Genomic DNA, 55,692 nt, shown 5'->3' with positions numbered 1-55,692 from the left:
TCTGCACCGAGGGGCCCGAACGGATCCGCGAGCTCATCGCCTTCGGTGTGGCGTTCGACCGCGACGGCGACGGCTTCGCGAAGGGCCTCGAAGCGGCCCACTCCTACCCCCGGGTGCTGCACGCCGGCGGTGACGCGACCGGCGCGGCGATCGAGACGGCGCTCGTCGAGACGCTTGCGGCCCGGCGGGTCACCGTGCTGGAGCACACCGTCCTCGTCGACCTGGTGGTCACCGCCGGGACGGTCACCGGTGCACACCTCCGGTCCTCCGAGCGCGGTGCGTTCACCGTCGAGGCCGACCAGGTGATCCTCGCCACCGGCGGTGTCGGACAGCTCTACCCGTTCACGACCAACCCGGCGGTGGCGACGGGCGACGGCGCCGCTGCAGCACTCCGTGCTGGAGCGGTGCTGGCCGACGTGGAGTTCGTCCAGTTCCACCCGACCGCGCTCGCGGCACCCGGAAGCTTCCTCGTCTCCGAGGCCGTCCGCGGCGAGGGGGCCGTCCTCCGGGACGTCAACGGTGAACGCTTCATGCGGGAGCTCCACCCCGACGCCGAGCTGGCACCACGCGATGTCGTCGCCCGAGGGATCGCCCGGGCCATGGCAGCGCAGGGCGGTGCCCCGGTGACGCTCGACGCGACCGCGCTCGGTGCGGACCGCCTCGCCGCGCGGTTCCCGGGGATCGACGAGCACCTCCGAGCCTCCGGCGTCGACTGGTCGCGCACACCGGTCGCCGTCGCCCCGGCCGCACACTATTGGATGGGCGGTGTCGCCACGGACCTCGACGGCCGGACCACCCTGCCCGGGCTCCTCGCCGTGGGCGAAGTCGCTCGCACGGGCGTCCACGGGGCCAACCGCCTCGCCTCCAACTCGCTCCTCGAGGGTGCCGTCTTCGCGGCCCGCGCCGTCGCGGCGATCGATGCGGCACCGGGTCCGATCGCCGGTCGCCCGAGGCTCGGTGGTGAGCGGGCCGTCCTCGATCCCCTTGCGGCCGATGACGACCTCCGACTCCCAACGGACGCCGTCGAGCCCTTCAGCCGCGCGGCGCTCCACGCCGTGATGTGGCGGGATGCCGGGCTGGTCCGTGACGCGCGTGGTCTCGAGCTCGCGCGCCGGACCCTGGACCGTTGGTCGACCGAGCTCGACGACGTCGTCACCGCGCCACGGTCGGTCGCGGCTACCGAGGACCGCAACCTCCTGCTGCTCGCCCGGGCCGTTGTCGCCGCTGCCCTCGCGCGCACCGAGTCACGCGGTGCCCACGCCAGGGACGACCATCCCGGTGTCGATCCGGATCAGGCGTCGCTGATCGCGATCACCCTCGCGACCCCGGCTGACGCGCCCCAGCCCACCACCCACCCATCCGTGAACGGAACCGTGCTCGCACCATGCTGACCCCACATCTCATCGACACCACCGTCACCGCGGCTCTCGTCGAGGACGCCCCGTGGGGCGACCTGACGGCGGCGACCCTCATCCCGGAGGACGCCACGGCCTCGGCCTCCCTGGCCGCCCGCGAGGCGGGCGTCTTCAGCGGTTCGGCCGTGTTCGAGGCGGCGTTCCGACTGACCGACCCACGCATCACGGTCGCGTTCCTCGTCGCCGACGGCGAACGGTTCGCTGCGGGTGACACCATCGCCATGGTGTCGGGTCCGGCGCGTGCCGTCCTGACCGCTGAGCGCGTCGCCCTGAACTTCGTCCAGCGGATGAGCGGCATCGCGACCATCACCGCGGCGTACGTCGAAGCCGTGTCCGACACCCGCGCCCGCATCGTCGACACCCGGAAGACGACCCCGGGCCTGCGCGTCTTCGAGCGCCACGCGGTGCGATCGGGCGGCGGGCACAACCACCGCCATTCGCTCTCCGACGCCGTCATGGTCAAGGACAACCACCTGGCGGTCCTCCTCGAGCGCGGCCTGACGGTCACCGAGGCGTTGCTGCGGGCTCGCGAGGAGCTCCCGCACACGACGACGATCGAGGTCGAGGTCGACCGCCTGGACCAGATCGAGGCGGTGCTGGCGGCGGGCGTCGACACGATCATGCTCGACAACTTCACCGTCGACCAGCTCCGCGAGGGCGTCGCGCTGATCGCCGGCCGCGCCATCGTGGAGGCGAGCGGGAACGTGACGCTGACGACGGTGCGGGCCATCGCGGAGACCGGCGTCGATGTCATCTCCTCCGGTGCCCTCACCCACAGTGTCCGTTCCCTCGACCTCGGGCTCGACGTCTCGGTCGACTGAGATGCTCTACCTCGACAACGCCGCGACGACGCCGGTGCGCCCGGAGGTGCTCGAGGCGATGTGGCCGTACCTGACGAGCACCTTCGGCAACCCGTCGAGCCATCACACCGTCGGCGAGGCGGCGGCCGGGGCGTTGCGGGACGCCCGGCGACGCGTCGCGACCGCGCTGGGCGTCCGACCTGGGGACGTGGTGTTCACCTCGGGCGGCACCGAAGCGGACAACCTCGCGGTCAAGGGCATCACCCTGGCGGCCCTCGATCGTGGACGCCATGTCGTCACCTCGCCGATCGAGCACGAGGCGGTCGCGGAATCGGTCGCATACCTCACGCGGTTCCACGGGGTCGAGGCCACCGTCCTCCCGGTGGACGGGACCGGCCTGGTCGACCCGGCCGAGCTCGCCGCTGCACTCCGGCCGGACACGGTGCTCGTCTCGGTGATGGCGGCCAACAACGAGATCGGCACGGTCCAGGACCTGTCGGCGCTCGGAGCCGTCACCAGGGCCGCAGGCGTCCCGTTCCACACCGACGCCGTGCAGGCCGCGGGATGGCTGCCGCTCGGACTGGATCGCCTCGGTGTGGACGCGCTGAGCCTCGCCGGCCACAAGCTCGGTGCTCCGAAGGGCGTCGGACTGCTCGCCGTGCGCGGCTCCCTGCCGCTGGAACCGCTCCTCCACGGCGGCGGGCAGGAACGCGGTCGCCGGAGCGGGACCGAACAGGTGGCCGCCGCCGTCGGGCTCGCGACGGCGCTGGAGCTCGCCGAGCGTGATCGGGTGGAAGCGGTCGACCGCGTCAGCGGGCTGCGTGACGCGTTCATCGCGAGGGTCCTGACAGAGGTCCCGCGCGCTCGGTTGACGGGCCACCCCGAACGACGGCTGCCGGGCATCGCGTCGTTCGTGTTCCCCGGGACCTCCGGCGAGGCGGTCCTCCTCGAACTCGAACGGCGCGGCGTCATCTCCTCGAGCGGCTCCGCGTGCGCTGCCGGCAGCGACGAGTCGTCACCGGTCCTCCTCGCGATCGGCATCGCTCCAGAGGTCGCGCAGACCGCCGTGCGCTTCAGTTGGACCGCCGCCGTCACCGCGGCCGAGCTGGACCGGACGGCGAGCGCCGTCGTCGCCTCGGTGGGGGCCGTCGCGGGCCTCCGCTGAACCCCACGACGACCGACCGGACGGATCCGGCCGCGCGCTCGGTGCCGGGTGTCCGACGCCGGATGTCTGGCGGCGCCCATCGCCGGAGGCTGGGCTACGGTGGGATCCATGAGCACCGAGCAGGACGCGGCAGACCGCGCACGACGTCGACACGACAACGAGGACGCTGACGCCGTCACCCGGTTCCTCGCCGAGCGTGACCCGGAGTACGACCTCCACACGGAGCGTCTGGTCGACCCGGAAGAGGTCATCCTCAAGGACTGGCTGCCGCACGCGACCCCGACCGACGGTGGCGCCCCCGCCCCCTGAGCGACGGCGCCCTCTCGCGCCGGATCGTCTCATGATCTAGCCGTCCACGCCTCGGAACACAAGTGGTTGCCGCGCGGGCGCGGGCCCGCGAGGCTGGAACGGTGACCGAGAGTCGGGATCAGAGACGGAGCTGACATGGGATTCCTGGACAACGCCAAGGACGCTGCTGAGGCGACCGGCCGGAAGATCGGCGAGACCGTCGAAGACGCCAAGGACCGGATCGGCGACAAGGTCGACGAGGCCAAGGCCGACGCGAAGGTGAAGCAGGCGGAGGCCGACGTGAAGAAGGCCGAGGCCGAGCGCGACACCACCGAGGCGAAGAACGACTACAAGGAGCAGCTGCGCGACTGACGCGCCCTCTGAACGACGAGGACCCCGCCTGGCGAACGCCGCGGGGTCCTCGCTCATTGTCGGGGCGCGGGTCTCCCCCGGCGACAACCGGGGCCGGTGATGCCGATGTGATCGCCGAGACCCACCGGAAAAAGGTTCTGACAGCGCCGATCTCGAGTGCCATCATGATCGGTAGCCGCGGACGCCCGGCCCGCGGCCCGTTCCGACGAGGTGGCCGACATGTCGATCCTCCGCACCATCCCCGAAGCCGATGCCGATGCGACGACGGCCGCGATGTACGACGACGACATCGCCGACCAGGGTTTCGTCGCGGCGCACACGAAGGTGATGGCGTTGAACCCCGGGGCCTACGCCGCGTGGGAGGCGCTGATCGGTGAGATCGCCCGCCCGCTCGGCCTGCGCCGCTACGAGCTCGTGACGCTCGCCGCGGCGCGAGGGACGCGGTCACGGCATTGCCGTCTCGCTCACGGCCGGAGATCGCTTGCGCTGTTCGAGGAGGACCAACTCGTGCGCATCGCGGCGGACTATCGCGACGCCGGCCTGAGCCCGGCGGAGGTCGCGATGATGGCCTACGCGGAACGGGTGGGTCGCGACTCGGACCGGATGACCGACGCCGACAGCCTGATCCTGCGCCAGCACGGTTTCTCCGACCGGGAGATCCTCGACATCACGCTCGCCGCGGCCGCCCGCAACTACTACAGCCGCGCGATCCAGGCGCTCGCGGTCGACGTCGACGTTCCCGAGGACATCGGACCCGAACTCCGTGACGCGCTCCTCCGGGGCCTCTGAGCGGTACCGCCGCGGGCTAACGCTCCGTGACCTGGCCGGCCTCGACGACCCACCGCCGCTCGATCCGGACGGTGTCGAGCATGCGGCGGTCGTGGGTGACGAGGAGCAGTGTTCCGTCGTAGCTCTCGAGCGCCTCCTCGAGCTGTTCGATCGCAGCGAGGTCGAGGTGGTTCGTCGGCTCGTCCAGGACCAGCAGGTTGATCCCTGTCGCCTGGAGCACGGCGAGCCCGGCGCGGGTGCGCTCCCCCGGTGACAGCTCGTCGACGGGCCGGTTCACGTGGTCGGCCTTCAGCCCGAACTTCGCCAGCAGCGTCCTGACCTCTCCCGGACTGAGGTCGGGCACGATCGCCTCGAAGCGGTCGGCGAGCGGCTCCGTGCCGACGAGCATTGAGCGGGCCTGGTCGATCTCGCCGATCCGCACACTCGAGCCGAGGCTCGCGCTGCCCGCGTCGGGTTCGCGACGACCGAGCAGCGTCGCGAGCAGGGTGGACTTGCCGGCGCCGTTGGGCCCGGTGATGCCGATGCGATCGCCCACGTTCACCTGGAGCGACAGGGGGCCGAGCTGGAAGTCGCCCTGCCGGACGACGGCCTCGGACAGCGTCGCGACGACCGTGCTCGAACGCGGTGCGCTGCCGATCGTGAACTGCAGCTGCCACTCCTTGCGCGGTTCCTCGACCTCGTCCAGTCGGGCGATGCGGCTCTCCATCTGCCGGACCTTCTGGGCCTGCTTCTCCGAGGACTCCGCCGACGCCTTCCGCCGGATCTTGTCGTTGTCGGGCGCCTTCTTCATCGCGTTCCGCACACCCTGGCTGGACCACTCCCGCTGCACTCGGGCGCGACCGATGAGATCGGCCTTCTTGTCGGCGAACTCGTCGTAGGCGTCGCGGGCGTGCCGCCTGGCGACCTCGCGCTCCTCGAGGTAGGCCTCGTATCCGCCCCCGAAGACGCGGTTGCTCTGCTGCGCGAGGTCGAGTTCGAGGACGCGCGTGACGCAGCGGGCGAGGAACTCTCGGTCGTGGCTGACGAGCACCACACCCCCGCGCAATCCCTGCACGAAGCGTTCGAGCCGCTCCAAGCCGTCCAGGTCGAGATCGTTGGTCGGTTCGTCGAGGAGGACGATGTCGAATCGCGACAGCAGCAGCGCCGCCAGTCCGACGCGAGCGGCTTGCCCGCCCGAGAGTGACGTCATCATCGTGGTCGTCACATCCGCGTCGAGGTCCAGCCCGAGGTCGGCGAGGACCGCGGGGATCCGCTCCTCGAGGTCGGCCGCCCCGCTCGCCAACCAGCGGTCGAGGGCGGCGGAGTAGACGTCCGCGGGGTCCGTGCCTGCCTGCGGGGGCTCGGCGAGCGCCGCGGCGGCCGCGTCCATCGCCTCGGTCGCCGCAGCGCAGCCGGTCCGCCGGGCGATGTAGGCGGCGACGCTCTCACCGACGACACGCTCGTGTTCCTGCGGGAGCGCGCCCACGAAGGCGTCGGACGGCGACAGCGTGATGGTTCCGGCCTGCGGTTCGAGGGAGCCGCCGAGGAGCTGCAGCAGCGTCGACTTCCCCGCGCCGTTCATCCCGACGACGCCGATGACGTCGCCCGGCGCCACCGTCAGATCGAGGCCGTCGAACAGGGTGCGGTGGCCGTGTCCTCCGGCCAGGCCTTGGGCCACGAGCGTTGCAGTCATGTTGCAATCGTCTCATTCCGTCCGGGCCTCGGTGAACGTTCATTTCGCGCCACGAGTCGGCGGAGTAGCGTATCGCACCAAGATAACAATTGGCTACATCAGGAGCGCTAGCTGATCTAGCGACCCCCGAAGGTGGTACACAGGGAACAGTTGCGGTTGATGTCGCCATCCTCGTTGGCTTCGCGCCCCTCCCACACGGAAGGGGCCTTCATGCGCCTCGAACTCTCCCCACCTGACCACAGTGCCAGACCCGGTCGCACTCGCCCACGGCTCTTCGCCGCAGCGGCAGTCGTGACCGTCGGACTCCTGGCCATCGGTGCCGGACCGGCGAACGCCGCGACCTCGATCGACGGCCCGATCTTCCTCGGTACGGCAGCCGACTACGGCGTCCTCGCCGCATCGGCCGTCACCAACACCGGCGCGACCACGATCAACGGCGACCTCGGGCTGAGCCCGGAGAGCTCCGTGACCGGCTTCCCGCCGGGCCTCGTCAACGGCACCCAGAACGTGACGAACGAGCCCGCCGCCCTGGCCAAGAACGACCTCCTCAAGGCGATGGGCGTCGCCTCCAGCCTCACGCCGGCCCCGCAGCAGGTCGGTGAGCTCACCGACCTCAACCTCACTCCCGGCGTCTACGCCGGCGGAGAGATCTCCCTCACCGGAAACGTGACGCTCACCGGCACCGCGGAGTCGGTCTGGGTCTTCCAGGCGGCGAGCACGCTGAAGACCGGCATCGGTTCCTCGGTCACCCTCGTCGGCGGCGCGAGCGCCTGCAACGTGTTCTGGCGTGTCGGCAGCGACGCCACGCTCAACGGAGGCGCGCCCTTCGTCGGCACGATCCTCGCCGACACGTCCATCTCCACGGGAGCGGGCACGGTCGTCGAAGGACGTCTCCTCGCGTCCACCGGCGCCGTGACGCTCATCAACACCGTCATCAACCGGCCGACCGGCTGCGACGACGGCAGCGGCTCCGAGGTCACGACGAGCCCGGAGATCACCTCCGCTCCGCTCCCCGGCGGCACCGTCGGCACGACCTACGACAGTACGGTCACCTCGACCGGCAGCCCCGACGCGACGTACACGGTCACCTCGGGTGCCCTGCCCCCGGGACTCGTCCTCGACAGCGTGACCGGTGGCGTGACCGGTACGCCCACGACGCCCGGGACCTACACGGTCACCATCACCGCGAGTAACGGCAGCGCGCCCGACGACTCCATCGAATCGACGATCGTCATCGTCCCGCCGGGCACCCCGCAGGTCCCCGGTCAGCCGGCGGTTCCGGCCGGAGACATCACGAGGCTCCCCGACACCGGGTTCCAGGGATCCACGCTCGCGATCGTGGCCGGCTCCCTGCTCGGCCTCGGTCTGCTCGCGGGTATCGCCTCGGTGATCGTGCGACGTCGTCGACGCGACCAGCTGGGTGGCTGACGCGACACTGGTCGGCAGCCTGACGCCGTGACCGTAGGCTGAGGGCATGGATCACAAGCAGCTGCGCTCCTTCGTCGCCTCCGCGGAGACCCTCCACTTCGCGAAGGCGGCCAAGGCGCTCGGCGTGCCGCGGAGCACCGTCGTCGCCGACGTCCGGAAGCTCGAGGAGAGCGTCGGAGCGGAACTGTTCGCTCGCGACGTGGAATCCACGCAGCTGACGGACGCCGGCTACGCGTTCCTCATCGAGGCGCGTCGCCAACTCGACGCCTCAGCGGCAGCAGCAGCGAAGTCGGCTCCTGCGCCGGGCGGCAAAGCCAAGGCGAACAAGGGCAAGGGTCGCGCGCCGAAGGTCAAGGGCGAGCCGCTGCCGTACAAGAAGCGCCAGGGTCGCTGAGCCGTCCCCGCCGTCAGCGGTCCTGCGTCTCCGACGCGGACTCGACGACCCGCACCGATTCGCCTCGCCGCTCCGCGTCGGCTCGGGCCGTCCGTGCGATCGACACGAGGGTCTCGACGGGCGTCGGCGCGGCCGAATCCACCGCGACGCCGAGGTTCGCAGCACCGGCGAAACCGTCGAGCTGCTGCGTCACGGCCTCCCGGTAGCCGGCGGCGATCGGTGCCGCGAGGTCGTGGAGCCCCGAGAGGCCGGTCGGCCCTGGTTCGACCGACGTGGCCACGAGGATCGTCCCGCCCCACACTCGCGTACAGACGGACCCGGCCGGCAGCTCCCGGAAGACCGCGGCTGCGAGCAGTGCCTCCAGCTCCCCCGCCGTCGCCATCCCGTAGGCGCGGCGGAGGTCGCCGTAGCCGTCGATCGCCACGACGAGGATCGCGAGGCGACGATCGGGTTGCTGCCCCTCGCGGAGTCGGGTCGCCTCGGCGATGAACGCCCGGCGCCCCACCGCGCGGACGCCCACCCGCTCCGAGGAGAGGCGCTGCTTGCGCTCCCAGGAGCGCAGGAGGACGAGGCCGACGGCGATCGCGACGACGAACACGAGGTTCATGTAGGTCACGATGGGCGTGCTGAACAGCCGCTCGAAGATCTCCGAGTGGGGACCCGCCGCGAGGTAGACCGCGAGGCGCACGGCGGTGAACACCGCATGGAGGATCATGACGACGACGAGCACCAGTGACGCCGGCGCCGTTCGCATCCGCCCCCGTCGCGCCTCGTACGCGACCAGGAGCGACAGCATGATGAGCGAGATGAGCCGGGCGATGGTGCCGGCCCACTCCGGGTCGTCGGTGGGGTCGAGGACGGCGGAGATCGCCGTCCCCCCGACGAAGAGGGTGCCGAGCAGCACGAAGCTGCGCCGACCGTTGAACAGCCGGCACCCGACCCACAGGGCGGCGATCGAGGCGACCATGGCGGCGTTGGCGACGGCGACGATCCATACCGAGTCGCCGTTGAGCGTGGCGGCGAGGTAGCTGACCGCCGAGAGCAGAGTGGTGGCGAATCCGGACATCCAGGCTGCCAGGTGGCGTCCGGCGAGGGTTCGCGCGCTGTCGAGTCCGTAGAAGATCCCGCACGCGGCGCAGACGATCACCGCCACCACCAGCATGCTCGCCAGATCGATCGTCATCCGGTGCCTCCCGTGGCGCCCGTTCGGGTGGCGCCTCATCGAGCGTACCGCCGGAGCAGTACCCCGCTGGCGGCAGGGGCGTCGGAACCACCAGGGTGCTGAACCACGGAGACCCGATGTGCCAGCACCTGTGGCCGATCGCCGCGCCCCAGAGTGCGCGTCTTGCTCCGAAACCCGTACGCAGGCGACAGAACGCGCACTCTCGTCCTGGAAGCGTGACGCTATGCTCCGCGTTGCAGACGCCTGACCGCAAAACTCCGGACCTCCGGGAGAATCGAAGCATGGACATGCACTACGTCGACCACGAACCGGGAATGTGGTTCCTCGTCGAGCAGGAGGGTTCGCTCTACCTCGACGCGAGGTACAGCTACAGCGCCCTCATCGACGATTCCGCACTCATTCGACTGAACGACACCGAGGTCGCCGCCTACCTCGCGGGCGACCACGATGTCCTGTCAGACCTAGCGACGCGTGTCCACAACAGCGCGCCCTATCGAGCCGAGTCGCGGTTCTTCAGCAGGGATCTGTACCGCAGCGCAGACGGCCCGCAGTATCGCGAAGCCGTCTCAGCGGCGATCGCCGATCACACGTGGATCGCGGAACAGCGGCGGAAGCGGTAGCCGCCGCCGAGAGCGCTCATTCCGTCGACGTGCTGCAGCCGATCGACAGCGATGTACACGTCGCCGAGCCCGTTCTCAGCGATATCGCCATAGGTAACCCAACCGAGGCGGTGCAGCCGAGTCTGAGCCGTCTCGGCCGTGGCTTCGATCGTCTGGGGAAGATCCCCCTGCGACCAGCGCCGCAAGCAGTACCAAGTGGCGCGCTTACATCCAGCGGTCGGCACCGGACGTGTATTCGTCACACAAAGCAGCCCCTCCCGAGCCCACCCGAAGGTGAGCCCGAGAGGGGCCGCCCCGGCTGCTAGACCTTCGGGCTGTTGATCTGCGCTGTCGCGCACTGCGGTCCGGCGCACACCGTCACCTTGGCACTCGTGTAGTTGCCGCGAACACCAAAGTCGTACCAGTAGTCCGTCACGGTGCCGCCGTTCTTCAGCTGCGACAGGCACGACTTCGAGCGGTCGAAGGAACCGTTGAGACCGTACGTGAACGTACACGAGGTGTACCCAGCGTTGCCGCCGAAGTAGAGGCTCACGTGGTACTTGATGTTCGTACCGATGAAGTCCCCAGGATCATTGCACGCCTTCAGAGTGCCCTGGTACGTGTTCGTGCCGCACTGGTTGTACTGACTCGCCGATGCGGCTGGTGCGCCGGCGGCGCCGATGCCGCCGAGAAGCAGCACTGCTGCGGCAACAGAGAGCAGCTTGGTCTTGAGTTTCATGATTCCCCCATCTGATTCAGTGATGAAGCGCTCAGACCGGGATACCGGCGATGCGCACACCCTCAGGATGGCGTGTCCCTCCCAGCGGAATCTGTCCGCTCTTCGACCGATACCGATCGCTCCGCACCTCCGGTATCACGCGTCGCGCGAGTATCAATTCGGCGTGTTCCACCGCAAGAGCCGCCGACTCACCCGTGGCCGGCTCGAGTGTCGCCCCACCGAAACGAGGATCCTGAACCTGGCACGCCCACGCCCCCTCCGCTACGACGCCAACACGTAGCTGCGCAAGCGCAACGCCCCCATCAACCCGAAGCGCGACGGCCGCGACGGACCGCCGAACCGTACCAGAACGCGGTGGGGTACCGGTGGCGGGAGACGATCGCGCCTGCCGGGCACGCCGGGATCCGCCTGCACGATCTCCGGCGCTTCTACGCCTCAGGCCTCATCGCCGCCGGCCGCGACATCGTCACAGCACAGCGCACGCTCAGGCACTCCTCTGCGACGTCCAAACTGAACAGGTACTCGCCGCTCTGGCCGACAGCCCAGGACCGCACGAGACTGGCCGCGGCGAGCATCATGCGGCCGGCTGTCCTCCGTTTCGCGGACGCAGCTGCGGACCAAGAAGCCCTCTCCCCCGTCATCTGGCGGGAGAACGGGCCACATCAGACGTTGAAGCGGAACTCCACGACGTCGCCGTCCTGCATGACGTAGTCCTTGCCCTCCATGCGGGCCTTGCCCTTGGAGCGCGCCTCGGCGACGGAGCCGGTCTCGACGAGGTCGTCGAACGAGATGACCTCGGCCTTGATGAAGCCCTTCTCGAAGTCCGTGTGGATGACGCCGGCCGCCTGGGGCGCCTTGGCGCCCTGCGGGATCGTCCACGCACGCGACTCCTTCGGACCCGCCGTGAGGTAGGTCTGGAGACCGAGCGTCGCGAAGCCGATGCGTGCGAGCTGGTCGAGGCCGGACTCGGTCTGGCCGGTCGACTCGAGCATCTCGCGGGCGTCGTCCTCGTCGAGGTCGACCAGCTCCGACTCGAGCTTCGCGTCGAGGAAGACGGCCTTCGCCGGTGCCACGAGGGCGGCCAGCTCGTCGAGCTTCGCCTGGTCCTGGAGGACGTCCTCGTCGACGTTGAACACGTAGATGAACGGCTTGGCCGTGAGGAGACCGAGCTCCTTGATGGGCGCGAGGTCGATCTTCGTCGCCGAGAGCGGGGTGCCGGCGTTCAGCGCGTCCTGCGCCTCCTTCGCCGCCGTGAGGACGGAGGGGTCGAGCTTCTTGCCCTTGACCTCCTTCTCGAACCGGGTGACGGCTTTCTCGAGCGTCTCGAGGTCGGCGAGGATGAGCTCGGTGTTGATGGTCTCCATGTCGGACGCCGGGTTCACGTCGCCGTCGACGTGCACGACGTCGGGGTCGGCGAAGCCGCGGACGACCTGCGCGATGGCGTCGGCCTCACGGATGTTCGCGAGGAACTTGTTGCCGAGGCCCTCCCCCTCGCTCGCGCCCTTGACGATGCCGGCGATGTCGACGAAGGACACCGCGGCGGGCAGGATGCGCTCGCTGCCGAAGATCTCCGCGAGCTTGCCGAGCCGGGCGTCGGGCAGTTCGACCACGCCGACGTTCGGCTCGATCGTCGCGAACGGATAGTTCGCTGCGAGCACGTTGTTGCGCGTGAGCGCGTTGAACAGGGTGGACTTGCCGACGTTGGGCAGGCCGACGATGCCGAGAGTAAGAGCCACGAGGGTCTATCGTACTTGGCCGCGCGTCCCCGTGGGTCGCGCCTCCGCTCCGGGCACGGATCGGCACCGTCGATCGAGCGGGTTGCGGCGTGCCACCCGAGCGGTGTCGGACGCTGGTGCGAGGGTGAGGACGTGCCACTGGATTTCACCGCCATCGACTTCGAGACCGCGAACTCGTCATCCGCCTCCGCCTGCAGCGTGGGCCTCGTCCGGGTCCGCGACGGCATCGTCGTCGACCGCGCGGGCTGGCTCATCCAGCCCCCTGCCGGACACGACGCGTTCCTCGAGTGGAACACCCGCATCCACGGGATCGTCGCGACCGACGTCCTCGGAGCGCCGGGTTGGGCGGACCAGCTCGACACGCTGCTCGACTTCGCCCAGGGTGACGCCCTCGTCGCCCACAACGCCGGCTTCGACATGGGCGTCATCCGCGGTGGCTGCGCCGCAACCGGCCTCGACTGCCCCGACCTCAGCTACCTGTGCAGCCTCAACGTCGCCCGCAAGACGTACCAACTCGACTCCTACCGGCTCCCCGTGGCGGCTCTCGCCGCCGGATTCGACGACTTCCAGCACCACGACGCCACCGGCGACGCCGAGGCCTCCGCGCACATCATCATCCACGCCGCCGCCCGTCACGGCGCCTCCTCGATCGCCGAACTCGCGCAGCTCACGAGCGTCAAGATCGGCCGGATCGGGACGGCCGTCGCCGCCTGAGCCCGCGGTCGCCGCGCGGCCTCCGACCGATGTCGGCGGCCCGCGACACACTGAGGGCATGGACAGCGCACTCGCCCTCGGGATCGGCCTCCTCATCGGACTCGTCATCGGCGCAGCCGTGGCGGTCCTCCTGCTGCAGCGGCGCGCCGGCGCGGGGTCGGTCGACCCGGCGCTGCTCGAGGCCAGGCACACCGCCCAGCTCGCCGACCTCCGCGGCCAGCAGGCGCAACTCCTCGCCGATGCGTCCGCCCGGGAGGCGGAAATCCGGGCCGCGCTGCGCGCCGAACTCGCCGCACTCGACGCCACAGCCGACGGGCTCGGACGTGAGCTGAACGCCCAGCGCGAGCAGTACCGCGAGCTCGCCGAGCGCCACCGCGCCGACGCCGAACGACGATCGCGACAGGAACACGAGGAGAGCCAGGTCCTGCAGGCACTCGCGCCCGTCCAGCACAGCCTCGAGCACATGCAGGCGAAGGTCGCGGAACTCGAGCAGCAGCGCAGCCGACAGCACGGCGAGCTCGCCCAACAACTGAAGACGGCTTCGGAGTCCGAGGAACGCCTGCGGTCCACGACGGAGTCGCTCGCCTCGGCGCTCCGCAACAACGCCACGCGCGGCGTCTGGGGCGAGACCCAGCTCCGCAACGTCGTGGAGGCGGCCGGTCTCACGCAGCGCGTCGACTTCGACCTGCAGTCGAGCATCACGTCCGACAACGGCATCGGCCGACCCGACATGGTCGTGCGGCTCCCCGGCGGCAAGTCCCTCGCCGTCGACGCGAAGGTGCCGTTCGCGCAGTACCTCGAAGCCAGCACCATCCCCGTCACCGCGACGGGCGAGGAGGCCGCACGACGCACCGCCCTCCTCGCGCAGCACGTGAAGGCCGTGCGGTCGCACGTCGATGCCCTCGCCGCGAAGGGGTACTGGCGCGGCCTCGAGTCGAGCCCGGAGTTCGTGATCTGCTTCATCCCGAGCGAGTCGCTCCTCGCCGCAGCACTCGAGGCCGACGCGAGCCTGCTCGACTACGCCTTCGGCAAACGGGTCGCCCTCGCCTCCCCCGTGAACCTGTGGGCGGTCCTCAAGACGGTCGCGTTCACCTGGCAGCAGGACGTCCTCACCGAGGACGCGAAGCGACTCTTCGACCTCGGCAAGGAGCTCTACCAGCGGCTCTCGACGCTGTCGGACCACGCCGACCGCCTGCGCCGGTCCATCGAAAGCACGGTCACCAACTACAACCAGTTCGCCTCGTCGTTCGAGACCCGCGTGCTCGTCACGGCGCGCAAGCTCGACGCCCTCGACGAGGCGACGGTCATCGGTCAGGTGAGCCAGAGCGACGCCTCACCGAAGCGCCTCACCGCACCGGAGGCGCAGCCCTCGCCGGAGCCGTCCGATGGCGAGCCGAGCGAGCTCGAGGCGCGACTCGCACACCGGCTGCAGGACTGACCGGCACGAGCACCGCACGACGAAGCGCCCGGCACCACCGTGAGGTGGAACCGGGCGCTTCGCTCCGCTGGAGGAGCGGCTACAGCCACTTCGCAGCGAGGTGGTCCGCCTCGACGCGACGGATGGTGCCGGAACGCGACCGCAGCACGAGGCTCTCGGTGCGGATGATCGGCCCCTTGCGCTGCACACCGTCGACGAGTTCACCGTGGGTGACGCCCGTCGCGACGAAGTACGTGTTGTCGCCTCGGACGAGGTCGTTCGCGCCGAGGACGCGGTCGAGGTCGTGACCGGCCGCGAGCGCACGCTCACGCTCGGCGTCGTCCTTCGGCATGAGCTTGCCCTGGATGAGCCCGCCGAGCGCCTTCACCGCACACGCGGTGATGATGCCCTCAGGCGTGCCGCCGATGCCGACGCACATGTCGATCCGCGAGTCGTAGCGCGCGGCGTTGATGCCACCCGCGACGTCGCCGTCGAGCAGCAGACGCGTCCCGGCACCCGCCGCGCGGATCTCCTCGATGAGCTGCGCGTGGCGCGGTCGGTCGAGGACGGCGACGCGGATGTCTTCGGGCTGCTTGCCCTTGGCCTTCGCGAGCTCGCGGATGTTGTCGCCGATGGACTGGCTGATGTCGACGACACCGATGCCGTCGGCGCCGGTGACGATCTTGTCCATGTAGAACACCGCGGACGGGTCGAACATGCTGCCGCGGTCGGACACGGCGATGACGGAGAGCGCGTTCTGGCGGCCGGCGGCGGTGAGGCTCGTGCCGTCGATCGGGTCGACGGCGATGTCGCAGGACGGGCCGCGGCCGTTGCCGACATGCTCGCCGTTGAACAGCATGGGCGCTTCATCCTTCTCGCCCTCGCCGATGACGACCACGCCGTCGAAGTTGACGGTGCCGAGGAAGGCTCGCATCGCGTCGACCGCAGCGCCGTCGGCGGCGTTCTTGTCGCCTCGCCCGATGAACGGCGCCGCCCGGATCGCGGCGGCCTCCGTCGCTCTCACGAGCTCCATGGCGAGGTTGCGGTCGGGCTGCAGATAGTGGGAGCCGGTTTCAGGCTGGGTCACTGGATCCTCCATGGATCGCTCGCCTCGTGGGACACGACGCTTCGGTGGATGAGGGTTTCAGCCTATCGAACCGGGCTGGGAAGGCCGCTGGGTGCGTCTCGATCGAGGCGCTTCCGTGACCTCGTCAGCGGGCTCCCGGGACCGACGACGACGGACTCGACCATGACACCGCCGTCCGCTTCGACCCGGACCTCGGCGAGTTCGGCTCCGGCGGCGAGCGCGGTCGACGTGACGGCGCTGAGCAGCAGCCAGGCGTCATCGCGGCAGAGTTCGTCGAGCGGGACCTCGCGGTCGAGATCGGTCCCGGCCTCGACGAGACGCGCACGTTCCTCCGGCGACTGCGGCGCGAAGCGCGCCGTCATCCAGCCGCCGAGGGCCCGGACAGCGGCAGCCGTGAGGATGCCCTCGGGGGCTCCGCCCACGCCGAGGAGCAGATCGAGGTCGCCGTCGGCGGCCGCGGCCCGGAGGGACAGGGCGACGTCGCCGTCCATGAAGCTCACGAGCTCGGCACCGGCGGCGGTCACGGCCTGGGCGGTCGCCGCGTTCCGAGGACGGTCCTGGACCGCGACCCGCAGCTGCTCGACCGGCCGCCCCAGCCGGGCCGCGAGCCGGTCGAGGGTCACCGCGATCGGCTCGGCCAGCGACAACTCGCGTCCCCCGCCGGCGGCGACGAGCTTCTCGAGGTAGTACGCCGGCCCGATGTCGAACATGGCACCGCGCGGGGCGATGGCGATCACGGCGACGGAGTCCGGCTTCCCGGAGGCCGCGAGCTTCGTGCCGTCCACAGGGTCGACGGCGAGGTCGATCGCCGGCCCCGCTCCCGTGCCGAAACGTTCCCCGACGAAGAGCATGGGCGCCCGGTCCTTCTCGCCCTCCCCCACGACGACGCGCCCGTCGACCGGGAGCGATTCGAGCGCTCGGCGGAGCGCATCGACGGCGACCCCGTCGATGCGCATGCCGTCTCCACCTCCGATGAGACCCGCGACGGCGGCAGCCGCGGCCCTCGTGGCGTCGAGGAAGCCGTCGAGGAGGTCGGTGTCCGGAGTGCGCTCGATCATGTCCCCATCGTGCCGTATGCCTCGGAGCCCGAGTCACTAGACTTCAAGGCGAATCGTCCCCACGCAAGGAGAAGACATGCCCGTCGCCACCCCGGAACAGTACGCAGCGATGCTCGAGAAGGCGAAGTCGAACGGGTTCGCGTACCCGGCGTTCAACGTCTCGAGCAGCCAGACCATCAACTCCGTCCTCCAGGGCCTCACCGAGGCCGGTTCCGACGGCATCATCCAGGTCACCACGGGCGGCGCCGACTACTTCGCCGGCCACACCGTGAAGAACCGTGCCGCCGGCGCGATCGCCTTCGCGAAGTTCGCGACCGAGGTCGCCAAGAACTACCCCGTCACCGTCGCGCTCCACACCGACCACTGCCCGAAGGACGCGCTCGACGGCTTCGTCATGCCGCTCATCGCCGCCTCCGAAGAAGAGGTCAAGGCCGGTCGCAACCCGATCTTCCAGTCCCACATGTGGGACGGCTCGGCGGTCCCGCTCACGGAGAACCTCGAGATCGCGACCGAGATGCTCAAGCGCACCAAGGCCATCAACGCCATCCTCGAGGTCGAGATCGGCGTCGTCGGCGGCGAAGAGGACGGCGTCAGCCACGACATCAACGAGCACCTGTACACCACGCTCGACGACGCCATCGCGACCGTCGAGGCACTCGGCCTCGGCGAGCAGGGTCGATACATGGCCGCCCTCACCTTCGGCAACGTGCACGGGGTCTACAAGCCCGGCAACGTCAAGCTCCAGCCCGAGCTGCTGAAGACCATCCAGGACGGCCTCACCGCCAAGTACGGCCACGGCCCCAAGCCGCTCGACCTCGTCTTCCACGGCGGGTCGGGTTCCACCGACGCCGAGATCGCCGAGGCCGTCGCGAACGGTGTCGTCAAGATGAACATCGACACCGACACGCAGTACGCGTTCACGCGCTCGATCGCCGGCTACATGCTCTCGAACTACGAGGGTGTGCTGAAGCTCGACGGCGAGGTCGGCAACAAGAAGGTCTACGACCCCCGCGCCTGGGGCAAGGTCGCCGAGTCGGCGATGGCCGCTCGCGTCCTGGAGTCGACGAAGCAGCTCGGCTCGTACGGCACCAGCACCTCCTAGTCACCTGCACGAACAGAACGGGCCCGGCATCGCTGCCGGGCCCGTTCTTCGTGTTTGGACGACTACGGCTGCTGCGAGCGGACGTACTCCATGAACGCCGGGTCGGCACCCATGGCCACGGCGAGACAGATCACCACGACCAGGTTCGCCGCGACGCCGGCGACGAGCGGGATCCAGAAGGTCAGTCGACCCGCGCGGAGCGATCGGCTCGACAGGATGATGGCGCCCACCCACAGGGCGATTTGGAGACCGAGCGCCAGGATGCCCATGGCGCTCGCGAGACCGTCCGAGGAGTACCCCGAGACACCCATCTGCACGAGTGCGGGGCGGATCAGGCCGGGGAGGTCGAGCAGGCCCGGCATGGTCACGATCAGGCCGACGAGGCCGAGTCCGAGCAGGATCGACGTCGCGATCCGGTCTCCGGCGACGGGTCGTCTGGCGGCCACGGTCGGAGCACCCGGCTGCACCACCCCAGGCTCACGCGTCTGCTCCCGCGTCTGCTCGCGCAGGGTCGGCTCCTGCTGCTGCCGCGGTTGCCGTTCGACGGGGACGACCGGCGCGATGCCGAGCTCCTCCGCCCGCTGCTCGTCGATGGGCTCGGCGATCCGGGCACGCTGCTCCTCGGGGGACGCGTACTCACCGAACTGTGGACGGGGGCGGGATTCGCTCATGGTCGACGCCCTCCCAGGGCGCGCGGATCGGTCGTGCCGGCAAGGTCTTTGCGCAGCTCCTTCGGCAGGGAGAACATGAGGTCCTCCTCGGCCGTCTTGACTTCCTGCACCGCGCCGTAGCCGGCTCCGGAGAGTTCTTCCAGGACCTCGTCGACGAGGACCTCAGGCACGGAGGCGCCGCTGGTGACACCGACCGTGACGACGCCGTCGAGCCAGGCCTGCTGGATCTCGTGCGCGTAGTCGACGCGATAGGCGGCCTTCGCGCCGTACTCGAGGGCGACCTCCACGAGGCGCACCGAGTTCGAGGAGTTCGCCGACCCGACCACGATCACGAGGTCAGCGTCCTGGGCCACCTTCTTGATGGCGACCTGACGGTTCTGGGTCGCGTAGCAGATGTCGTCGCTCGGCGGATCCTGGAGCTTCGGGAACCGCTCGCGCAGGCGGCGGACCGTCTCCATGGTCTCGTCCACCGACAGCGTGGTCTGCGAGAGCCACACGACTTTGTCGGGGTCGGCGACGACGAGGTCGTCGACGGCTTCCGGGCTCGTCACGAGCGTGACGTGGTCGGGCGCTTCACCGGCCGTCCCCTCGACCTCCTCGTGCCCCTCGTGTCCGATGAGCAGGATCTCGTAGTCGTCGCGGGCGAAGCGCACGGCCTCGCGGTGCACCTTGGTGACGAGCGGGCAGGTGGCGTCGATCGCGAGCAGCCCACGGTCGGCGGCGGCATCGACCACGGCTGGCGAGACGCCATGCGCACTGAAGACGATGTGCGCGCCGGACGGCACCTCATCGACCTCCTCCACGAACACCGCGCCCTGGGCCTCGAGCTGATCGACGACGTGCACGTTGTGGACGATCTGCTTCCGGACGTACACCGGCGCGCCATAGTGCTCGAGCGCCTTCTCGACGGCGACGACCGCGCGGTCCACGCCGGCGCAGTAACCACGAGGGGCGGCGAGCAGGACGCGCTTCTCGCCGGCGACGGGGAGGTCTGCGAGGCGTCCGGCGATGCGTCGGAGCCTCGGCATGCCGAGGCCGATGGCTGGGGCGTCGCGGAGATCGGTCACGTGTGGATTCTACGCGGCAGCGCTCGGGAGTCGGCCGTGAACGGTCGGGTGGTCCGCGACCCCGCGCCGTCGGTGCTCGCGGCTAGGCTTGAGGGATGAGCGATGCACCGGCCACCATGGAAGCCCCCTGGCCGGTCGCGCTCCTCGGCACGAAGCTCCGCGACTACATCGACCGCCTCGGCACGGTCTGGGTCGAGGGCGAGATCACGCAGTGGGGCGCCTCGGGCGGCAACGTCTACGGCAAGCTCAAAGACCTCGAGATCGATGCGACGGTCGGGTTCACCATCTGGTCGTCCGTCCGGGCGAAGATCCCCGCCGACCTCAAGCAGGGCGACCACGTGATCGCGTTGGTCAAGCCGAACTACTGGCTCAAGGGCGGCACGCTCACCATGCAGGTCATGGCGATGAAGCACGTCGGCATCGGCGACCTCCTCGAGCGACTCGAACGACTCCGTCGGCAGCTCGCCGACGAGGGGCTCTTCGACGCGTCGCGCAAGCGGGCGCTCCCGTTCCTCCCGCAGTGCATCGGGCTGGTCACCGGCAAGGACTCCGACGCCGAGAAGGACGTCCTCCGAAACGCCGAGTTGCGCTGGCCGTCGGTCCGGTTCCGCGTCGTCCACGCGGCCGTCCAGGGCGACCGCACCCCCGGCGAGGTCGTGAGCGCCATCCAGACCCTGGACGCCGACCCCGAGGTCGACGTCATCATCGTCGCGCGCGGCGGTGGCGACTTCCAGAACCTCCTGGGCTTCAGCGACGAACGCGTGGTCCGCGCCGTGGCCGCCTGCACCACGCCCCTCGTGAGCGCCATCGGCCACGAGGCGGACCGCCCACTGCTCGACGACGTCGCCGACCTCCGCGCCTCCACACCGACCGACGCCGCCAAGCGGGTCGTCCCCGACGTCGCGGAGGAGTTCGCTCGCGTGCAGCAGGCCCGCGTCCGGTTGTCCTCCCGGGTGACCTCGTTGCTCGGTCACGAGATCGACCGGCTCGCGACGCTCCGGACGCGTCCCGCGCTCGCCGACCCGTCCTGGATCGTCGACTCGCGGGCGGACGAGCTGACCCGCACGGTCGCCAGGGGGGCCGAGCTCATCGACCGCGCCGTCGAGCGCTCCCAGCGCGAGGTGACGGAGCTCCGCTCGCACCTCCGCGCCCTGTCGCCGCAGCGCACGCTCGACCGCGGCTACGCCATCGTCCAGCGAGCGGACCCGGAGGCCGGTGTCCCGGGCGGCGCGGTCATCCGCGCGGAGGGCGACGCCCCCGCCGGGACGGAGCTCCTGGTCACCCTCGCCTCCGGCGCGATCGGCGCCTCCAGTACCGGCCCGGCCACGGCTGCCGCCCGGACCGACGACGAATAGGATAGAAGCATGCCAACCCCCTCCGATGTCCAGGAGCTCAGCTATGAGCAGGCACGCGACGAGCTCGTGCGTGTCGTGTCCGAGCTGGAGCAGGGCTCGGCGTCGCTCGAGGACTCCCTCCGGCTCTGGGAGCGCGGCGAACAGCTCGCCCAGCGCTGCGAGGAGTGGCTGATCGGCGCGAAGGCACGGCTGGACGCGGCTCGCGCCGCCCAGCTCGGACCCGGCACTCCGGACGCATCGCGGTGAAGGACACCAAGCCGCCGCGCGTCGTGGCCGAGCTCGGCCGCCCCGAGACGCCGCAGGAGACCGCCGACCGCAAGGCGGAGAACTCCCGCCTCTACCGCTCGCGCAAGACCGTCAACAACCTCGTCCTGTCGCTCCTGGCCACGGTCGGCCTCGTGGTCGTGATCGTGCTGGCCGTGCCCCGAGGTGAGGCCCCGGAACGCCCGACCGTCGACTACGCGCAGCTCGCCGGTCAGGCGCAGCCCGACCTACCCGTCCCACTCCTCACCCCCGAGCTCGGCGACGACTGGGGCAGCAACTACGCCGACGTCCGCACCGCAGCGTCACCGGTCGCCGGCACACCCGACATCCGCTCATGGAACGTCGGACTCATCTCCCCCGACGACGAGTTCGTCGGCCTCGTCCAAGGCGTGGACGCCAACGACACCTGGCTCCTCGCCGAGCTCGACGAAGCCCGGCCCACCGGAACCGTCACCATCGACGGCGTCGAGTGGGTCGAATACGCGAACGGCAGCGGCTCCGACGACGGCAACGTCGCGTACGCCCTGTCGACCATCGCCGGTCGGAGCACGATCGCCGTGTTCGGCACGGCGAAGTCCGAGTACGTCCTCGATGTCGCACGCTCCGTGCGCACCGGGGTCGCCGCCAACCTCGACGCCCCGTCGGGCGCCCCCGCAGAAACGGACTCAGAATGACCCAGAAGCGCCCCGGTGCCGTCTGGCGCGAGATGCAGCGCGGTAACGCGCGGTTCGTCGCCGGTCAGCCCGCCCACCCCCGGCAGGACGTCGAACGCCGCGCCACGCTCGCGCACTCCCAGGCCCCGGAGGCGGTCATCTTCGGCTGCTCCGACTCCCGTCTCGCGGCCGAGATCATCTTCGACAAGGGACTCGGCGACCTCTTCGTCGTCCGCAACGCCGGCCAGATCGTCTCCGACTCGGTGCTCGGCACCCTGGAGTACGCCGTCGGCGTCCTGCAGGTCCCGCTCATCCTCGTGCTCGCGCACGACGAGTGCGGTGCCGTCCGCGCGGCGATCGACTCGCAGGCGGAGGACGCCGTCCCGCTCCCGCCGTACATCGACCGGCTCATCCAGCAGATCGTCCCCGCGGTGAGCGCCGTCGCCGGACCTGCCCCGATCGACGCGGCCGCGGTGGACTCCTCGGAGGTCGGTCGCCGCCACCTGCGGCGTACCGTCATGGAGGTCGTCTCGAGGTCCGAGCTCATCAGCGACGCGGTCGCCGCCGGCACGGTGGCCATCATCGGCGCGAACTACAAGCTCCTCGAGGGGACCGCCATGGCCGACATCGTCATCGGCGACGTCACGGTCCCCGAATAACCATCCGCTCGCCGTCCGGCGCAGCACCCACCATCGCAATCGCACGAAGGAGAACGAACAGCGTGGTAGACACCTCAGCAACCGAGTACCGCATCGAACACGACACCATGGGTGAGGTGCGGGTCCCCGTGAACGCGCTCTACGGCGCCCAGACGCAGCGGGCCGTCGAGAACTTCCCGATCTCGGGCAGCGGACTCGAGTCGGCGCAGATCGCCTCGCTGGCCCGGATCAAGAAGTCCGCGGCACTCGCCAACGCCAAGCTCGGCGTCCTCGACCAGGGTGTCGCCGACGCGATCGCCGCAGCGGCCGACGAGGTCATCACCGGCGCGCACGACGCGCAGTTCCCGGTCGACACCTACCAGACCGGCAGCGGCACCTCGTCGAACATGAACATGAACGAGGTCCTGGCGACACTCGCGAGCGCGCGCCTCGGTAGCCCGGTGCACCCCAACGACCACGTCAACGCCTCGCAGTCCTCCAACGACGTCTTCCCGACCTCGGTGCACATCGCGGTCACGAGCGCCCTCATCGACGACCTCATCCCGGCCCTCGACCACCTGGCCGTGTCGCTCGAGCGCAAGGCCGAGCTGTGGAAGACCGCGGTGAAGCCCGGCCGGACGCACCTCATGGACGCCACCCCCGTCACCCTCGGGCAGGAGTTCGGCGGCTACGCCCGCCAGATGCGGCTCGGCATCGAGCGGGTGCGGACGGCACTCCCCCGCGTCGCCGAGGTCCCGCTCGGCGGAACCGCGACCGGCACGGGCATCAACACCCCAAAGGGCTTCCCGCAGCTGGTGATCGAACTCCTGGCCCAGGAGACCGAGCTGCCGATCACGGAGGCGACCGACCACTTCGAGGCGCAGGGAGCGCGCGACGGACTCGTCGACGCGTCCGGCGCACTCCGCGTCATCGCGGTGAGCCTCACGAAGATCTGCAACGACCTCCGCTGGATGGGCTCCGGCCCGAACACCGGTCTCGGCGAGCTGCACATCCCCGACCTCCAGCCGGGATCCTCGATCATGCCCGGCAAGGTGAACCCCGTGATCCCGGAGGCCGTCCTGATGGTCGGCGCCCGGGTCGTCGGCAACGACGCGACCATCGCCTGGGCCGGCGCCTCGGGCTCCTTCGAGCTCAACGTGGCGATCCCGGTCATGGGCACGGCGCTCCTCGAGAGCATCCGTCTCCTGTCGAACGCGACCCGGGTCCTCGCCGACAAGACCGTCGACGGCCTCGAGGCCAACCTCGACCGCGCCGCGGCACTCGCCGGCTCCTCGCCCTCGATCGTCACTCCGCTGAACAAGATCATCGGCTACGAGTCGGCGGCGAAGATCGCCAAGCACTCCGTCGCCAAGGGTCTGACCGTCCGCGAGGCCGTCGTCGACCTCGGGTTCGTCGAACGCGGCGAGATCACGGAGGAGCAGCTCGACACGGCCCTCGACGTCCTCTCGATGACGCATCCCGGCTGAGTCGACCCGCTCGTCGAACGACCGGACGGCCCCGGAACCCTCGCGGTTCCGGGGCCGTCTCCGTCCGTGTGGTCACGCCGAGACGGCGATCGCGCTCCAGCAGCCGAGGAGCAGGAACGGGCCGAACGGGATGCGCGTGCGCCAACCGGCGGAGCCGCCACGTGAGCGTGCGAGGAACACGACGACCGCACCCGCGAGGCCGGCCGAGGAGACCGACACCACCGCGAAGAGCAGCACCGCGGACGTCCCGAAGCAGCCGACCGCGAGGCCGAGCAGCGCGCCGAGCTTCACGTCCCCCATGCCCAGCCCGCCGAGGAGGGCGCACACGTACAGGACGGCGCCGACCGCGAACCCCATCAGGAGCGGTTCGAGCGGGGCCACCTGGCGCACTGCGGCATCGACCGCGGTGACCGGCACCGCGATGGCGAGCGCCGGCAGCACGAGACGGTTCGGGAGCCTCCGCTCCGCGACGTCGATCCACACGAGCGGCGGCGTGATGCAGGCGAGCCACACGAGAACGATGACGACCGGACGCGGGTCGGGGCCGAGCCGGGCCATGGTGACGGCTACGAGCAGCAGCGTCGAGCCGGCCATCGCCGCGGTGGCGACACGCGGGCGGCGCCGCCTGCCGGTGGAGGTCGTTCGCGAGGGCATCCCGTCAGGATAGGAGGATCCTCGTGCCGGCCCTCGGCGTTCTCCACAGGCGGCCGGAGCCGGCGGAGCGAGCCTCGCGAGCCCGCTCCGCCGACGGCCGCTAGGCCAGTTCGTTCCCTTCGAGCATCTCGGTCACGAGTGCCGCGATGGCCGAGCGCTCCGAGCGCGTCAGCGTGACGTGCGCGAACAGCGGGTGCCCCTTGAGCGTCTCGATCACCGAGGCGACGCCGTCGTGTCGGCCGACGCGCAGGTTGTCGCGCTGGGCGACGTCGTGCGTGAGGACGACCCGCGAGTTCTGCCCGATCCGGCTGAGGACCGTGAGGAGGACGTTGCGCTCGAGCGACTGCGCCTCATCGACGATCACGAAGGCGTCGTGGAGCGACCGGCCGCGGATGTGCGTCAGCGGGAGCACCTCGAGGATGCCCCGTTCGACCACCTCGTCGAGCACGTTCTGCGAGACGACCGCGCCGAGCGTGTCGAAGATCGCCTGTCCCCAGGGGTTCATCTTCTCGCCCTGGTCGCCGGGCAGGTACCCGAGCTCCTGGCCGCCGACCGCGTACAGCGGGCGGAACACCATGATCTTCTTGTGCGCCTGTCGCTCGAGGACGGCCTCCAGACCCGCGCAGAGGGCGAGCGCGGACTTCCCCGTCCCGGCTCGACCTCCCAGCGAGAGGATCCCGATCTCGGGGTCGAGCAGGAGGTCGATCGCGAGCCGCTGCTCGGCCGAGCGTCCGTGCAGACCGAAGACGTCGCGGTCGCCGCGGACGAGCTTGTAGCTGCGCTTGCCCGTGACCCGCCCGAGTGCGGATCCCCGGTCCGAGTGGATCACGAGGCCCGTGTTGATCGGCAGGCCCTCGATGATCGGCGTCATCCCCTCCTCGCGCTCCCACAGCGTGCTCATGTCCTCGGAGCCGAGGGTGATCTCGGACATGCCCGTCCAGCCGGAGTCGACCGCGAGTTCCGCCCGGTACTCCTCCGCCTGCAGACCGATGGAGGCCGCCTTGACGCGCAGCGGCAGGTCCTTGGACACGACCGTGACCGTCAGGCCGTCGTTCGCCAGGTTCAGCGCGACCGCGAGGATGCGCGAGTCGTTGTCGCCGAGCTGGAGACCGGACGGCAGCGAGGCCATGCTCGAGTGGTTGAGTTCGACCCGCAGGGATCCGCCGTCACCGACGGGGATCGGGAAGTCGAGGCGTTCGTGCTCGATGCGGAGCTCGTCGAGGATGCGGAGTGCCTGACGTGCGAAGTAGCCGATCTCGGGGTCGTTGCGCTTGCCCTCGAGCTCGCTGATGACGACGACCGGGATGACGACGGCGTGCTCGGCGAACCGGAAGAGCGCCTTGGGATCCGACAGCAGCACGGAGGTGTCGAGCACGTAGGTGATCTCGGCCTGCGCCTGATCTCCCCCGCTCGCCGTGTGGTCGGCGGGTCGCCGGCTCGGTCTCGTCGACGCGTCCCGCGTCTCGGTCCCGGCTGACGTGTTCTGGATTTCTCGCGAGGCCACAACCACTCCCACCCCGAGCATCTGATGCTCGGATCACTGTGCGAAACGGCCGCCTGCAGGGTTTCGAGCCGAACTTGTGTGGCCGTCTCGACCGGGCTCCATGCCCGATGAGATGAACGTACGTCCGGCCGCCGACATCGACGCGACGACACGCCCCGTGTCCTGTTACGGGGAGGTGAACAGATGGGGGCCGTCTCCTGGCCCGCCGGTGGTCGGACGGCGGCTCAGTAGCTCGCGGCCGTCGCGAACGAGAGCAGCGCACCGCGCAGCTGGTCCAGCGTCTGCCGGCTGGTACCGGCGTGCACGCTGAGCCGCACGGCCCCGGCGCGGATCGTCGCGGTGACGCCGTGGTTCTCGAGCGAGGTCCACAGCGTGTCGAGGACGGACTCCTCCGGCTCCAGGACGACGATGCCCGCGCGTTCGTGCTCGTCTCGCGAGGAGACCACCGCGACGCCGAACTCGTCCGCGAGCTCGATCACCTCGGCCGTGAGCTCGGCGATCGCGGCGTGGACCGTCGCGGTCCCGACGGCGACCGTGTCCTCCAGCGACGCGGCGAACCGCGCCGCCGCGAGCGGGTCGGGCCTGGTGATCGAGTACGCGCGCGCCGATCGGCTCGGTGCCGGGGTCGCGCTGAACGGCCAGGGCTCGTCGGTGCCGGTCACGCCGGAGAAGACCGGCTCGAGTCGCTCGACGGCGCGGTCGCTCAGGGCGAGGAATCCGGTGCCCCAGCCCGCCCGCATCCACTTCTGCCCGCCCGAGGCGACCACGTCGGCGACGGCGTAGGGGGCGTCGACCACTCCGAAGCCCTGGATGGCGTCGACGATCAGGAGGCGGTCGCCGATCGCCTCGCGGACGGCCTCGAGGTCGCAGACGTATCCGGTGCGGTAGTCGACGAGACTCACGGCCACGGCGGTGACGGCGTCGTCGAGCTGCTCGCGCACGCTCTCGGCCGTGACGTGTCCGCGTCGCGTCTCGAGCCATCTCGGCGTGAGCAGGTGCCGGTGCTCGGCGGCCCGCTCCGCGGCGAGCGGCAGCGTGGGGTATTCCAGGCGGGAGAGCAGGACCGTGCCGCTCAGGCCGAACATCGCGTGCATGAGGCCCTGCGAGGTGTTGGGCTGGGCGACGACCTGGTCGGCTCGGAACCCGGTGAGTGTCCCGACGGCGGTCCGCATCCGTTCGTCCTGCACGTCGACCGCGCCGAGCGTGCCGGGGGTCGCACTCGCGAGCACGTCGTTCCAGCGGCTGCCCTCGAGGACGACGGACGCCGCCAACGGACCGACACTGCCGTAGTTGAGATAGCCGTCGACCTCACCGAATCCCGCTTGGAAGGTCTCCAACCGGGACGCCGTCTCCGGCTCGTCCGGCTCCGAGGCCGGAGTCGAACGGCTCATCCGCCGAACCGCCGCTGCCGTCTCGAGAAGTCGCGGAGGGCGCGGAGGAAGTCGACCTCGCGGAGGTCGGGCCCGAGCGCCTCGACGAAGTAGAACTCGCTGTGGGCGCTCTGCCAGAGCATGAAGTCGCTCATCCGCTGTTCGCCGCTGGTGCGGATGACGAGGTCGGGGTCGGGCTGGCCTCCCGTGTAGAGGTGCTCACCTATGAGGTCGGGGGTGAGCAGCGCCGCGAGGTCTTCCAGGCTCCGACCCTCGAGGTGGTGCTTGGCGACGATGGCGCGCATCGCGTCCACGATCTCGGTCCTGCCGCCGTAGCCGACCGCGAGGTTGATGTGCATGCCGGCACGGTCGGCCGTGCGCTCCTCCGCGCTCGTCAACGCCGTGCGCAACGACTCCGGGAGACCGTCGCTCGAACCGACGTGCTTCACGCGCCAGTCACGGTAGTGAGACAGCCCCTCGGCGAGGTCGGCGATGATGTCGACGAGGTCGTCCAGCTCGTCCGGTGCGCGGTTCACCAGGTTGTCGCTCGACAGCAGGTACAGGGTGACGACGCCGATGCCGAGGTCGTCGCACCAGGTCAGGAACTCGCGCATCTTCGCCGCACCGGCCCGGTGGCCGTGCGCCGCTGTGTCGTACCCGAGCTGCTTGGCCCACCGCCGGTTGCCGTCGATGATCATCGCGACATGGTGCGGCAGCGTCTGCGGAGTGAGCGCCTTCCGGAGGCGCCGTGCGTAGACGCCGTACAGGAAGCCGTCCACCGGTGCGGAATGCCTCGTCATCACCCTGCAACGCTAGTGCAGTTTCCTGCATCGCTCCCAGTACGCGTTCCGTGCCACCCCGTATCCTGGACCCATGACGAGTGGAGACCCCGAGCTGCCGAAGCTGCCGTTGCTCGAGGTCGCCGCCGACGATGCCGCCGCACCGGAGGAGGTCAAACCGACCTGGCGCGGATGGCTGCACGCCGGGATTTTCCCCATCTCGATCGTCGCCGGGATCGTCCTCGTCGTGCTCGCACAGGGCGCGGCCGCGAAGTGGAGTTCGACGGTCTTCGTGCTCACCTCGATGCTGCTCTTCGGGAACTCGGCGCTGTACCACCGGTTCTCCTGGCGTCCCTCGGTCAAGCTCCTCCTCAAGCGGATCGACCACGCCAACATCTTCCTGTTGATCGCCGGCACCTACACGCCGCTCGCCGTGCTCGCGCTACCACCGGCGCAGGGCAACCTCCTGCTCGTGCTCGTCTGGGGCGGCGCGCTCCTCGGCATCGGTTTCCGCGTGTTCTGGATCAACGCCCCGCGGTGGCTCTACGTCCCGCTCTACCTGGCACTCGGGTGGGGTGCGGTCGCGTACCTCGGCGACATCGCCCGCGGCAACTTCGCCACGATGGTGCTCGTCGCCGCCGGTGGCCTGTTCTACACGGTCGGCGCGGTCATGTACGCGATGAAGCGACCGAACCCCTGGCCGGGGCGGTTCGGGTTCCACGAGCTCTTCCACCTGTGCACGGTGCTCGCGTTCCTCTGCCACTGGACCGGGATCCTGCTGATCGCGATCGACCCGGTCTACAACCGCTGACGACCGGCGGCCCGGCGCGCGGCGAGGCGTCGCGGTGGTGGTGTCAGCGGGCCGACTGGTCCGACGGCGGGCGAGGGTCGTCCTCGACGCCTGCGGGGGCCGCCTCACCGGTGTCGCTTCCCGCGCGGTCCGCGGCTGCCCGCTCGGCGACCTCGGCCTGGAGCCGCTCGTCGATCTCCGCGCGGTAGTTGACCCGGCGCACGCGACGCACCATGTCGATGACGAGGAACACGACGACGCCGGCGATGGCGAAGGTGATCACGAAGCCCCACGGTCCCGGCGTCACCTGGTTCTCGTCGAACGCCGGCGAGGGCGACGGCGACGGCGTGACCGCCAACAGGACCTCGGTGAACAGGTGGTGCATCATGCGGTTCCTTCGCTGGTGTCGATGCCGTCGAACAGCTCCGACTCTGGGGTGGTCGACGCGACGTGCGACGTGACCAGTTGGTAGTCCTCGAACGGCCATGCGGCACGGAGTACGTCGTTGGGCCAGAAGAAGAACGGTGAGTCTGGCGGCACCTGGCTGCCGTGCGCCCGGAGCGCGGCGTCGCGCGCCTCGAAGAAGTCGCCGACGCGCACGTGCGTCGTCGCGAGATCGGGCCGGCCGGCCATCCACTCGCGCATCTCGGCCAGTCGCTCGACCGCCGGGTCGTCGGGGTGGTGCTCCAACAGGTAGGCGTACACGGCCTCGAGCCGGGCGGGGCTGAACGAGCGGTCGTAGTACAGCTTGTCGACCCGCCAGGGCTCGCCCGCTTCGGGATAGCGCGTGGGATCTGCCGCCGCTTCGAACGCCGCGACGCTCACCTCGTGGCACCGGATGTGGTCGGGGTGCGGGTAGCCCCCGTTCTCGTCGTAGGTGATGATGACCTGCGGCCGGAAGGAGCGGACGATGCGCACGAGCACACCGGTCGAGACCTCGAGGGGGATGTCGGCGAAGCTCGCGGGTGGGACCGTGCCGTCGTCGCGGGCCATCCCGCTGTCCTGATAGCCGAGCCACCGGTGCTCGATGTCGAGGATCTCCTGCGCCGCGGCCATCTCGAGGCGACGGTAGCCGGGGAGGTCGCGCTCGATCATCGCGACGTCGGCGAGTCCGGGGTTCTGGAGGTCGCCGCGTTCACCACCGGTGCAGCTGACGACCATGACCTCGGCGCCGAGGCTCCGGTAGTGCGCGAGGGTCGCCGCACCCTTGCTCGACTCGTCGTCGGGGTGCGCGTGCACGGCGAGCAGTCTCATGGTCATGGTGCTCCGCCTTCCGGCTGGTCTGCGCGAGGGGACCGCTTCGCGACTCGTGACGTGACGACGCGGTCGGGACTCCGCATCCAGGAAGAGGCAATACGCTTGAGGTGTCGACCTCGAGGCGTCTCGCACTCCTGGTCCAGCTTAACCGTTCGAACCGGAGCCCGTGACGTGACCTCTCCCCTGCAGGATGCCGGCCCTCAGGACGCCATCGCGGCGCGATACGGACGCACCCCTGGCAACCGTGCCCGCGACCGCCGCCTGATCTGGCTGGCCGCCGCCGCGTTCGCCGTCGTCTTCATCGCGTGGGTCGTGTGGGCCGGTCTCGACGGCAGTCGGCCGAGCATCGAGTCGCGCAACACGGCGCACGAGATCGTCGACGACACGATGGTCAGCGTGTCCTTCGAGGTCACCGGTCCGCAGGACACCCCCATGGCCTGCTCGGTCCAGGCGCTCAACGAGCAGTTCGCGGTCGTCGGATGGAAGGTCGTCGAGCTGCCGCCGTCCGAGCAGCGCACCCGCACCTTCACGGAGAGCGTCCGCACCACGGAGCTCAGCAACACCGGCGTCGTCGACACCTGTTGGGTGGTCGAGCGCCGCTCCTGACCCGCGACGGCGTCGGCGCGTGCACCGCACTCGCGCGCCGATCGTGCGATACTCGAAGGCAGTACTTCATACGCCCCGGCATTCCGCCGGGGCGTCTGGCATATGACGGGCGTTTCGGCCGTCGTGTGCGGACCCACCATGCAAAGGAGTTCCATCGTGTCCGAGCAGATCCAGGAGACGTTCCTCACCCAGCAGGCCTTCGACCGGCTGCAGGCGGAACTCGAGCACCTCAGCACGACGGGCCGCGAGGAGATCGCCAAGCGCATCGAAGCGGCTCGCGAAGAGGGCGACCTCAAGGAGAACGGCGGCTACCATGCCGCGAAGGACGAGCAGGGCAAGCAGGAGGCCCGCATCCGGACGCTCACGCAGATGCTGCGCGACGCCAAGGTGAGCGAGGCACCGCAGTCCAGTGGTGTCGTGGAGTCCGGCACCGTCATCACGGCCGTCGTCGCGGGCGGCGAGGAGCGGTTCCTCCTCGGCAGCCGCGAGATCGCCGGCAACACCGACCTCGACGTCTACAGCGAGGGCAGCCCGCTCGGCGCCGCCATCCTCGGTCTGAAGATCGGCGAGAAGACCACCTACGAGGCGCCGAACGGCAAGGAGATCACCGTGTCGATCAGCGCGGTGGAGACCTACACCGGTTCCTGATCCGGTACGTCGCGCCTTCGCGACCGACCAGACGCAGCAGGGCCCCGCCGATACGGCGGGGCCCTGCTGCGTTCCGTCGGTCGGATCAGTCGTCGACGATCTGCGGGTCGTACCCCGCCTCGCGGAGTGTCTGCACGACGAGGTCGCGGTGGTCGGGCCCGCGCGTCTCGATGCTGAGCTCGAGTTCGACGTCGCTGATCTGCAAGCCGTGGCCGTGTCGGGTGTGCAGCACCTCGATGACGTTCGCGTTGGCCTGCGCGACGAGCTCCGCCGTCCGTGCGAGCTGCCCCGGTCGGTCGGGCAGCGGGATGCGCAGCGTCAGGTAGCGGTCCGACGCCGCGAGGCCGTGACTGACGACCCGCTGGAGCAGGAGCGGGTCGATGTTGCCGCCGGAGAGGATGGTGACCGTCGTGCCGGTCGGTTCGATCTTCCCGGCCAGGATCGCCGCGACACCGGCGGCTCCGGCAGGTTCGACGACGAGCTTGGCGCGCTCGAGGAGGACGACGATCGCCCGGGCGAGGTCGTCTTCGCTGACGGTGACGACTTCGTCGACGAGGGCGCTGATCATCTCGAAGTTGAGCTCACCGGGGCGGGCAACGGCGATGCCGTCGGCGATGGTCGGCTGCACGGTGATGGTCGTCGGGGTTCCGGCTTCCAGCGACGCCGGGTACGCGGCCGCGTTCGCCGCCTGGACGCCGATCACGCGGATGGTGCGTCCTTCGAGAGCCGCGCGCTGCTTCATGACACCCGCGACACCCGAGATGAGCCCGCCGCCGCCGATCGGCACGATGACCGTCTCGACGTCGGGGACCTCCTCGAGGATCTCGAGCCCGAGCGTGCCCTGCCCGGTGATGACGTCCGGGTGGTCGAACGGCGGGATGAGGATGGCACCGGTCTCCGCGGCGAACTCGGCGGCGGCGATCAGCGGTTCCGCCACCGTGTGGCCGCGCAGGATGACGTGCGCACCGTAGTCGCGCGTGGCGGCGAGCTTCGGGAGCGGGACGCCGACCGGCATGAAGATGGTCGCGGTGATGCCGAGCTCACGGGCGGCGAAGGCGACACCCTGCGCGTGGTTGCCCGCTGAGGCCGCGACGACGCCGCGCGACCGCTCCTCGGGGGTCAGGCTGGACATGCGGTTGTACGCGCCGCGGATCTTGTAGGAGCCGGTGCGCTGGAGGTTCTCGCACTTGAGGTGCACGGGCACGCCGAGGACGTCGGCGAGGTAGCGGGAGCTCTCCATCGGCGTGCGCTGGACGGTGCCGACGAGGGTGTCCCTGGCCCGCTCGAACGCGGCGAGCGACGGGCCGGGGAACACGGGTGTGGTGGTCGTTGAATCGGTCATGGTGTGCGGGGTCCTGGACTTTCTGGGGACGAGGTCTCTCGGAGGTCTTCGCTGGGGTGCTGGGGCTCCTGATCGCCTGGGCGATCCTGCGGCTCGTGGGACGAGCGGAAGCCCGGACGGATTCGCCTGGGGGTCGGGACGGTCTGCCAGATGGCGCCGTCGGCACCCGGTTCCGGAGGAGCACTGCCGCCGGTCCGCCAGGTGCCGCTGGCGATGGTGTGGACCATCACGTTGATCACGGCCACCACGGGCACCGCGAACAGGGCGCCGGGGATGCCGGCGACGAGCGTGCCGCCCGCGACGGCGAGGACGACGGCGAGCGGGTGGACCTTGACGGCCGTACCCATGATGAGCGGCTGCAGGACGTGGCCCTCGAGCTGCTGGACGAGGAGCACGACGCCGAGCATGAGCAGCGCGATGACGGGACCGTTGTAGACGAGCGCGAGGAAGACGGCCACGGCGCCGGTCACCACGGCGCCGACGATCGGCACGAACGAGCCGAGGAAGACGAGCACGGCCACCGGGATCGCGAGCGGGACGCCGAGGAAGAACGCGCCGAGTCCGATACCGACCGCGTCGATCGAGGCCACGAGGATCTGCGTGCGGACGTAGTTGCCGAGCGTCCGCCAACCTGCGCGACCGGCGCTGTCGACCGCGGGGCGTGCCCGCTGCGGGAAGACGCGCACCGTCCAACGCCAGATCGTCCGACCGTCGATGAGCATGAACAGCAGACAGAAGAGCGTCAGGAAGACGCCCGTCGCGACATGGCCGAGCGTCGAACCGATCGACAGGGCGCCCGAGAGCAGGACCTGGCTGTCCTGCTGGAGCGAGTCGAACGCCTGGGCGATGAAGTCGTTGAGCTGTGTCTCGGTCACGTGCAACGGACTGGCGAGCAGGAAGGCCTTGAAGTCGCCGTAGGCGGTCATGGTGCGGGCCTGCACGGAGGCGAACTGCGAGGTGATCTGCGAGATCGCGAGGAAGATCAGCCCGCTCACCACGGAGAGCGTGCCGACCATCGCGAGCGCGATGGCGAGACCCTTCGGCCAGCGGTGACGCACCAGGACGTCGACGACGGGCTTCAGGAGCGCGGAGACGAGGACGGCGATGAGCAGCGGGATCACGATGAGCCGGAGCTGCACGACGAGGAAGACCAGCAGCGCGACGACCGCGGCCACCAGCAGGATCCGCCAGGACCATGCTGCGGCCACGCGCATGCCGCGCGGGACGCTGCTCGATCCGCTCAGGTCCGGTTCGCGCACGGGCGAGGCCGCTTCGGGAAGGAAGCGTCCCCACCAGGTCTTCGGAGTGTCGTCCGCCATTGCTCAAGTGTATGGCTGGCACATGCCGGTGAGCGCATGCGGACGCCGGTCGGGCGGCGGTGCTTCCGCCGGTGCACGGCGGGTGTCCGACGCCGGTGCTAGCGTCGGGCCGTGTCCGCTTCCCTCTCCCCCGCCCTCGCCCGACGGATCGCGCTCGGTGCGCAAGGGTTCGGCGCCCCGCAGCGCACGACTCCGGCGGGTACCCGCACCCTGCGCTCGACGATCGATCGCCTGGGTCTCCTGCAGATCGACTCCGTCAACGTGTTCGAGCGCAGTCACTACCTGCCGCTGTTCGCGAGGCTCGGCGGATACGACAAGACGCTGCTGGATCGGCTGACCCTCGGAGCCGACGCGCCCTACCTCGAGTACTGGGCGCATGAGGCGGCCTTCATCCCCCGCGACTCGTGGCCGTTGTTCCGGTGGCGGATGGACGCGCACCGCGCGAAGCATGCCGGCGACGAGACCACCTGGGCGAGCCAGAACACGGAGATGTTGGACTGGGTCCGAGCGCTCCTGCGCGTCGAGGGGCCGCTGAAGGCGAGCGAGATCGAACACGACGCGAACGTCCGACGCGGACCCTGGTGGGGATGGTCCGATGTGAAACGGGCGTTGGAGGTCCTGTTCCTCTACGGCGAGGTGGTCACGGCCGGTCGCGACCGGTCCGAGCGCCGGTACGCGCTGGCCGAGCACGTGCTGCCGCAGCACCTCCTCGACCTCGACATCGCCCGGCCCGACGCGATCCGTGCGCTCGTCGAGCAGGCAGCGGCAGCGCAGGGCGTCGCGACCGTCGCGGACCTCGCGGACTACTTCCGGATCAAGCCGCAGACCGCGGTCCGCCGAGCTGTCGACGAGCTCGTGGACGCCGGAGTCCTCGAACCCGTGACCGTGGCCGGCTGGGACCGACGCGGTGGGCCGCAGGAAGCGTGGCTGCACCGCGACGCCCGACGGCCGCGGCGGATCGAGAGGGCCGCGCTGCTCAGCCCGTTCGACCCCGTCGTCTGGTTCCGCGAACGCGCCCTCCGCATGTTCGGACTCCACTACCGGATCGAGATCTACACGCCGGAGCCCAAGCGCATCTACGGCTACTACGTGCTACCGGTGCTCATCGACGGCGAGATCGTCGCGCGCGTCGATCTGAAGAGCGACCGCCAGTCCGGGGTCCTGCGGGTCCAGTCCGCCTGGTTCGAGCGTGGACACCAGGATGCCGTCGCCAGAGGGCTTCGTCCCGTCGCCGACGACGCGATCGCAGCACGCCTCGCGGAGCTCCTCGAACAGACGGCCCGCTGGCAGGGACTCGACGCGGTGGTCGTCGTCGACCGCGGGACGCTGGCGGCGCCCCTCGCGCATGCGGTCGGCACCCGGCTCGTCCCCGGCTCGCGCGCGCCGGAGATGGGTACTACTCCCCATGCTCAGGAGGCGCAATCACTCTCAGGGGATGCACACCGACTGCTAAGTTGATGAGCACCTTCATGGTCCGAAACGAGGGGAACCCGCCCATGAGCAACGACGACACCACACCACAGCAACCAGGCCGACCGAACCCGGGCGAGCAGCACAACCAGCCGTCCCAGGGCGACCAGCAGCCCTCGTACCAGCAGGGTCAGCAGCAGCCCAACCCGTACCAGTCCGGCCAGCAGCAGACGCCGAACCCGTACCAGCAGGGCCAGCAGCAGACGCCGAACCCGTACCAGCAGGGTCAGCAGGGTCAGCAGAACCCGTACCAGTCCGGGCAGCAGCAGACGCCGAACCAGGCGCCCCCGGCTCCCTACGGTCAGCAGACCGGTCAGCAGCCCGGCGCCCAGAACCCGTACCAGCAGGGCCAGCAGGGCCAGCAGCCCAACGGCCAGTACGCGACGGCGCAGAACCCGTACGCGACCGGCGCTCCGAAGCAGCCGATGGACCCGAAGCAGAAGAAGCGGATCATCCTGTGGTCGTCGATCGCCGGTGGTGCACTCGTACTCATCGCCGCCGCCGCCATCACCATCAGCGTGCTGAACACCACGGCGTTCGGCCCGCAGGCGAAGGTCGAGGAATACCTCAAGGCCATCGCCGCCGGCGACGCGAAGCTCGCGACGAGCCTCGTCGCACCGGACCCCTCGATCGTCGGCAGCACCGACGACGAGTCCGCAGAGCCCGAGGCCACCCCGGACCCGTCCGCGTCGGCCGATCCGGATGCGGACGCCGAAGCCGAGGCTCCGGCCGCCGTCAAGCCGACCGCACTGCTCACCAACGAGGTCCTGAAGGGCGCCGACGAGCGCATCAAGAACCCTGAGGTTGGCCGCGTCTACAACCGCAACGGCGAGGCACGCGTGCAGGTCACGTACGAACTCGGTGGCAAGAAGTACGAGGACTCGGTCACGCTCGAGAGCGAAGGCAAGCAGTTCCTGTTCTTCGACCAGTGGAAGCTCGCCAGCTCCCTCGTCGGCAGCATCAACGTCTACACCGGTCTCGGTGGCACGGCGTTCAGCGTCAACGGCGTCAACTTCGACGGCGCGTCCGACGAGAGCCTGTTCGCCTACCCGGCCATCTACACGGTCGCTCCGCCGGAGAGCAAGTACCTGCAGGGCGACGCCCAGACCATCACGCTGAGCTCATACAGCGCCGGCGAGGGTTCGGCCTTCATCGACATCGACGTGACCGCCACCGAGGCGCTCACGACCGAGGTCACGAAGCAGGTCGTCGCGATGATCGAGAAGTGCCTCGACGCCACCACGCTCGACACCACCTGTGGCGTCATGCCGGACTGGCAGCAGAAGCAGTTCACGAGTGTCGGCCCGGTGACCTGGACGCTCACCTCTCCCCCGACCGTCGAGGTCGATGAGAGCGGTTCGTACTTCTACACCTCGGACGGCCGGATCGACGGCTCGTTCGACGCCTCCTGGTACGGCAGTGCCGTGGCGGGGCAGCAGGTGTGGGACACGTACCTGAACTTCCCCGGCAAGATCACGATCGACGCCGACGACAAGGTCACGGTGACGTTCGACTCCGACGAGCAGACCGAGTAGCGGTTCTCGTCTGAACGCCGAATGGGGCGGCACCTCCGGGTGCCGCCCCATTCGTGTATCCGGGGCCGGGAGGCCCTCGCCTAGAAGCCGCCGCCGATGGTGCTCAGGCGCTTGATCCGTTCGACGAGCGGCGGGTGGGTGCTGAACAAGCGGGCGACCGCGCCGGGCTTCAACGGGTCGGAGATCCAGAGGTGCGCCATGGACGAGTTCTGCTTCGCCATCGGTCGACCGTAGGCGGCGAGCTTCCCCAGTGCGCTCGCGAGCGCTTCCGGATGACGGGTCGTGAGGGCGCCCGTCGCGTCGGCGAGGTACTCGCGCTGACGTGAGATGGACAGCTGGACGAGCGTCGCGAGCAGCGGTGCCACGAGCATCGCCACGATGCCGATGATCAGCATGACGGGGTTGCCGCCGTTGTTGTTGTTCCGGTTGCCGCCACCCCAGATCGTCATCCGGAGGAGCATGTCGGAGAGGAACCCGATCGCGACGACGAGCCCGAAGACGACCATGGACACGCGGATGTCGTAGTTGCGGACGTGACCGAGTTCGTGGGCCATGACCCCCTCCAGCTCGGCGTCGTTGAGGATCTCGAGGAGGCCGGTCGTCGCGGCCACCATCGCGTGCTGGGGGTCGCGACCCGTCGCGAAGGCGTTGGGCGCCGGGTCGGCGATGAGGTAGACCTCGGGCATCGGCGCCCCGGTGGTGATCGCGAGGTTCTCGACGATGCGGTACAGCCTCGGGTTGTCGGCCAGCTCGATGCGCTGCGCGCCGGTCATCGCGATGGCCTGCCGCCCCGCGAAGAAGTACTGGATCACCGCGTACACGACGGCCACGACGAGCACCACGATCGTGATCGTCAGGTTCTGGTAGAGATACCCCGCGAGCCAACCGAGGCCGCCGATGATGACCAGGAAGACGACGAAGATCAGGACCGTGTTGAGCTTGTTCCTGGCGATGGCGCGGTACATGGGACTGCGCTACCGCACGTCAGAACTGGACGCGCGGCGGTTCGGCGATCGCCGCGTTGTCGGTGACCTCGAAGAAGTCGTGCTCCGAGAACCCGAGGCCCTTGGCGAACAGGTTGTTCGGGAACACCTTGACCTTGGTGTTCAGCTCCCGGACACCGCCGTTGTAGAACCGGCGCGAGGCCTGGATCTTGTCCTCGGTGTCGACGATCTCGGACTGGAGCTGGAGGAAGTTCTGGCTCGCCTGGAGCTGCGGGTAGGCCTCCGCGACGGCGAAGATGCTCTTCAGCGCCTGCTGCATGTGGGTCTCGGCCTCACTCACGGCCGCCGGCCCCTGCGCGGTGAGCGTCTCGGCACGAGCCTTCGTCACGTTCTCGAACACGGCCTTCTCGTGCGCCGCATACCCCTTGACCGCCTCGATGAGGTTCGGGATGAGGTCGGCGCGTCGCTTCAGCTGGACGGTGATGTCGCTCCATGCTTCCTCGACCCGCACGTTCAGCGTCACGAGCGAGTTGTACGTCACCCAGAAGTAGATGCCGACGATGACGACCAGGGCGACGACGATGAGGACTGGGATCAGCCATTCCATGAGGATGGGCTCCTTGTGAGTCGATGGAGAGCGGGTCTGCTCATTCTACCTGCGACCCGCCGGTGCCCTTGGGGAGTTCGGAGGAAGCACGCAGCAGGCGTGCAGCGCGGATGCACCGGACACCCGGCGGGCCGTCACTCGCCGAGGACGCGGGCGAGGTACCGGTTGCCGAACAGACGGCCGGGGTCGAGGCGGTCGCGGAGGCGGACGAACTCGTCGAAGCGAGGATAGGCGCCACGCAGGGACGATGCGTCACGGCCGTGCAGTTTGCCCCAGTGGGGCCGACCGCCCAACTCGATCATGATCGCCTCCACGGCGCGGAAGTACTCCCCCGGGTCCTCACGGAAGAAACGGTGCACGGCGACGTAGCCGGTCGCTCGTCCTGATGCCGTGGAGAGCCACAGCTCGTCGGCCGCTGCGACCCGGACCTCGATGGGGAAGGAGATCCGCCACCCCCGCTCCTCGATGAGTGCGCGGATCCGGGCGAACGCGGTCGGGAGGTGCTCGAGCGGCACCGCGTACTCCATCTCCACGAACCGCACCGTGCGGCTCGTGGTGAACACGCGCGTCGACCGATCGGTGAACTCACGGTCGCCGACGAGGCGGTCCGCGAGCCGGTTCACGCGCGGGACGGTGGCCGGCGCGACGACGCCCGTGTTGCAGAGGACCCGGTAGACCCCGTTGGCGAGGAGCGTGTCGTCGACCCACTTCGCGACCGGGCGGAGTGGCCTGGTGGGCGCGTCACCCGGCAGCCGGTGGTTCGTCTTGGTCAGGGCGGTCGCGGTGTGCGGGAACCAGTAGAACTCGAAGTGGTCGACGGCGGCGGCCCGGTCGAGCAGCGCTGGCAGCAGCTCGTCGAGCGACTCAGGCCGTTCCACCGCGTGCAGCACGAACGCCGGGACGCACTGCAGCGTGACCTCGACGAGGATCCCGAGCGCTCCGAGCCCGAGCGCCAGTGCCGGGAGGAGCCCTGGTTCCTGCTGGGCGTCCGACGTCAGCAGCTCGCCGTCCGCCGTCACCATCGTCACCCCGACGACCTGCGTCGCGATGCCGCCGAACGCCATCCCGGTCCCGTGGGTGCCGGTGGAGATCGCGCCAGCGACAGACTGCCGGTCGATGTCGCCGAGGTTCGGCATGGCGAGACCGAACGGTTCGAGGAGGCGCGGGATGTCATGGAGGCGCGTACCGGCGCGGAGGGTCACGCGGCTGCGTTCCCGATCGACCCGGACCAGGCCGCTCAAGGCGTCGAGCTCGAGCAGCACACCGGGCGCCACGGCGATCCCGGTGAAGCTGTGACCGGCTCCGACCGCCTTGATCGGGAGGCCCGCCCCCGCTGCGGCACGCACGAGGCGCTGGACCGCGCCGACCGAGTCGGGCCGCTCGACCCGCACGGGCCACGCCCGCTCGGTCCGCGCCCAGTTCGTCCACGCTGTCGTCTTCCCCATCAGACGAAGCCCTGCCCTTCGCCGCGGTACGTCGGTAGAACGGCTTCCACCCCGTCGGCCCCGACCACGTGGAAGGCGTCCACCCGTTCGCTGAGCTCCCCGGACTTCGTGTGCCGCAACCAGACGCGGTCACCGAGCCGGAGCGACGCAGCCGCAGCCCCGGAGACCGGCGTCTGCACCTCGCCGGCCATCTCCCGCGGGAGCATCTCGAGGCCCTCCGGCCACGCGACGAGCGGGAGGCGGTCGAGCCCTGGCGGACCGGAGGCGACCCATCCGCCGCCGAGGATCGTCGCGAGCTCCGGCGACGGCTTCCGGACGACCGACAGACCGAACGCCGCGGCCGGTGCCGGGGTGAACGCCCGGTAGTGGTCGAAGAGGTGTCCGCCGAAGACGCCACTCCCGGCGGCGATCTCGGTCACCGAGTCGTCGGACGCGGTGAGCTCCAGGGATCCCGTCCCGCCGCCGTTGACGAACTCCAGCTCCGCGACCGCTCGGACCTCCGCGACCACGGCGGCACGACGTTCCCGGAGTTCGGCCCACGAGCGCCGCTGGATCGCGCGGAGCGCAGCCGACCACGCCGGTCGACCCGCGAGGTCGTCCCCCTGCCCGGCGATCTGCGCCTCGTAGGCCATGATCCCGACCAGCCTGAAACCGGGTCGGGCGACGACCGCCTCCGCGAGAGCCCGGACCTCGTCCGGCGTGCGCAGGGGCGAGCGGCGGACACCGACGTGGCCGAGGGCGGGCGCGCGGAACGAGGCGTCGAGCTCGATGCACACGCGGATGCGTGCACGTCGCTCCGGAGGTGTCACCGCGTCGACGAGGTCGAGGTGGTCGAGGGAGTCGATCATCAGGGTGATCCGCGAGGCCGCCCGTTCGTCGGCTGTCAGCCGCGCGATGGCACCCCGCTCCGCCGTCGGGTAGCCGACCACGACGTCGTCCACCGTCTCGGACAACCAGAGCGCCTCGGACAGGGAGTAGGCCAGCACGCCGGCGTAGCCGGGTTGTCTGAGGAGCGCGTCGATCACCGCTCGGACACGGATGGATTTGCTGGCGACGCGGATCGGTTTCCCCGCGGCCCGTCGGAGCATGTCGTGCGTGTTGTGGCGGAGGGCTCCGAGCTGCAGGACGGCGACAGGCGAGTCAACGTCCGACACGGCCCGCTCGATTCCGCCCCAGTACCGTCTCGGGTCGAGCCAGGGCATCGGGTCGGAAACCCGGCCGCCTGCGGTCAGTTCGATGCTCATCAGCGCACTCCTCGTACTCGGGTGACGGCGACCGCCCCTGCGACGGCGCAGGCCGCGGAGACGAGGTAGAGGCCGGCGAATCCGCCGAGCCAGGCGACGAGGCAGGCGCCGATGAGCGGAGCGACCGCCTGCGGCACCGCCTGGGCGATGTTCATGATGCCGAGGTCCTTGCCGTGCGACGCCGGGTCCGGCAGGACCTGCGTCGCGAGCGCCTGGTCGACCGACATGAAACAGCCGTAGCCGAGCCCGATGAGCGCCGCCGACACGAACCCCATCGGCAGCGAGGGCCAGATCGCGAGCAGGAGTGCGGCGAGCGCCTGTGAGGCGGAGGCCGCGACGACGAAGACCCGTCGTCGGCCGATGCGGTCGGACAGTCGGCCGAGCAGGATCGAGGACCCGACCACGAACACCGTGTAGACGACCGTGACCAGCAGGAGGTCGGTCTCGGCGTCGGCGTCCCCGAGCCCGAAGAGCAGGAAGTAGAACAGCAGCGAGGTGCTGAAGGCGTTGCCGAGGTTCACGAGGACGCGGCTGAGCATGGTCCAGGCGAAGTCGGGGTGCCGTCGCGGTGAGATCCAGAGGCTCTCCAGGAGCGCGTGCACGGTGAGCGGCACGGGTCTATCGCCCGTCGGGAGTGGATCGGACAGCCGGAGGAAGGGCACGACGAGCACGATCAGGAGGACGGCGAGCGCCAGGTACCCCACGACCATCTGGGTGCCGAGCAGGAGCAGGAGGGCAATGCCGAGGATGACCCCGACAGCCTGCGGAGCGGAGATCCACCCCGAGACGAAGCCGCGCTGCCCCACGGGCACCTGATCGGAGATGGTCGCGGTGAGCGCCGCTCCGAGGATGCAGAAGCCGATGATGGCGAGGCACCAGCAGACGCCGATGCCGACGATGCCGGTCTGGAGTCCGAGGAGGACGAGCCCCAGGGCGAAGACGAGCGCACCAGCTGCGATCCACGGTCGGCGTCTCCCGAACCGCGACCGTGTGCGGTCGGACAGGGCGCCCGTCAGCGGATACACGACGATGGAGCAGAGTCCGGCCGCCCCGGCGACGACACCGAATGCGACGACGCTGTCCACCCAGTGTTCGGGAGCGAGCGTCGCGTCGATCTGCGCGGGCAGGAGGAGCTGCAACGGGGCGAGCTGGGCCATCCAGACGCCCAGCCAGGCGACCGCGAAGGCGGCGACCCAGCGCCCGGTGACCCGTCGGTCGGCCGGGTGGTCGACGGCCGCGGTGCCGAGGCCGCTCATCTCGGCCCCGGTTCGGCGAGGGTTGCGACGAGGTGCGCCACCGTCCCGACGAGTCGCCTGGCTTCGGCATCGTCGCGTCGCACCAGCCAGCCGAGTGTCAGCCCGTCGGTGAAGGCGATGACGGTCCGCGCGATCTCGTCGACGGGCTGCGTCCAGGTGCTGCCGCTGACCCTGGCGGCGAGCGCGAGCGCCTCACGCGCGAGCTCCTCGTACCGGCGGTACTGCTCGAGCGCGAGGTGCTCGAGGCCCGGCGTCCGCATCGCGTAGGCGCTGAGCTCCTGCATCGCCGCCTCCCGAGCCGGATCGGCGCGGAGGAGGTCGACGTAGCGTTGGAGGCCGGCACGGACGACGGCCTCGAGGGTGGGCGAATGCTCCTGAGTGGCCTCCTCGTCCGTCAGCAGCTCGCCGACGTCGAGGACGACGCGTTCATGCTCGACGACGTGTGCCACCAGTTCGGCGAGGAGCTCGTCGCGGGAGGCGAAGGCGTAGTGGAAGCTGGCCAGCGACATCCCGGCCTCGGCCACGATGGCCCTGGTCGTGGCGGCGGCGACGCCCTCGGCTGCGACGACGCGGAGGGCGGCGCTGATCAGCTCGGCTCGTCGGTCGACAACGGAGATCCTCGGCATCGCAACCCTTCCCGGGGCGCCCACGGGTCGTGCCGCTCCATCGCGGTCGACTCGACTGGGACGGATGACCCAGTCGCGCAAGTATGGCGGACCGCCGGCCCGAGCGCACCTGTCGCGACGGTTTTCCCGTGCGGATCGGCCGAGAATGTGACCCGATCTGGCGCGGGAGGTTGACTTCCCGCGGTGATCTTGGGGGAATGGAGACGGTGACCGGGGAACACGCGCGCGCAGGAACAGGAGTCCGATCGAATCGCTCGATCGGACGCGTCGCGATCCTCCTCGCCGTCTTCCTCTCGGCCGGACTCTGGACGACGACCGTCGCGGGCCCTGCATCGGCGACGCCCGAACCGCTCCCCACCCCGAGCGAGAGCGCTGCGACGCCGACACCACCGCCGCTCGACGGGCCGACCATCACGAGCCCCGATTCCGGTTCCTTCATCGGCAGCGGCAGCACCACCGTCACCGGGACGAAGGACGCCGGCACGGGGGTCCAGCTGCAGGTCGGCGACGGTCTCGAGCCGGTCTGCATCCTGCCGCAGGACGACAGCACCGAGTGGTCCTGCTCGATCGACCTGCCCGACGGCGGCGGACTGCTCATCACCGCCGTCGAGGTCGGCGGCCCGGAGACGCTCTCCGCGCAGATCTCCGTGTCCGCGCTCGGCCCGCCCACCATCACCGAGGGGACGCCGAGCAACGGCGGCGTCCGCGGCACCGCCCACCCCGGAGCGACGGTGACGGTCCGCGCCGACTCCGGTGCCACCTGCAGTTTCGCGGCGGACAGCTCCGGAAGCTGGTTCTGCGTGCTGGGCGAGCCGCTGCCGGCCGGCGACGTCTCCGTAACGGCGACGCAGCAGGCTTCGTTCAGCGGCAATCAGCGCTCCGACGCGTCCGCCCCGGTCGTGCTCACCATCGACCGCGACGCTCCGGCCCCACCCGTGATGTCCTCGCCGACGGCCGGACAGGCGATGCCGACCTCGGCGGCAAGCTACGCCGGCACCGGCGAGGAGGGCGCGACCGTCACCGTCTTCGCCGACTCGACGTCGGTCTGCACGGCGGTCGTCACCGGCGGCACTTGGAGTTGCTCCGGCGGTGGCGTGCCGGCGGGGGCGCACGTCGTCCTCGCGATCCAGCAGGATGCCGCGGGCAACACGAGCGGGGCGAGTACGGCGATCACCCTGACGTTCGGCGATGCATCGGCCGCGCCCGCCACGCCGGCACCGTCCGCCTCCCCATCGCCGTCCGACGGCCCCGAGCCTGCGCCCGCACCCGGGACACCCGCTCCGGGAACGCAGCAGCCGACCCCGTCGCCGAGCGGCGAACCGGTGCCCGGCGCCGCTCCACCCACCGGTGGTGGCGGCCTCTGGTCGGGGACGACGCCGTTCACGCAGACCCTCGCCTCCACGATCGACGGCCGTGGCCAGCCGGTCTGGTGGCTCGCCGCCCTCCTCGCCCTCGCGGCGGTGGCGCTCATCGCGATCCCGGCCCGACTCCTCGCTACCTCCATCGCCCCCTGGCGCGCCACGATCGCCGACCGTCGTCGTGCAGCGGTGACCGGGCGCAACCGACCGAGGGACGAGTTCGAGCGGGTCCCGTCGGTCCCGCTCCCGAATCGCACGGCGATGGCCGTCGTCACCGCCGTGCTCGCGGCAGGCATCCTCATGTTCGCGCACCCAGTGACCGGTCAGCCGGCGTACCTCCGGCTGTGGTTCGCCTCACTCATCGCCGTGGTCGCGATCAACGTCGTGGGCCTCCTCGCGCAGCTCGTCGTCGCCCGCCGAGCCAGGCTGGGCTCGATGCGCGTGAGCGTCCGTGTCGGCGGACTGGTGGCGGTCGGTGTCGTCACCGCGCTCTCACGCCTCCTGGCCGTGCAGCCGGCTCTGCTCTTCGCGCTATTGACCGAACTCCGACCCACACGGAGACCCGAAACGCATGAAGCCGGCTCGACATCCTCGACGGAGACCGATTCCGATGCCATCACGCCACGCATCGCGGGTCGCCTCGCGCTGGCCCGGATCGCTGCGGCCGCCGGGCTCGGTTCGGTCGCCTGGCTCGTGTCGGCGCTGGCCGGTGAGCCGAGCGGCGGCGTGGGCGCGATGCTCGTCGAGGCCGTGAACCTGACCGCGATCGCGGGGATCGGATCCGCGTCGATCGCACTCCTCCCCCTCGGCCCGCTCGGTGGACGCGCCATCCTCGCCTGGTCGAGGCCGGTGTGGCTCGGCAGCGCGTTCGTGGGATTCACACTGCTGTTCGGACTCCTGGGCCCGACGGCGACGGTTCCGGGTGCGGGTGACACGCTCGTCGGACTCCTGCTGGGGTCGCTCGCCTTCGCGGCGGTCGGAGCTGGGACGTGGGCCTGGAACCGTCACCTCCGGCCGCTCATCGACGCGCGCTAGGCCAGACTCCTCCGGCGACGGCGGTCGCGAACGGCCCTGGCCTACAATCGCGGTGAAGGCCACACACCGGGTCGAGAACCCGGTGCCGAGGTGCGAGAGGGTTCGGGATGTTCGGTTCGAAGAGGAAGCTCGACGATCTCATGGCGCAGCTCAGGCCTGACCTGAGTCGGGAAGCACTGGGCGTCGGGCCCGCATTCCCCGGCGTCGCCCCGAATCCGGTCCTCAGCGGAGATGCTCGCAAGCGGAACGCCGAACTGCGGACGGGGACGCTGGCGCTCGGTGTCCTCGTCGATTGGCGGGAGGTCAACAACAATCCACGCCTGGTCCTGATGCTCGACGTGGAGACCGCCGACGGCCGCTCGTTCCGCGGGATCGCCGACGAGAACTTCACGATCACGGAGCTCACCCGACTCGCCCCCGGACAGACGTTGCCCGTGCGCTACCGCCCGGACGTCATGGACCACTACGTCGCCCTCGCGCGCGACGCGGACCCCGCCCTGGTGCAGCAGCTCGCGGACGAGATCGCGAGACGCAAGCGGCGCTGATCCGATCGCCCGGGCGGCAGGGGTCGCGACGATCGCGATCCGATCGTCGGGGACGACTCAGCCGGCGTCGGCGGGACGCTCGACCGGCAGGCCGCTGGCGGCCCACTCGGAGATGCCCCCGGTGACGTTCACGGCGTCGTAGCCCTGCTGTTCGAGGTAACCCGTGACGCGGGCACTGCGGCCTCCGGAATGGCACATGACGTACACGGTCTCTTCGCGGGGCACCTCGTCGAGGTGGTCGAGGAAGGACGACATCGGCAGGTGTCGGGCACCGGGCACGCTGGCGACGGCGACCTCGTCGGCTTCGCGGACGTCGATGATGACGGCCTGCTCGAGCTTGCTCAGTTCGGTTGGGGTGATCTCCTGCATCGTTTCAGCCTACCGTCGAGGACGTACGGCCGGGCCGGAAGATGCAGCGGGCAAGCGTGAGGGCGAGGTAACCCGAATACCTCGCCCTCACTTGAGGCGTCTAGCAACCGGTCGACCAAGAAGCTTGCGGCTTCCGGGACCGGCTCACGGGTGACGCCCCCACCTCGAAGGTAGCGGACGGGAGGCACCTTGCGTGACGCAACACCGCCGTGTCGCGTTCGCGTCATGCGTTTCGTGCACCCCGTTCAGGGGTCAACGCTCGAGGCATCGTTGTCTCAGTGCGCGCTGTCGGGATCGCGAGGGATGTGCAGCTCACCCGGGTCGACATCGACGTCGCCGGTGTCGTCCGGACCACCGGTCCCAGGGGCGACGTTGATCATGCCGGAGGCGATGTCGGGATCACGGACGACGGGCTGCCCGTCGTCCTGCTTGGCCGCCGTCTCCGCCTCGCTGGAGGGGCTGTACGTGCGGTCTTTACTCGTCTGCTCGTCGTCGTTCAGGGCGTGGTCGTGGTCGCTCGGAGTACTCATGCTGAGCACGCTAGTCGCGCCCCCACGCCCGGCAGGGACCCTTGCAGGATCGGGGCGAACATGCTGAGGGGTACGACCGCCGTGCGGGCGACCGCTCAGTGCAGCCGGCGGAGCGATGCCGATGCGATGACGGGTCGTGCGGCCTCGACGTATGACGCCAGCGTCTCGCGCAGTGCCGCCGCGTTGTCGTCGGTCAGGTCGATCTCGTAGTTCTCGCCGTCGATGCCGAACCGGACCGTCTCCCCCAGCCCGCGAGGGATGTCGGAACCGTCGAGGTCGTCGACGAGCGTCGTGATCGTGCGGGTAGCCATGCGTCCATCCTTCCATGCGGTGCCGGTACGGCGACGTACCCCCGGTGGGGTTCGAACCCACACTGCGGCGATTTTAAGTCGCCTGCCTCTGCCAGTTGGGCTACGGGGGCGTGCACCTCATCGTATCGAGGCGTCGAACGCCGAGAGGCGCATGCCCCGGCGGACCGGATGACATGCGCCTCTCGAGGAACGGAGCTGGGCTCCGGACCGGACTACTTGTTCGCGCTGACTTCCTCAGCGGGCGTCGCGTAGGCCTGCTCGTCGTCGGCACCGGTCGGGGCGCCAGCAGCAGCAGGAGCCTCGGCAGCAGGAGCCTCGGCAGCAGGTGCCTCGGCGGCGGGCGCTGCGGCCTCGGCCGGGGCGGCCTTCGGCTTGCGCTTGACGGGAGCCTTGCGAGCGGGCTTCTCAGCCGCTGCGGGAGCCGCCGGAGCTGCTGCGGGGGCAGCAGCGTCTGCCGGGGGCTTCGGGCGCGACGCGAAGGTCTCGAAGGCCTCACGCGGGTTCTGCACGGCCGACAGGGAGACGATGTCGCGTCCCAGCCAGAAGTTGTTCCACCAGCCACCGAACACGCGGAACTTGCGCTCGAAGCTCGGCATGGCCAGCCCGTGGTACCCACGGTGCGCGAACCAGGCCGGGAGGCCCTTGATCGCCAGGTTGCCGGACTGGAAGACACCGACGCCGATGCCGAGACCGGCGACCGCACCCATGTTCTTGTGGAAGTAGTTCTTCGGCTCCTCGCCACGGAGGACCGCGGTGATGTTCTTCGCGAGGAGCTTGCCCTGACGGACGGCGTGCTGAGCGTTCGGCACGCAGAAGCCACCGACGCCACCGCCACTGAGGTCGGGGACGGCGGAGACGTCGCCGGCCGCCCAAGCACCCTCGACGATGTCGTCGTCGGTGCCGACGCGGAGGTCGGCGCGGGTCTTGATGCGACCGCGCTCCTCGACGGGGAGGTCGCCACCGCGGACGACGCCCGGGTTCGCCATGACACCGGCGGTCCAGACGATGAGGTCGGACTCGAACGACTCACCGGTCGAGAGCTCGATCTTGCCGTCGACAGCCGACTGCAGCTGGGTGTCGAGGTGCACGAGCGCGCCGCGCTCGGCCAGGTTCTTGAGGACCCAGTGGCTCGTCTCGATCTTGACCTCGGGCATGATGCGACCCATGGCCTCGATGAGGTGGAAGTGCGTGTCCTCGAAGGAGAGCTGCGGGTAGAACTTCAGCAGCGAGCTCGCGAACGAACGCAGCTCGGCGAAGACCTCGATACCGGCGAAGCCGCCACCGACGACCGTGAAGGTCAGCAGGCGGTCGCGCTCGGGCCCGGCCGGCAGGTTCGCGGCCTTGTCGAAGTTGGAGAGCACGCGGTCGCGGATCGCGACGGCCTCTTCGATGGTCTTGAGACCGATCGCGGTGTCGGCGACACCGGGGATCGGGAAGGTGCGGGAGACGGCTCCGGCGGTGACGACGATGATGTCGTAGTCGACCTCCCAGGGCTCACCGACCTCAGGCGTGATGGTCGCCTTCTTCTCGGCGTGGTTGATGCCCGTGACCTTGGCGGTGATCACGTTGGTGTGCTTCAGGTGGCGACGCGGCGAGACGACCGCGTGACGTGGCTCGATGGAACCGGCGGCGACCTCCGGCAGGAAGGGCTGGTAGGTCATGTAGGGCAGCGGGTCGACCATGGTGACTTCGGCCTCACCACGACGAAGCTGCTTCTCGAGCTTCCATGCGGTGTAGAACCCGGCGTAACCACCACCGACGATCAGAATTTTGGGCACGGCGAACGATCTCCTACGTCAAGACGATTGGTTCAGATGAGTGTCTGAGAATATCGGAACAGAGTACTACTTCTGCAGCACCCGCTTGAAATGCCTGGTAGCGCCTATGACACCGAGCGTGACCAGGCTACCAGTTCCGAGGAGGAGCGCCAGTGGCAGCGAGCCGTAGAGCAGAGTGCTCGGCGTCGGGAGGAACGGGTTGGCGCGCACCTCGACGGCCTCGTTCTCCGGGATCGCCGGGGGTACCGGCTCCGGTGTCGGCGACGGCTGCTCGGCACCCGGATCGGGATCGGGGACCTGCGGTGCCCGTCGGTAGAGCGTGATCCAGTCGGACAGCTGCTGCTCCGGCGAGGTCGCCGCCGGACCGACGGAACCGCTGACCGCCTTCGCGGCGTCGATGAGTCCTGCCCCGTAGATGGGGCTCTGTGCGGAGTCACCCACCTGCTTCGCCGTCGCCGTCACGCGCTTGATGGCGTCGGCGGCACTGAGCTCCGGCCAGGCGGAGCGGACGAGGGCCACGAGTCCGGAGACGATCGGCGCCGCCCCGCTCGTCCCCTGCCACTGCACGTAGGACCCGGCGGGCGTCACCCCGACGAGTTGCTCGCTCGGCGCAGCGACGGCGATCGTGATGCCCTGGCTCGAGGCGTCGAAGCTCGCCGACCCCGCGCGGTCCACACCGGCGACGGTCAGCACACCCGGGATCGTCGCCGGAGCACCGACCTCGACCGTCCCGCTCCCCCGGTTGCCCGCTGCAGCCACCACGACGACGTCGTGCGAGAAGGCGTAGAGGAAGGCGTCGTCCCAGCTCGTCGGCCAGTCGAGGCTGTTGCGCGTCAGCGACATGTTGATGACGTCCGCACCGTTGTCCACCGCCCACCGGACGGCGGTCGCGATCTGATCGTCCCAGGGGACGACGGCCGACCCGTCGGAGCCGAACCCGACCGAGACGGAGAGCAGGCGGGCCTCGGGCGCCACGCCGATGACCCCGGCACCGCCCGTGCGGCCACGACCGGCGATCATCGAGGCGACGAGCGTCCCGTGCTCGCTCCCCTCGGAACCCACCGGCGTCCGCCCGTCGGGACTCCCGAGCCCGGAGACGTCGACGCCACCCGCGACCGCCCCGGTCAACTCCGCCGGACCGCTCGCGATACCGGTGTCGATCACGGCGACGGTGACACCGGCGCCTTTCGTCGTCTCCCACGCCGTGGTGAAGCCGTAGTCACCGAGCCAGTACTGCATGTCGCGCACGGTGTCCGCCGACGCCGGGAGCGCCTGCGTCCCCACGAGCAGGAGCGCCAGAAGCATCGCGGACAGCGCCGACAGCGCACCTCGGAGGCCGCGCGGACGACGACGGTCTCCGCGTCGCGGTCCGTCACTCCCCCACAGGCGACCCCCGTCGCGTGCGGGGCCTATCCCTGCCCCGCCTGGCCGTCCGCGCATGCGCACACCTCGGGGCTCCAGCTCGCGCGGTCGAGCGCGAGGTCGCCGATGGGGTTGACGCCCGGACCAGCCGCGAGAGCGTGGCCGACGAGCGCGTGGAGGCACTTGACGCGCACCGGCATGCCGCCGGCGGAGATCCCGTCGATCTCGGCGACCTCGGCGATGGAGGTGCGGTCGGCGAGGTAGGCCGTGTGCGCGGTGGTGTATTCGGCGCGGACCGCTTCGTCCTCGGCCAGAAGCTCGTTGTACTCGTTCATCACCTGGGTCGCCTCGAGCGAGGAGACCGCGGCCGTGGCGGCCGGGTGGGTCAGGTAGTAGAACGTGGGGAACGGCGTGCCGTCGGCCAGGCGAGGAGCGGTGGAGACGACGGTCGGGGCGCCGCAGACACAGCGCGCCGCGATGCCGACGACGTTTCGGGCCGGGCGTCCCAGTTGCGCCGACACGATCTCGACGTCGCGCTCGGAGACGGGGCCGAAGGGAGGGGTGCTCATGGTTCCATTATCGCCGGGTTCACCACTGCGTCCGGACGTCAGCCGCCGGCGGGAGGCGTCGTCTGCGTGGGAGCAGGGGTCTCGGTCGCCACGGGGGCCGGCGAGTAGCCGGTGGCGACGAGCGAGGACAGCAGACCGTCGAGCCAGTCGGACTGCGAGTCGACGAGCGTGTCGCTCACGGGTGTCTCGCTGGTGGGCAAGGAGGCCGGGTCGACGTCGTTGATGATGATGTAGCTGACCTCGCCGGGCAGGGCGTAGAACAGGCGGTCGCGCGCCTGCGTCATGACGTAGCTCTGGTCGTTCCAGCGCTCGCGTTCGGCCTGCTGCGCGTCCACCTGCTTCTGGGTGTCGGCGACACCGGCCTCCAGCGCGGCGATCTGCTGCCGCTGCTCGAGGAAGGTCTTGAGGTTCGGCGCGAGGACGACGACCCCGAGCACGAGGATCCCGAGGAGTAGGACGCTGAACCCGGACAGTCGCAGACTCCGCAACCAGCCGCCGGCGTCCGACTGGCGTGCCGGGGCGGTCCGTGTCGAGCCGGTCCGCGAGCGCGGTGCTGAGGAACCGGCCGACGCGGATCGCGGTGCCTTCGTCGTCGACCGCGGGGCTGTGCCTGCGGAGCGTGCGGGCTTCGCGGTGGCTCCCGTCGGGCGCTTGGACGACGAGGAGGCGCGCTTGGCGGAGGCATCCGCGGAGCTCGACCGGGGCTTCGACGCCGGTCGCTGCTTCGACGAGCCGGAGGACGAGGAGGACGCTGCTCCGCTGCCGGACGGCGTGGGCTTCGACTCGCCGCCGGCCGGCATCGATGGCTTCTTCACAGGCGCCTCCCGCACACGACGAAGGCTCTCAGGGGTGCCGATCGGCACCCCTGAGAGCCTTCAGGTGACGATGCTTAGGCGGTGAACCGGGGGAAGGCGCTGCGGCCGGCGTAGACGGCTGCCTGGCCCAGCTCCTCTTCGATCCTCAGCAACTGATTGTACTTCGCGACCCGCTCGCTGCGCGCAGGCGCACCGGTCTTGATCTGGCCCGCGTTCGTGGCGACCGCGAGGTCGGCGATCGTGGTGTCCTCGGTCTCGCCGGAGCGGTGCGACAGGATCGTCGTGTAGCCGGAGCGCTGCGCGAGGGAGACCGCGTCGAGCGTCTCGGTGAGCGTCCCGATCTGGTTGACCTTGACGAGCAGCGAGTTCGCCGCACCCTTGGCGATGCCGTCGGCGAGACGCTTCGGGTTCGTGACGAACAGGTCGTCTCCGACGATCTGGACCTTGGAGCCGAGCTCGGGGGTGAGGTGGGCGTAGCCCGCCCAGTCGTCCTCGGCCAGCGGGTCCTCGATGGTGATGAGCGGGTAGTTCGCGACGAGGTCGGCGTAGTACGCGGTCATCTCGGTGCTGTTGAGCGCCTTGCCCTCGAACTGGTACGCGCCCTCCTTGTAGAACTCGCTGGAGGCGACGTCGAGGCCGAGCGCGATGTCGGTGCCGACCGTGAAGCCGGCCTGCTCGATGGCCTCGACGATGAAGTCGAGGGCCGCACGGTTGTGCTCGAAGTCGGGGGCGAAGCCACCCTCGTCACCGAGGCCGGTCGCGAAGCCCTTCGACTTCAGCAGGCCCTTGAGCGTGTGGTAGGTCTCGGTGCCCCAGCGGAGCGCCTCACGGAAGCTCGGAGCGCCGATCGGGAGGATCATGAACTCCTGGATGTCGACGCCGGTGTCGGCGTGCGAGCCACCGTTGATGATGTTCATCATCGGGACCGGGAGGACGTGGGCGTTGGCGCCGCCGACGTAGCGGTAGAGCGACAGGTCTGCGGAGTCCGCAGCGGCACGGGCGACCGCGAGGCTCGCACCGAGGATCGCGTTCGCGCCCAGGCGGCTCTTGTTCTCGGTGCCGTCGAGCTCGATCATGGTGTGGTCGACGAGGCGCTGGTCGTCCGCCTCGATGCCCTCGAGTGCCGGGCCGATCTCGTCGAGGACGGCGTCGACCGCCTTCTCGACACCCTTGCCGAGGTAACGCGCGGCATCGCCGTCACGCAGCTCGTACGCTTCGAACGCACCGGTCGATGCGCCGGACGGGACTGCTGCACGGCTGACCGTGCCGTCTTCCAGGAGCACCTCGACCTCGACGGTCGGGTTGCCTCGGGAGTCGAGAATTTCGCGAGCGCCTACTGCCTCGATGAGTGCCACTGATGTTCTCCTTGTGGGGATTGGGACGTGGGACGGGTACGACGGCCGCCCGCGCTCAGTCTAGTGACATCGGCTGAACGGGCGCAGAGCCGCGGATCGTCGCCCGAGGCGCGCGGTCAGCGGTCGAGCCGGAAGCTCGACACGATGCCGTGGTGGTCGCTGCCCTCGGCGTCGCCGACGGCGTTGTGGGTCGCGGTCATGCCGCGGACGAAGACGTGGTCGAGTCGCATGAGCGGTGTCCCGGCCGGCCAGGTGAGTCCGAAGCCGCCCCCGCTCTGGTTGGGCTCCGACACCTCGCTCTGGAGTGCGGCGAGCGCCCGGTCGGAGGCGGAGGCGTTGAAGTCGCCCATGACGACGATCCGATCACGGGTGTTCGCCGCGACGGTGTCGGCCAACTCCGCGAGCATCACGTCCCGCTCAGCGTGGGCACCCGGACGCGCGGAGTCGGCGTGGATCACGTAGACGCTCACGGCTCCGGACGGGGTGTCGACGACGGCGTTGATCGCCCGGTACCAGTCGAGGCCGAGCTTCAGCCCGACCGAGTCGGCGATCGGATAGCGGCTCCAGAGACCCACCGTCCCCGTGAGCACGGAGTACGGGTACTGCTCGTCGAGCGTCGCGGCGAGCGGTTCGCGGTCGTGGTCCTCGATCTCCTGGAGCGCGATGAGATCCGCCCCACTGGCCTGGAGGGAAGCCGCGATGACCGCGGGGTCGCCCTCCGGCCCGAGGTTCTGGCTGGCGACCGTGAGGGAGGCTTCGGCAGGGACTGCCGAGCGTACGTCACCCATGGGGACGACGCCTGGGCCGAACAGGAAGGCCCAGACGAGCGTCGGCGCGAGGAGACCGATGACGGCGCCCGGCGTGCGGGCGACGAGGAGGACGAGGAAGAGCACCGGCAGCACGACCCACGTCCACGGCAGGGCGTTGTCCCAGACGAGTCCAAGGCCGAGGATGTCGGGGACGAGGGCGTGGGCGGCCGTCAGCAGGGCGAGCGGGACACCGACGGCCAGCGCGAGCGTGGTCGCCCGGCGCCGTACGAGGCTCACCCGGCGGCGCGTGGGGCCGGTCGACTCCGGCGCTCGCCGAGGGCGCGCTGCAGGGGCCATGACGCTCATCGGGGAACCAGTTCTTCGATCGGGGGCAGAGCGGACGGATCGCTCGTGGGAGGGGATCCGGCCGAATGCTCCATCCTGCACCGACGAGCTGGGCAGCGGCTCGGAAGCGCGCCGAGGAGCGGGGAGCGGGTGCGGGAATCGTCAGTCGAGCGCTTTGAACTCGAGCGACTCGAGGGTCGAGTCGGCCGAGACGAACGCGAAGGCACCGAAGCCGGCTGCCGACACACGCTCGAGGAGGGCCTTGAGGTTCTTCACGCGGGCTTCGAGTCGCACCCGACGTCCCTGGGCGACGAGCTTGGCCTTCAACGCCACGAGCGTCACGGGAGGCACGTCGCGGTCGTGCACGAGCACGACGGCATCCGCGGCCGCACCTGCGGGGAGCTCGATGAGGTCGACGATGCGCTCGAAGCCGATCGAGAACCCGACTGCCGGCACGTCCTGGCCGAGGAAACGCCCGATCATGCCGTCGTAGCGACCGCCGCCGCCGAGCGAGTACCCGAGGTCGGGGTGCGCGATCTCGAAGATGGCGCCCGTGTAGTACCCCATGCCCCGCACCAGGAAGGGGTCGAACACGAGCGGATTCGCGAAGGGGTCGGCCGGCTGACCCTGGAGGGAGGTGGCCGCGGCGACGGCCTTCCCGAGTGCGTCGAGCTCCGCGACGACGGCGTCGTCCGCACCGAGCGGCAGCGCCTTCCGGATCGCCCGCTCGCCGAAGGTGTTGAACTCCATCGTCTGCGGACGGGAGAAGAAGGCCTCGAGTGCGTCGACGGCGGTGGCGTCGACGCCACGGTCGCGCAGTTCGGCGACCACGCCCTGCTGACCGATCTTGTCGAGCTTGTCGATCGTGATGAGCACCTGCGCGTGCTCGTCGGCAGGGAAGCCCAGCGACTCGAGCATGCCGATGAGGAGTCGGCGGTCGTTGATCCGCACGCTGCAGCCGGTGATGCCGAGCTCGGCGAGGGCCGCGAGGGTCGCGATGATGAGCTCGGTCTCGGCGAGGTTCGACGACTCTCCGATGATGTCGATGTCGCACTGCACGAACTGGCGGTACCGGCCCTGCT

Annotated in this window: 56 protein-coding genes and 1 tRNA gene (2 of these 57 cut by a window edge); 24 read left to right on the top strand and 33 right to left on the bottom strand. The window is 70.1% G+C overall.

Features of this window, described 5'->3' with window-relative positions; all coding sequences use genetic code 11:
- The 6 genes from nadB to GV015_RS10290 form a co-directional block, all read left to right on the top strand.
- Positions 1-1,391, top strand: the 3' portion of a protein-coding gene (gene nadB / locus GV015_RS10315; RefSeq protein ID WP_159878222.1) for an L-aspartate oxidase. 235 nt of this gene lie to the left of the window's left edge; the window shows 1,391 of its 1,626 coding nt (coding positions 236-1,626); its start codon lies beyond the left edge, outside the window; its stop codon occupies positions 1,389-1,391.
- The gene (gene nadC / locus GV015_RS10310) at positions 1,385-2,236 is read left to right on the top strand and encodes a carboxylating nicotinate-nucleotide diphosphorylase (RefSeq protein ID WP_159878220.1); all 852 of its coding nucleotides are present in this window, start codon (positions 1,385-1,387) and stop codon (positions 2,234-2,236) included. The genes nadB and nadC overlap by 7 nt, the downstream gene beginning before the upstream one ends.
- Before the next feature lies 1 nt (position 2,237).
- On the top strand, positions 2,238-3,380 hold the full coding sequence (locus GV015_RS10305; protein ID WP_159878218.1) for a cysteine desulfurase family protein: 1,143 nt from the start codon (positions 2,238-2,240) through the stop codon (positions 3,378-3,380).
- A gap of 108 nt (positions 3,381-3,488) precedes the next feature.
- Entirely contained in the window at positions 3,489-3,689 is a 201-nt protein-coding gene (locus tag GV015_RS10300) for a hypothetical protein (protein ID WP_064296429.1), read from the top strand.
- Between the two features lie 135 nt (positions 3,690-3,824).
- A complete protein-coding gene (locus GV015_RS10295; RefSeq protein WP_079705518.1) occupies positions 3,825-4,040 on the top strand; it encodes a hypothetical protein in 216 nt (71 codons plus the stop codon).
- 219 nt (positions 4,041-4,259) lie between these two features.
- A complete protein-coding gene (locus GV015_RS10290) occupies positions 4,260-4,829 on the top strand; it encodes a carboxymuconolactone decarboxylase family protein (protein ID WP_159878216.1) in 570 nt (189 codons plus the stop codon).
- A gap of 16 nt (positions 4,830-4,845) precedes the next feature.
- Here the strand turns inward: GV015_RS10290 and GV015_RS10285 are convergent, their stop codons facing one another.
- Positions 4,846-6,501, bottom strand: a complete 1,656-nt coding sequence (locus GV015_RS10285) for an ABC-F family ATP-binding cassette domain-containing protein (protein ID WP_159878214.1) — start codon at positions 6,499-6,501, stop codon at positions 4,846-4,848.
- Between the two features lie 210 nt (positions 6,502-6,711).
- Here GV015_RS10285 and GV015_RS10280 point away from each other — a divergent pair, with 210 nt between their 5' ends.
- Positions 6,712-7,929 carry an ice-binding family protein gene (locus tag GV015_RS10280; RefSeq protein WP_159878212.1) on the top strand — a complete coding sequence of 406 codons (1,218 nt, stop codon included), beginning with the start codon at positions 6,712-6,714 and terminating at the stop codon, positions 7,927-7,929.
- A gap of 46 nt (positions 7,930-7,975) precedes the next feature.
- Positions 7,976-8,323 (top strand): LysR family transcriptional regulator, encoded by a 348-nt coding sequence (locus GV015_RS10275; RefSeq protein WP_064296432.1) that lies wholly within the window; start codon positions 7,976-7,978, stop codon positions 8,321-8,323.
- A 13-nt stretch (positions 8,324-8,336) separates the two neighbouring features.
- Here the strand turns inward: GV015_RS10275 and GV015_RS10270 are convergent, their stop codons facing one another.
- Positions 8,337-9,506 carry a hypothetical protein gene (locus tag GV015_RS10270; protein ID WP_159878208.1) on the bottom strand — a complete coding sequence of 390 codons (1,170 nt, stop codon included), beginning with the start codon at positions 9,504-9,506 and terminating at the stop codon, positions 8,337-8,339.
- Positions 9,507-9,787: 281 nt separating this feature from the next.
- Between GV015_RS10270 and GV015_RS10265 the strand changes: the two genes are divergently transcribed.
- The gene (locus GV015_RS10265; RefSeq protein ID WP_159878206.1) at positions 9,788-10,126 is read left to right on the top strand and encodes a hypothetical protein; all 339 of its coding nucleotides are present in this window, start codon (positions 9,788-9,790) and stop codon (positions 10,124-10,126) included.
- 301 nt (positions 10,127-10,427) lie between these two features.
- Here GV015_RS10265 and GV015_RS10260 read toward each other — a convergent pair whose 3' ends face one another.
- Complete coding sequence (locus GV015_RS10260) at positions 10,428-10,844, bottom strand: hypothetical protein (protein ID WP_159878204.1); 417 nt, start codon at positions 10,842-10,844, stop codon at positions 10,428-10,430.
- A gap of 662 nt (positions 10,845-11,506) precedes the next feature.
- The gene (gene ychF / locus GV015_RS10255; RefSeq protein ID WP_124768990.1) at positions 11,507-12,580 is read right to left on the bottom strand and encodes a redox-regulated ATPase YchF; all 1,074 of its coding nucleotides are present in this window, start codon (positions 12,578-12,580) and stop codon (positions 11,507-11,509) included.
- Between the two features lie 132 nt (positions 12,581-12,712).
- Between ychF and GV015_RS10250 the strand changes: the two genes are divergently transcribed.
- Positions 12,713-13,294 (top strand): exonuclease domain-containing protein, encoded by a 582-nt coding sequence (locus tag GV015_RS10250; RefSeq protein WP_064296572.1) that lies wholly within the window; start codon positions 12,713-12,715, stop codon positions 13,292-13,294.
- Positions 13,295-13,352: 58 nt separating this feature from the next.
- On the top strand, positions 13,353-14,732 hold the full coding sequence (gene rmuC / locus GV015_RS10245; protein ID WP_159878202.1) for a DNA recombination protein RmuC: 1,380 nt from the start codon (positions 13,353-13,355) through the stop codon (positions 14,730-14,732).
- A 79-nt stretch (positions 14,733-14,811) separates the two neighbouring features.
- On the opposite strand, the gene glpX is transcribed toward rmuC, so the two are convergent.
- Positions 14,812-15,810, bottom strand: coding sequence for a class II fructose-bisphosphatase (gene glpX, locus GV015_RS10240; protein WP_064296437.1), 999 nt, complete (start codon positions 15,808-15,810; stop codon positions 14,812-14,814).
- A 50-nt stretch (positions 15,811-15,860) separates the two neighbouring features.
- Positions 15,861-16,856, bottom strand: a complete 996-nt coding sequence (locus tag GV015_RS10235) for a fructose-bisphosphatase class II (protein WP_159878200.1) — start codon at positions 16,854-16,856, stop codon at positions 15,861-15,863.
- 76 nt (positions 16,857-16,932) lie between these two features.
- On the opposite strand from GV015_RS10235, the gene fbaA reads away from it, so the two are divergent.
- Complete coding sequence (gene fbaA, locus GV015_RS10230) at positions 16,933-17,958, top strand: class II fructose-bisphosphate aldolase (RefSeq protein WP_159878198.1); 1,026 nt, start codon at positions 16,933-16,935, stop codon at positions 17,956-17,958.
- A 62-nt stretch (positions 17,959-18,020) separates the two neighbouring features.
- Here the strand turns inward: fbaA and GV015_RS10225 are convergent, their stop codons facing one another.
- Both GV015_RS10225 and GV015_RS10220 read right to left on the bottom strand, forming a co-directional pair.
- Entirely contained in the window at positions 18,021-18,629 is a 609-nt protein-coding gene (locus GV015_RS10225; RefSeq protein ID WP_159878196.1) for a DUF6264 family protein, read from the bottom strand.
- Positions 18,626-19,657 carry a 4-hydroxy-3-methylbut-2-enyl diphosphate reductase gene (locus GV015_RS10220; RefSeq protein ID WP_071261248.1) on the bottom strand — a complete coding sequence of 344 codons (1,032 nt, stop codon included), beginning with the start codon at positions 19,655-19,657 and terminating at the stop codon, positions 18,626-18,628. Before GV015_RS10220 ends, GV015_RS10225 begins: the two co-directional genes overlap by 4 nt.
- Before the next feature lie 134 nt (positions 19,658-19,791).
- Here GV015_RS10220 and xseA point away from each other — a divergent pair, with 134 nt between their 5' ends.
- From xseA to GV015_RS10195, 5 genes are all read left to right on the top strand, one after another.
- Positions 19,792-21,051 carry an exodeoxyribonuclease VII large subunit gene (gene xseA, locus GV015_RS10215; RefSeq protein ID WP_159878194.1) on the top strand — a complete coding sequence of 420 codons (1,260 nt, stop codon included), beginning with the start codon at positions 19,792-19,794 and terminating at the stop codon, positions 21,049-21,051.
- 9 nt (positions 21,052-21,060) lie between these two features.
- Positions 21,061-21,297 (top strand): exodeoxyribonuclease VII small subunit, encoded by a 237-nt coding sequence (locus tag GV015_RS10210; protein WP_159878192.1) that lies wholly within the window; start codon positions 21,061-21,063, stop codon positions 21,295-21,297.
- A complete protein-coding gene (locus GV015_RS10205) occupies positions 21,294-21,989 on the top strand; it encodes a DUF4245 domain-containing protein (protein ID WP_159878190.1) in 696 nt (231 codons plus the stop codon). Before GV015_RS10210 ends, GV015_RS10205 begins: the two co-directional genes overlap by 4 nt.
- A complete protein-coding gene (locus GV015_RS10200; protein ID WP_079705503.1) occupies positions 21,986-22,627 on the top strand; it encodes a carbonic anhydrase in 642 nt (213 codons plus the stop codon). The genes GV015_RS10205 and GV015_RS10200 overlap by 4 nt, the downstream gene beginning before the upstream one ends.
- A 62-nt stretch (positions 22,628-22,689) precedes the next feature.
- Complete coding sequence (locus GV015_RS10195; RefSeq protein WP_159878188.1) at positions 22,690-24,093, top strand: aspartate ammonia-lyase; 1,404 nt, start codon at positions 22,690-22,692, stop codon at positions 24,091-24,093.
- A gap of 72 nt (positions 24,094-24,165) precedes the next feature.
- Here GV015_RS10195 and GV015_RS10190 read toward each other — a convergent pair whose 3' ends face one another.
- The 4 genes from GV015_RS10190 to GV015_RS10175 all read right to left on the bottom strand — a co-directional run bounded on the left by GV015_RS10190 (position 24,166) and on the right by GV015_RS10175 (position 28,421).
- Positions 24,166-24,747 (bottom strand): A24 family peptidase, encoded by a 582-nt coding sequence (locus tag GV015_RS10190; RefSeq protein WP_159878186.1) that lies wholly within the window; start codon positions 24,745-24,747, stop codon positions 24,166-24,168.
- A 100-nt stretch (positions 24,748-24,847) separates the two neighbouring features.
- The gene (locus GV015_RS10185; RefSeq protein WP_159878185.1) at positions 24,848-26,272 is read right to left on the bottom strand and encodes a PhoH family protein; all 1,425 of its coding nucleotides are present in this window, start codon (positions 26,270-26,272) and stop codon (positions 24,848-24,850) included.
- Positions 26,273-26,475: 203 nt separating this feature from the next.
- Positions 26,476-27,642, bottom strand: coding sequence for an aminotransferase class V-fold PLP-dependent enzyme (locus GV015_RS10180; RefSeq protein WP_159878184.1), 1,167 nt, complete (start codon positions 27,640-27,642; stop codon positions 26,476-26,478).
- Positions 27,639-28,421 (bottom strand): isoprenyl transferase, encoded by a 783-nt coding sequence (locus GV015_RS10175; protein ID WP_064296447.1) that lies wholly within the window; start codon positions 28,419-28,421, stop codon positions 27,639-27,641. Before GV015_RS10175 ends, GV015_RS10180 begins: the two co-directional genes overlap by 4 nt.
- A gap of 73 nt (positions 28,422-28,494) precedes the next feature.
- Between GV015_RS10175 and GV015_RS10170 the strand changes: the two genes are divergently transcribed.
- Positions 28,495-29,211: a hemolysin III family protein gene (locus GV015_RS10170; RefSeq protein WP_079705497.1), complete on the top strand. Its 717-nt coding sequence runs from the start codon at positions 28,495-28,497 to the stop codon at positions 29,209-29,211.
- Positions 29,212-29,254: 43 nt separating this feature from the next.
- On the opposite strand, the gene GV015_RS10165 is transcribed toward GV015_RS10170, so the two are convergent.
- Together GV015_RS10165 and mca are read right to left on the bottom strand one after the other, a co-directional pair.
- On the bottom strand, positions 29,255-29,578 hold the full coding sequence (locus tag GV015_RS10165; protein ID WP_079705496.1) for a hypothetical protein: 324 nt from the start codon (positions 29,576-29,578) through the stop codon (positions 29,255-29,257).
- Positions 29,575-30,450 (bottom strand): mycothiol conjugate amidase Mca, encoded by an 876-nt coding sequence (gene mca / locus GV015_RS10160; RefSeq protein ID WP_079706259.1) that lies wholly within the window; start codon positions 30,448-30,450, stop codon positions 29,575-29,577. The genes GV015_RS10165 and mca overlap by 4 nt, the downstream gene beginning before the upstream one ends.
- A gap of 168 nt (positions 30,451-30,618) precedes the next feature.
- Here mca and GV015_RS10155 point away from each other — a divergent pair, with 168 nt between their 5' ends.
- Positions 30,619-31,053, top strand: coding sequence for a DUF4307 domain-containing protein (locus GV015_RS10155; RefSeq protein WP_159878183.1), 435 nt, complete (start codon positions 30,619-30,621; stop codon positions 31,051-31,053).
- Positions 31,054-31,209: 156 nt separating this feature from the next.
- Positions 31,210-31,701 carry a transcription elongation factor GreA gene (gene greA, locus GV015_RS10150; protein ID WP_229938696.1) on the top strand — a complete coding sequence of 164 codons (492 nt, stop codon included), beginning with the start codon at positions 31,210-31,212 and terminating at the stop codon, positions 31,699-31,701.
- A gap of 85 nt (positions 31,702-31,786) precedes the next feature.
- Here greA and ilvA read toward each other — a convergent pair whose 3' ends face one another.
- A complete protein-coding gene (gene ilvA, locus GV015_RS10145; RefSeq protein WP_159878182.1) occupies positions 31,787-33,043 on the bottom strand; it encodes a threonine ammonia-lyase in 1,257 nt (418 codons plus the stop codon).
- Positions 33,040-34,362 (bottom strand): AI-2E family transporter, encoded by a 1,323-nt coding sequence (locus GV015_RS10140; protein WP_159878181.1) that lies wholly within the window; start codon positions 34,360-34,362, stop codon positions 33,040-33,042. The genes ilvA and GV015_RS10140 overlap by 4 nt, the downstream gene beginning before the upstream one ends.
- Positions 34,363-34,473: 111 nt before the next feature.
- Between GV015_RS10140 and GV015_RS10135 the strand changes: the two genes are divergently transcribed.
- Complete coding sequence (locus tag GV015_RS10135) at positions 34,474-35,820, top strand: winged helix-turn-helix domain-containing protein (protein ID WP_159878180.1); 1,347 nt, start codon at positions 34,474-34,476, stop codon at positions 35,818-35,820.
- Positions 35,821-35,858: 38 nt separating this feature from the next.
- The gene (locus GV015_RS19270) at positions 35,859-37,367 is read left to right on the top strand and encodes a hypothetical protein (protein WP_159878179.1); all 1,509 of its coding nucleotides are present in this window, start codon (positions 35,859-35,861) and stop codon (positions 37,365-37,367) included.
- Between the two features lie 80 nt (positions 37,368-37,447).
- Here GV015_RS19270 and GV015_RS10125 read toward each other — a convergent pair whose 3' ends face one another.
- The 6 genes from GV015_RS10125 to GV015_RS10100 all read right to left on the bottom strand — a co-directional run bounded on the left by GV015_RS10125 (position 37,448) and on the right by GV015_RS10100 (position 43,489).
- Positions 37,448-38,332, bottom strand: coding sequence for a M48 family metalloprotease (locus tag GV015_RS10125; protein WP_159878178.1), 885 nt, complete (start codon positions 38,330-38,332; stop codon positions 37,448-37,450).
- A 19-nt stretch (positions 38,333-38,351) separates the two neighbouring features.
- Positions 38,352-38,918, bottom strand: a complete 567-nt coding sequence (locus GV015_RS10120; RefSeq protein WP_064296457.1) for a LemA family protein — start codon at positions 38,916-38,918, stop codon at positions 38,352-38,354.
- Between the two features lie 134 nt (positions 38,919-39,052).
- Entirely contained in the window at positions 39,053-40,363 is a 1,311-nt protein-coding gene (locus GV015_RS10115; RefSeq protein ID WP_159878177.1) for a D-arabinono-1,4-lactone oxidase, read from the bottom strand.
- Positions 40,363-41,607: an alanine racemase gene (locus GV015_RS10110; RefSeq protein ID WP_159878176.1), complete on the bottom strand. Its 1,245-nt coding sequence runs from the start codon at positions 41,605-41,607 to the stop codon at positions 40,363-40,365. Before GV015_RS10110 ends, GV015_RS10115 begins: the two co-directional genes overlap by 1 nt.
- Entirely contained in the window at positions 41,607-42,863 is a 1,257-nt protein-coding gene (locus tag GV015_RS10105) for an MFS transporter (protein WP_159878174.1), read from the bottom strand. The genes GV015_RS10110 and GV015_RS10105 overlap by 1 nt, the downstream gene beginning before the upstream one ends.
- Entirely contained in the window at positions 42,860-43,489 is a 630-nt protein-coding gene (locus GV015_RS10100; protein WP_159878172.1) for a TetR/AcrR family transcriptional regulator, read from the bottom strand. Before GV015_RS10100 ends, GV015_RS10105 begins: the two co-directional genes overlap by 4 nt.
- A 197-nt stretch (positions 43,490-43,686) precedes the next feature.
- Here GV015_RS10100 and GV015_RS10095 point away from each other — a divergent pair, with 197 nt between their 5' ends.
- Together GV015_RS10095 and GV015_RS10090 are read left to right on the top strand one after the other, a co-directional pair.
- Complete coding sequence (locus GV015_RS10095; RefSeq protein ID WP_159878170.1) at positions 43,687-45,882, top strand: hypothetical protein; 2,196 nt, start codon at positions 43,687-43,689, stop codon at positions 45,880-45,882.
- Between the two features lie 107 nt (positions 45,883-45,989).
- The gene (locus GV015_RS10090; RefSeq protein ID WP_159878169.1) at positions 45,990-46,427 is read left to right on the top strand and encodes a hypothetical protein; all 438 of its coding nucleotides are present in this window, start codon (positions 45,990-45,992) and stop codon (positions 46,425-46,427) included.
- A 57-nt stretch (positions 46,428-46,484) separates the two neighbouring features.
- On the opposite strand, the gene GV015_RS10085 is transcribed toward GV015_RS10090, so the two are convergent.
- The 11 genes from GV015_RS10085 to hisS all read right to left on the bottom strand — a co-directional run.
- The gene (locus GV015_RS10085) at positions 46,485-46,796 is read right to left on the bottom strand and encodes a rhodanese-like domain-containing protein (RefSeq protein WP_064296463.1); all 312 of its coding nucleotides are present in this window, start codon (positions 46,794-46,796) and stop codon (positions 46,485-46,487) included.
- Positions 46,797-47,071: 275 nt separating this feature from the next.
- Positions 47,072-47,326 carry a hypothetical protein gene (locus tag GV015_RS10080; RefSeq protein ID WP_138946673.1) on the bottom strand — a complete coding sequence of 85 codons (255 nt, stop codon included), beginning with the start codon at positions 47,324-47,326 and terminating at the stop codon, positions 47,072-47,074.
- Between the two features lie 95 nt (positions 47,327-47,421).
- A complete protein-coding gene (locus tag GV015_RS10075) occupies positions 47,422-47,637 on the bottom strand; it encodes an Lsr2 family protein (RefSeq protein WP_064296464.1) in 216 nt (71 codons plus the stop codon).
- Positions 47,638-47,673: 36 nt separating this feature from the next.
- Positions 47,674-47,747: transfer RNA gene (locus GV015_RS10070), tRNA-Leu, on the bottom strand.
- 102 nt (positions 47,748-47,849) lie between these two features.
- On the bottom strand, positions 47,850-49,415 hold the full coding sequence (locus tag GV015_RS10065) for an NAD(P)/FAD-dependent oxidoreductase (protein ID WP_159878168.1): 1,566 nt from the start codon (positions 49,413-49,415) through the stop codon (positions 47,850-47,852).
- A gap of 66 nt (positions 49,416-49,481) precedes the next feature.
- Positions 49,482-50,720, bottom strand: a complete 1,239-nt coding sequence (locus tag GV015_RS10060; protein ID WP_159878167.1) for a S8 family serine peptidase — start codon at positions 50,718-50,720, stop codon at positions 49,482-49,484.
- Between the two features lie 104 nt (positions 50,721-50,824).
- Positions 50,825-51,346 carry a DUF501 domain-containing protein gene (locus GV015_RS10055; RefSeq protein ID WP_159878166.1) on the bottom strand — a complete coding sequence of 174 codons (522 nt, stop codon included), beginning with the start codon at positions 51,344-51,346 and terminating at the stop codon, positions 50,825-50,827.
- Positions 51,347-51,384: 38 nt separating this feature from the next.
- Entirely contained in the window at positions 51,385-52,161 is a 777-nt protein-coding gene (locus tag GV015_RS10050) for a septum formation initiator family protein (RefSeq protein ID WP_159878165.1), read from the bottom strand.
- A gap of 74 nt (positions 52,162-52,235) precedes the next feature.
- On the bottom strand, positions 52,236-53,516 hold the full coding sequence (gene eno / locus GV015_RS10045) for a phosphopyruvate hydratase (RefSeq protein ID WP_056007454.1): 1,281 nt from the start codon (positions 53,514-53,516) through the stop codon (positions 52,236-52,238).
- A gap of 116 nt (positions 53,517-53,632) precedes the next feature.
- Entirely contained in the window at positions 53,633-54,622 is a 990-nt protein-coding gene (locus tag GV015_RS10040) for an endonuclease/exonuclease/phosphatase family protein (protein ID WP_159878164.1), read from the bottom strand.
- Positions 54,623-54,772: 150 nt separating this feature from the next.
- Positions 54,773-55,692: the 3' portion of a histidine--tRNA ligase gene (gene hisS, locus GV015_RS10035; protein ID WP_159878163.1), read on the bottom strand. The gene runs 388 nt beyond the window's last position; the window shows 920 of its 1,308 coding nt (coding positions 389-1,308); its start codon lies off the right edge, out of view; the stop codon is at positions 54,773-54,775.

Origin of the sequence: Plantibacter sp. T3, assembly GCF_902506515.1 — a bacterium.
GTDB classification, from domain to species: domain Bacteria; phylum Actinomycetota; class Actinomycetes; order Actinomycetales; family Microbacteriaceae; genus Plantibacter; species Plantibacter auratus.
This window is presented reverse-complemented; position numbering and strand designations above follow the sequence as displayed.

Bases quoted from the DNA above. Each gene is read 5' to 3' on its own strand.
- GV015_RS10210 (WP_159878192.1), top strand. From the start codon at position 21,061: ATGCCAACCCCCTCCGATGTCCAGGAGCTCAGCTATGAGCAGGCACGC.
- GV015_RS10270 (WP_159878208.1), bottom strand. From the start codon at position 9,506: ATGACGATCGATCTGGCGAGCATGCTGGTGGTGGCGGTGATCGTCTGC.
- glpX (WP_064296437.1), bottom strand. From the start codon at position 15,810: ATGGAGGATCCAGTGACCCAGCCTGAAACCGGCTCCCACTATCTGCAG.
- GV015_RS10295 (WP_079705518.1), top strand. From the start codon at position 3,825: ATGGGATTCCTGGACAACGCCAAGGACGCTGCTGAGGCGACCGGCCGG.
- GV015_RS10290 (WP_159878216.1), top strand. From the start codon at position 4,260: ATGTCGATCCTCCGCACCATCCCCGAAGCCGATGCCGATGCGACGACG.
- GV015_RS10190 (WP_159878186.1), bottom strand. From the start codon at position 24,747: ATGCCCTCGCGAACGACCTCCACCGGCAGGCGGCGCCGCCCGCGTGTC.
- GV015_RS10125 (WP_159878178.1), bottom strand. From the start codon at position 38,332: ATGTACCGCGCCATCGCCAGGAACAAGCTCAACACGGTCCTGATCTTC.
- GV015_RS10300 (WP_064296429.1), top strand. From the start codon at position 3,489: ATGAGCACCGAGCAGGACGCGGCAGACCGCGCACGACGTCGACACGAC.
- GV015_RS10090 (WP_159878169.1), top strand. From the start codon at position 45,990: ATGTTCGGTTCGAAGAGGAAGCTCGACGATCTCATGGCGCAGCTCAGG.
- GV015_RS10265 (WP_159878206.1), top strand. From the start codon at position 9,788: ATGGACATGCACTACGTCGACCACGAACCGGGAATGTGGTTCCTCGTC.
- GV015_RS10110 (WP_159878176.1), bottom strand. From the start codon at position 41,607: ATGAGCATCGAACTGACCGCAGGCGGCCGGGTTTCCGACCCGATGCCC.
- GV015_RS10165 (WP_079705496.1), bottom strand. From the start codon at position 29,578: ATGATGCACCACCTGTTCACCGAGGTCCTGTTGGCGGTCACGCCGTCG.
- fbaA (WP_159878198.1), top strand. From the start codon at position 16,933: ATGCCCGTCGCCACCCCGGAACAGTACGCAGCGATGCTCGAGAAGGCG.
- xseA (WP_159878194.1), top strand. From the start codon at position 19,792: ATGAGCGATGCACCGGCCACCATGGAAGCCCCCTGGCCGGTCGCGCTC.
- GV015_RS10235 (WP_159878200.1), bottom strand. From the start codon at position 16,856: ATGATCGAGCGCACTCCGGACACCGACCTCCTCGACGGCTTCCTCGAC.
- GV015_RS10080 (WP_138946673.1), bottom strand. From the start codon at position 47,326: ATGAGTACTCCGAGCGACCACGACCACGCCCTGAACGACGACGAGCAG.
- GV015_RS10085 (WP_064296463.1), bottom strand. From the start codon at position 46,796: ATGCAGGAGATCACCCCAACCGAACTGAGCAAGCTCGAGCAGGCCGTC.
- GV015_RS10175 (WP_064296447.1), bottom strand. From the start codon at position 28,421: ATGACGAGGCATTCCGCACCGGTGGACGGCTTCCTGTACGGCGTCTAC.
- GV015_RS10200 (WP_079705503.1), top strand. From the start codon at position 21,986: ATGACCCAGAAGCGCCCCGGTGCCGTCTGGCGCGAGATGCAGCGCGGT.
- GV015_RS10040 (WP_159878164.1), bottom strand. From the start codon at position 54,622: ATGGCCCCTGCAGCGCGCCCTCGGCGAGCGCCGGAGTCGACCGGCCCC.
- nadC (WP_159878220.1), top strand. From the start codon at position 1,385: ATGCTGACCCCACATCTCATCGACACCACCGTCACCGCGGCTCTCGTC.
- GV015_RS10185 (WP_159878185.1), bottom strand. From the start codon at position 26,272: ATGCTCGGGGTGGGAGTGGTTGTGGCCTCGCGAGAAATCCAGAACACG.
- rmuC (WP_159878202.1), top strand. From the start codon at position 13,353: ATGGACAGCGCACTCGCCCTCGGGATCGGCCTCCTCATCGGACTCGTC.
- GV015_RS10170 (WP_079705497.1), top strand. From the start codon at position 28,495: ATGACGAGTGGAGACCCCGAGCTGCCGAAGCTGCCGTTGCTCGAGGTC.
- GV015_RS10100 (WP_159878172.1), bottom strand. From the start codon at position 43,489: ATGCCGAGGATCTCCGTTGTCGACCGACGAGCCGAGCTGATCAGCGCC.
- GV015_RS10105 (WP_159878174.1), bottom strand. From the start codon at position 42,863: ATGAGCGGCCTCGGCACCGCGGCCGTCGACCACCCGGCCGACCGACGG.
- GV015_RS10305 (WP_159878218.1), top strand. From the start codon at position 2,238: ATGCTCTACCTCGACAACGCCGCGACGACGCCGGTGCGCCCGGAGGTG.
- GV015_RS10095 (WP_159878170.1), top strand. From the start codon at position 43,687: ATGGAGACGGTGACCGGGGAACACGCGCGCGCAGGAACAGGAGTCCGA.
- GV015_RS10220 (WP_071261248.1), bottom strand. From the start codon at position 19,657: ATGCCGAGGCTCCGACGCATCGCCGGACGCCTCGCAGACCTCCCCGTC.
- ilvA (WP_159878182.1), bottom strand. From the start codon at position 33,043: ATGACCGATTCAACGACCACCACACCCGTGTTCCCCGGCCCGTCGCTC.
- GV015_RS10275 (WP_064296432.1), top strand. From the start codon at position 7,976: ATGGATCACAAGCAGCTGCGCTCCTTCGTCGCCTCCGCGGAGACCCTC.
- GV015_RS10060 (WP_159878167.1), bottom strand. From the start codon at position 50,720: ATGCTTCTGGCGCTCCTGCTCGTGGGGACGCAGGCGCTCCCGGCGTCG.
- GV015_RS19270 (WP_159878179.1), top strand. From the start codon at position 35,859: ATGAGCAACGACGACACCACACCACAGCAACCAGGCCGACCGAACCCG.
- GV015_RS10140 (WP_159878181.1), bottom strand. From the start codon at position 34,362: ATGGCGGACGACACTCCGAAGACCTGGTGGGGACGCTTCCTTCCCGAA.
- GV015_RS10285 (WP_159878214.1), bottom strand. From the start codon at position 6,501: ATGACTGCAACGCTCGTGGCCCAAGGCCTGGCCGGAGGACACGGCCAC.
- GV015_RS10115 (WP_159878177.1), bottom strand. From the start codon at position 40,363: ATGGGGAAGACGACAGCGTGGACGAACTGGGCGCGGACCGAGCGGGCG.
- GV015_RS10225 (WP_159878196.1), bottom strand. From the start codon at position 18,629: ATGAGCGAATCCCGCCCCCGTCCACAGTTCGGTGAGTACGCGTCCCCC.
- GV015_RS10120 (WP_064296457.1), bottom strand. From the start codon at position 38,918: ATGGAATGGCTGATCCCAGTCCTCATCGTCGTCGCCCTGGTCGTCATC.
- GV015_RS10075 (WP_064296464.1), bottom strand. From the start codon at position 47,637: ATGGCTACCCGCACGATCACGACGCTCGTCGACGACCTCGACGGTTCC.
- GV015_RS10055 (WP_159878166.1), bottom strand. From the start codon at position 51,346: ATGAGCACCCCTCCCTTCGGCCCCGTCTCCGAGCGCGACGTCGAGATC.
- mca (WP_079706259.1), bottom strand. From the start codon at position 30,450: ATGACCATGAGACTGCTCGCCGTGCACGCGCACCCCGACGACGAGTCG.
- GV015_RS10180 (WP_159878184.1), bottom strand. From the start codon at position 27,642: ATGAGCCGTTCGACTCCGGCCTCGGAGCCGGACGAGCCGGAGACGGCG.
- GV015_RS10260 (WP_159878204.1), bottom strand. From the start codon at position 10,844: ATGAAACTCAAGACCAAGCTGCTCTCTGTTGCCGCAGCAGTGCTGCTT.
- GV015_RS10280 (WP_159878212.1), top strand. From the start codon at position 6,712: ATGCGCCTCGAACTCTCCCCACCTGACCACAGTGCCAGACCCGGTCGC.